Below are 57,671 nucleotides of genomic sequence, written 5' to 3' on the forward strand. Positions count from 1 at the left end.
GGAGACGCCCCTGGCCGGCGCGCGCCTCTCCGACGGGGAGATCACCCTGTCCCCGCTCGGGCCGGACGACGCGCCGGCCCATCTCGCCGGCGAGGACGAGCAGTTGATCCGCTGGCTCAGCGGCGGGCCCGGCACCCCCGAGGGCGTCGCGGCCTATCTGCGGCACTGCGCCGGACAGTGGGCGGGCTCCGGCTCCCTGCGGGCCTTCGGCATCCGCGTGGACGGCGGCCGGACGCTCACGGGGACGATCGACCTGCGCTTCGCGGCGGAGGGCCTCACCCTGGGGCAGGTCAACGTCGCGTACGGCCTCTACCCGGCCTGGCGCGGGCGGGGCCTCGCGACCCGGGCCGTCCTGCTGGTCTGCCGGTACGCCGCCGCCGCGGGCGCCCGGGCGGCCGTCATCCAGGTCGAGCCGGGCAACGCGGCGTCCGCCGCCGTGGCCCGCCGGGCGGGGTTCACCCCCGGCGGGCAGCGGTTCGCGGACGACGGGACCCTGTTCGACCGGTACGTCAGGGAGCTGGGCAGTCCGTGATCAACGGCCTTGCAGAGCCTTGACGCTGTCGCCGAAGGTCCAGTTCCTCGAGCCGTCCCAGTTGAGCGACCAGGTCATCAGGCCCTTGAGGGCGCCGCCGTAGTGCCGCCAGGCCTCACCGACCTGGGACGGCGACATGTGGCCGCCGCCCGCGCCGGGCTGCGCGGGCAGGCCCGGCACCTGCTTGTCGTAGGGGACCCTGATGGTGGTGCCCTGCACTGCAAGGCCCTTGTCGAGACAGTCGGTCTGGGCGACGAAGCCCTCGACGGTGCCGGCCTGGTAGGAGTCGCCGGAGCAGCCGTACATGCTGCCGTTGTAGTACTGCATGTTCAGCCACCACAGGCGCCCGTTGTCGGCGTACTTCTTGATGATCGGCAGGTAGGCGCCCCAGATCGAGCCGTAGACGACGCTGCCGCCCGTGACATACGCCGTCTCCGGGGCCATCGTCAGGCCGAAACCGGACGGCATCCGCGCCAGGACGCCGTCGATGACGCGGACGAGGTTGGCCTGCGACGCCGACAGCTGCCCGATGTTCCCGCTGCCGGTCAGGCCCGTCTCGATGTCGATGTCGATGCCGTCGAAGTTGTACCGCTTCAGGATCGGGACGATCGTGTCGACGAACCGGTCCGCCACCGCCGTCGAGTTGAGATCGATGCCGGCGGTGGCGCCGCCGATCGACATCAGGATCGTGGCGCCGGCCGCCTTCGCCGCGCACATCTCCGCGGGGGTGGCCACCTTCACCCCGCTGTCCATGCCGTCCTCCCACAGCGCCGTGCCGTCGGAGCGGATGACCGGGAACGCCGCGTTGATCACGTTGTAGCCGTGCCGCGCGATACGGGAGTCGGTGATCGGGGTCCAGCCGAACGGCGGGTGGACGCCGTTGGCGGCGCCGTCCCAGTTCTCCCAGTAGCCCTGGAGCACCTTTCCGGCCGGTTTCGGCTTCACGGCACAGGTGTCGGCGGCGGACGCGGGGCCGGCGACGGGGAGCTGGGCGAGAGCGGCCGTCGTCAGCGCGACGGCGAGCACGCGCAGGGCGCGGCGGAGCATACGGGCCTCCCGGTGGGGGGTGCGGTGAGGTGTCGTAGGCATGACAGTGCTCGTGGTCCAGACCTTTCGTCAAGAGGTCTGGACCAGCGTTCCGAGTGAGTGAGCCGGATGGCGAATAACAAATAACAAATAACAGATGACAGATGACAGATATTGAAATCTGTCAGCCATTGCGGCACAGTGGAGGACATGACGATGCCAACCCGACCCCTCGGAACCACCGGCCCCCAGGTCTCCGCCCTCGGCCTCGGCTGCATGGGCATGTCGGCGCTCTACGGCGACGCGGACCGGGCCGAGTCGATCGCCACGATCCACGCCGCCCTGGACGCGGGCGTGACCCTGCTCGACACCGGCGACTTCTACGGCATGGGCCACAACGAACTCCTGATCGGCGAGGCCCTGCGCACGGCGCCCGCAGAACTGCGCTCGAAGGCCCAGGTCAGCGTGAAGTTCGGCGCGCTGCGCGGCCCCGACGGCGAATGGAGCGGCTACGACGGCCGGCCCGTCGCCGTGAAGAACTTCGCCGCCTACTCCCTGCAGCGCCTCGGCGTCGACCACATCGACGTCTACCGGATCGCCCGGCTCGACCCCGACGTGCCCATCGAGGAGACGGTGGGCGCCATCGCCGAACTGATCGAGAAGGGGCACGTCCGGCACGTCGGCCTCAGCGAGGTCGGCGCCGAGACGATCCGCCGCGCCGCCGCCACCGCGCCCGTCACCGACCTGCAGATCGAGTACTCCCTGATCTCCCGCGGCATCGAGGAGGCGATCCTGCCCACCACGCGCGAGCTGGGCATCTCCATCACCGCCTACGGTGTGCTCTCCCGCGGACTGATCTCCGGGCACTTCACCCGCGACCGGCAGCTCGCCGCGCACGACTTCCGGGCCCACTCGCCCCGCTTCCAGGGCGACAACCTCCAGCACAACCTGGACCTCGTCGACGCGCTGCGGAGGATCGCCGAGCGCAAGGGCGTCTCCGTCGCCCAGATCGCCATCGCCTGGGTGCTGTCCCGGGGCGAGGACATCGTGCCCCTCGTCGGCGCCCGCACCCGCGAGCGGCTCACCGAGTCCCTGGGCGCCCTCGACGTCACCCTGGACGAGGCGGACCTGACGGCGATCGAGGAGGCGGTGCCCCCGGGCGCCGCGGCCGGCGACCGCTACCCGGCCCCGCAGATGGCCCACCTGGGGACCGAGTAGTGCCCGCGGCGCCACACGACACGCCGGGTACCGTCTAGGGCATGCCACCGACGTCTCCGACCCTGACCGCCGAGCGCATCCTCGAAGCGACCGAGGAGGTGCTGCGCCGCCACGGCCCCGCCAAGGCCACCGTGGTCGACGTGGCCCGCGCGCTCGGCGTCAGCCATGGCAGCGTCTACCGGCACTTCCGCACCAAGGCGGCGCTGCGGGAGGCCGTGACCAAACGCTGGCTGGACCGGACGACGGGGCTCCTGGCGGACATCGCCGGGGCGCCCGGCCTCGACGCGGAGACCCGGCTGCGGGAATGGCTCGCGGCGCTGTTCGCCGCCAAGCGCCGCAAGGCGTTCGACGACCCGGAGCTGTTCGCCACGTACTCGGTGCTGACCACCGAGACCGCCGAGACGGTCGTGAGCGAGCACATCGCCGACCTCATAGGCCAGCTCACCGCGATCGTCCGGGACGGCGTCGCGTCCGGCGCCTTCACCGTCGCGGATCCGGCCGTCGCGGCCGGCGCCCTCTTCCGGGCGACCGACCGCTTCCACGACCCGCACTACGCCCGGGAGTGGGAACAGCCCGGTGTGCAGGACGACTTCGACGCCCTGGTGGACCTGCTGATCCGGGGAGTACGGGCCCGCGTCTGAGCCGTCACCCGGCGCCGGACGTCTCCGTCGTCCGCCCCAGGTAGGTGACCGGACCGGCGTCCGGCACCGGTATCTCGTGGAAGCCCAGCCGGTCGTAGAAGGCTCGCGCGGGGGTGTTGGCGGTGACCATGCACAGATGGACGGCCGGGACGCCGCGCTCCCGCAGGGCCCCGAACAGGGTGTGCATCAGCGTCCGGCCGTACCCCCGGCCCTGCCAGCCGGGCAGCAGGTCGATGTGCAGATGGGCCGGATAGGCGGCCACCTCCGGCACCAGCATGCGCTCCGGGGTGTGCAGCAGACGGGCGATCTCCTCGTCCGGCGTGCGGGGTTCGGCCGGATCCGGGTAGCGGCCGGCGATCCGCGGCAGCCACGTGGTCCGGTAGTCCCGCACGAAGCGCGCGGTGTCCGCCGTCCCCACGACATAGCCGACGGCCCGCCCCCGGCCGTCGTCCAGCACGAACGCCAGCTCCGGCTCCAGGACGACGTACGGCAGCGCGAAGGCCGCCGGGAAGACGCCGGGGTCCTCGTAATGCGGCCGGCTGTCCCCGCCCAGATGCGCCGTGCGCACACAGATGTCCTCGACCGCCTCGCGGTCACCGGGCTCGTACAGGCGGACATGACTCGTCATTCGCGCTGCGTCTCCGTCGGGTCCACGGTGGCCTGGTGGGCCTCCGCCAAGTGCTCCTCGGCCTTCAGCCACGGCAGGAACTGCGCCGCCCTGCGCCACCCGCAGGTCTCGCATCTCAGCGTGCGCTGCGGCCCCTTGCGCACGACCCGCACGACATGCGCCCGCCCGTGCTGGTCCCAGCGGCTCACCTTGCTCGTGTTGATCTCCAGCATGACGCCTCCAGCGTCCGGGGACAACGGCCCGTGGGGCGGGGCCGCGCAGCAAGGAGTGTGCAGTAACGCCGGGGACGGGCGAAACCCCTTCGGGTCAGTCACGGCGGATGAAGCGTGCCGACGACGAGGCCGGAAAACCGGGGTGGCGGACGCCGGGACGGCACCTGGGGGCAGTTCGCCGGGCGGGACCAGCAGGGCGGCGCCGGACAGCCGAGAAGACAGACGGCCGCCGTCCCCGCCGACACCGCGCCGTCGGCGGCGTACCACTTCAGGCCGGGCAGTCAGGTCCGGACGACGACCTGGTCGAGCAGCCGGACCCCGCTCCGGGCGCGCGGGAGGGGACGCACCGCTGTTGATCGTGTCCCCCGAAGGCCGGATGACGCCGGATGGTCCGACCGGAGTCCTGGGTCGTGCGAAGCGCGGAACAGTAACGGCCCTTGCGCACCCGGTCATTGGCGCTTCGATCGGGGCGGCGCCCTGTACCGCTACGCCCCCGCCCGAGAAGCCTCCCGTGTCTCCCGGGCCTCCAGGGACTGCGCCGTGCGGGCCGCTGTCGTGCGGGCCCAGGGGCCTGTGGTGAGGAGGCCCACCAGGAGGACGAGGAGGCCGCAGGCGGCGACGATCCACCAGGCGGGACGGGCCGCGGTGACGAAGGCCGTGCGGTAGGAGGCCGTGCCGACGCCGGAGGCGAGGACCGCGCCCACCACGGCGACGCCGAGGGCCTGGCCGAGCTGGCGGCTGGTGGAGGCGACGGCGGCGGCGACGCCCGCCTGGGCGCGCGGCATGCCGGAGACCGCCGTGTTGGTGATCGGGGCGTTCACGAAGCCGAAGCCGAGACCGAACAGGACGTAGCCGAGGACGAGCGTGGCGTTCGTGGTCTCCGCCTCGAACGCGGCGAACAGCACCCCGCACACCGTCATCGACACGCCGGCTATCAGCAGAGGCAGACGGGGCCCCCGGTTGCCGACCACGCGTCCCGCCAGCGGTGCGCACACGAAGCACAGCGCGGCCATCGGGAGCATCCACAGGCCCGCGTGGAGTGCGTCGAGACCGCGCACGTTCTGCAGGTACAGCGTCGACAGGAACAGGAACCCGCCGAGCGCCGCGAACGCGCTGACCGCTATCACCGTCGCCCCGCTGAACGGCGCCGAGCGGAAGAACCGCAGGTCGATCAACGGCTCGGTGCGGCGGGGCTCGTAGAGGAGGAGGGAGATCAGGGCCGCCAGGGCCAGGCCCCCGAAGGCCAGGACCTCCGCGGTCGGCGCGGTCGGCGCCTCGATGATCGCGTAGGTCAGCGCGCCGAAGAGCACGATGACCAGCACCTGCCCGACCGGGTCGGCACGGCGCGGCTTCGCGGCCCGGGACTCGGGGACGAAGCGCAGCGTCAGCAGAAGGGCCGCCAGCCCCACCGGCAGGTTGACCCAGAAGATCGACCGCCAGCCGACCGTCTCCACGAGCAGGCCGCCGATCAGCGGTCCGGCCGCCATGGAGACGCCGACCACGGCGCCCCACACCCCGATCGCCCGCGCCCGTTCGCGCGGGTCAGTGAAGGTGTTGGTGATGATCGACATGGCCACCGGGTTGAGCATCGACCCGCCCACGGCCTGGACCATGCGGAAGGCGATCAGCGCGTTCAGGCCGGGGGCAAGGGAACAGAGGGCCGAGCCGATCGTGAACACGACCAGGCCCGCCATGAAGACGCGCTTACGGCCGATGCGGTCCGCCGTCGAGCCCGCCAGCATCAGCAGGGAGGCGAGGACGAGGGTGTAGGCGTCGATCGTCCACTGCAGACCCGACGTGCTCGCGTGCAGATCGCGCTGGAGCGCGGGCAGTGCCACGTTGAGCACGGTGTTGTCGAGGCTCACGATCAGCAGACTCATGCAGCAGATCGCGAGGACCAGCAGACGTCGGCGGTGGGACGGCTCGGGCATGCGGTCCAGCGTACGCCGACTTCAATAGTGCGTCTAACTAATGACCGTGGCATCCTTCGGCATACGCGACAATGGGTGGATGCCCACGACCGTCCCGCCCGTGCAGATCGGCCCGCACACCGTCCGGCCGCCCGTCGTCCTGGCCCCCATGGCCGGGATCACCAACGCCCCCTTCCGCACCCTGTGCAGGGAGTTCTCCGGCGGCAAGGGGCTGTTCGTCAGCGAGATGATCACCACCCGGGCCCTGGTCGAGCGCAACGAGAAGACCATGCAGCTCATCCACTTCGACGCCAGTGAGCGGCCCCGCTCCATCCAGCTGTACGGCGTCGACCCGGCCACCGTCGGCAAGGCCGTCCGCATGATCGCGGAGGAGGACCTCGCCGACCACATCGACCTGAACTTCGGCTGCCCGGTCCCCAAGGTGACCCGCAAGGGCGGCGGCTCCGCGCTGCCGTACAAGCGGAACCTGCTGCGCGCGATCCTGCGCGAGGCCGTCAGCGGGGCCGGCGACCTGCCGGTCACGATGAAGATGCGCAAGGGCATCGACGACGACCACATCACCTACCTCGACGCCGGCCGGATCGCCGTCGAGGAGGGCGTCACCGCCATCGCCCTGCACGGCCGCACCGCCGCCCAGCACTACGGCGGCACCGCCGACTGGGACGCCATCGCCCGCCTGAAGGAGCACGTCCCGGAGATCCCCGTCCTCGGCAACGGCGACATCTGGTCGGCCGAGGACGCCGTGCGGATGGTGCGCGAGACCGGCTGCGACGGCGTCGTGGTCGGGCGCGGCTGCCTGGGCCGGCCGTGGCTCTTCGCCGACCTGGTCGCCGCCTTCGAGGGGCGCCCCGGCGACATCGCCCGCCCGTCGCTGCGCGAGGTCGCCGACGTCATGGTCCGGCACGCCACCCTGCTCGGCGAGTGGATCGGCGACGAGGCCCGCGGCGTCGTCGACTTCCGCAAGCACGTCGCCTGGTACCTCAAGGGCTTCGCCGTCGGCTCCGAGATGCGCAAGCGGCTCGCCATCACGTCCTCGCTCGCGGAGCTGCGCGCGGGACTGGACGAGCTGGACCTCGACCAGCCCTGGCCCGCCGGCGCCGACGGCCCCCGCGGCCGTACCTCCGGCAACAACCGGGTCGTCCTGCCGGACGGCTGGCTGAAGGACCCGTACGACTGCGCGGGTGTCGGCGAGGACGCCGAGCTGGACACCTCCGGGGGCTGATCAGCCCTTCGACGGGTGCGGGGTCGAGCCGAACGCCGTGAGGAACCGGTCCCGGAAAGCGTCCATACGCCACACCGGGGCGTCCTTGGCGGGCTTCAGGCCCTCCGTCCAGCGCCAGCCGGCGATCTTGTCCAGCACCTTCGGGTCCTTCGCCACCAACGAGATCGGCACATCACGGCTGGCCCGCTCGCCGCTGACGCGGGCGATCGGCTGATGGTCGCCGAGGAAGACGAGCACGGTGTCCTTGGTGCCGTAGCGCTCCAGCCACTGCGTGAGGCTGGTGACCGAGTACTGGATCGACCGGCCGTACTCCTTCCGGGACTCGGCGGAGTCGGTGATGATGTCCGACGGCCTGCGCCCCGCCTTCTCGATCGGCCCGAACACCGAGCCGTCGCCCACGTCGTCCCAGTCGACCGTCTTCGGGATCGGCGCCCAGGGCTGGTGGCTGGAGGTCAGGATGACGAACGACATCAGCGGCCGGTCGTGCGGGCGGCCGTGCACCTGGCGCTGGAACGCCTCCAGCGCGTACTGGTCGGGCATCGTCGACCAGCTGAACTTCGGCCCCCGGTACCCGAGATGGAAGGCGTCGTACACCCGGTCCAGGCCGTACCACTGCGACTCCGGCCAGCCCTTCTGCACGCCCGGCATCACCCCGACGGTGTCCCAGGCGCCGGTCTTCTGGAAGGCGCGGGTCAGCGTGAGGTGGTCGCCCGCGGTGACGGTGCGGTAGCGCCGCTGATTGTCGACCCACAGGCCCGACATGGTCGTGGAGTGCCCGAGCCAGCTGCTCCCGCCGTACGTCGCCGACGTCAGCCATCCGCTGCGCGCGTGATAGCCGGCCGCCGCCAGCGCCTCCGTGCTCGTGTCGAGGGTACGGCCCACACCGGGCGCCATGACCGGGTCCTCCAGCGCGCTGCGGCCGTAGCTCTCGATGAACGTGAAGACCACGTCCTTGCCCCGCAGATCGCGCAGCAGTTCGTCGGGCGGCGTGTTCCCGAACGTGTCCGCCTTCGCGGTCTCGGCGAACGCGGCCTCGTCCCGCAGCGACTCCACCGTCCGCACCGCGTGCGCCTTGAGGACGCCGGCCGCGCGGTCGGAGGCCACCGGCAGGCCCGCGATCTGCAGCCCGAGCGCGGCGCAGACGACCCAGACCGCCCCGGCGGCGAGCGCGCCCCGCCCGGCCCGGACCCGGTGCCGGGCCAGCAGGTTCGCCAGCCGGACCGTCGCCGCGGCCATCACGGCGATCAGCAGCAGGGCCAGTACGGCGAGGCCGACCGCGGCACCGGTCGCCATGGCACCGCCCAGCGTGTCGGCGACGTACGACTTGGCGTCGGGCAGCAGGTCCCAGTCCAGCGCGGCGTTGAAGCCGCGGCCCAGGTATTCGTTGAACCCCATGTCGAGCAGGTCCAGCAGGGTCACCACGGCGATCCCCACCCCGTACAGCACCGCCGCCACCAGCCGGGGCCGCCGGGGCAGCACGACCATCACGGCCACGCCGAGGATCGCCTCCGCCGGTATCCGGGTGAACCGGTCCGGCCGCAGCCCGGAGAACGTGTTCGGCAGGAGCAGCGCGCCGATCACGAGGAGCGCGGCGAGCGCCGTGACCGACAGGCTCAGGACCCGGGCGGCGGTGGGATACCGGGTGCGCCAGGCACGGAGGCGGGCGAGACGGGACCCGGAGGCGGACGGGCTCTCCTCGGCCGCCCCCACGGCCCCGGAGCCGTCCCCGCTCTCGTCGCCGGCCGGAGCGGGCGGCGCGCCGGTGGAGTCGTCGTCGGGGCGGCGCCGGCTGAGGCGTGTGAAGACAGGCACCCGGAGGTCCTTCCGTACGAAACCCGGTGGGGTGACGTACCCGGCGTGGGGGCCCGGGTCCGCCGTCGTTCCGTACGGGCGGGTGACCGGGTGCGTTCACGCGGCCGGGCCGGGACCCGGCAAACAGCGCGCAAACACTCGGCCAACTCCGGCAACCGTGGTGCTAGGCGCCGCCGACCGCGGTGAGCAGGGCCAGCGGGGCCGCCGCCGAACGGGATTCACGGACGCACGCGTGCGGGTACGGCACCGGGCCCGCCGGATGCGTGTCGCGGCCGTAGCCCGCGATCACCTCCGGCAGCCGGTGCCCGGTCGCCATCGCCGCGTCGACGAGCCCGTGCGCGACCGCGCGGGCCTCGTCGTGCAGCCCGTAGCGGGCCAGGCCCAGGGCGATCAGCGCGTTGTCGTGCGGCCAGACCGAACCCCGGTGGTAGGAGAGGGGATGGTAGGCCGCCTGGCCCGAGGCCAGCGTGCGCACGCCCCAGCCCGAGAAGAAGTCCGGCTCGAGCAGCCGCCGGCCCACCGCCTCGCCGTACTCCTTGTCCAGCAGCCCCGACCACAGCAGATGCCCGGCGTCCGACGCCAGCGCGTCGAGCCGGTTGCCGTCGCCGTCCAGGGCCAGCGCGGGAAAGTCGTGCTCCCGCATCCAGAAGTCCCGCTGGAAGCGGTCGCGCAGATCACCGGCCGCCTGCTCCAGCAGCGCCGCGTACGTCTCGTCGGCCCACACCGTGCGCGCCAGACCCGCCGTGCGGCGCAGGGCGTCGTACGCGTAGCCCTGGGCGCCCGCGGCCATCACCGGGCCGCCTGGACGGGTGCCGTCGGCGGAACAGATGGCGCCGGGGGAGTCCTTCCAGTTCTGGTTGGCGAGGCCGCCGCGGTCGGCGCGGTACACCAGGTAGCCGCGCGAGGTCAGCCCGCCGTGGTCCAGCATCCAGCCGATCGCCGCGCGGGCGTGCTGCTCCAGCCGCCGGGCCGGCGCGGTGTCCCCGGTCTGCTCCACGTACGCGCCGAGGACGACCAGGAAGAGGGGCGTGGCGTCGACCGAGCCGTAGTAACGGGCGTACGGGACCTGCCCGAAGTGGGCCAGCTCGCCGTGCCGCACCTCGTGCACGATCTTGCCGGGCTGGGCGACGGACTCGGCGTCGGTCGTCGTCGCCTGGGTCGCGGCCAGGGCGGACAGCACGGCGGCGGCCGGCCGCGGGTGGTACGGCAGCGCGAACAGCGAGGTGAGCAGGGCGTCCCGGCCCAGCAAGGTCAGGAACCAGGGGGCACCGGCCGCCGGCACCCGCAGGTCCTCCCCGTCCACGCCGGTCGCCGGGACCTGGAGCGCGGCCAGGTCCGCCAGACCCCGGGCACAGGCGGCGGCCAGCTCGGGCCAGCCGGTGGGGAAGGCGACCCCCTCCACGAACTCGCCCTCCTGAGCCAGCAGTTGATCGGCGAGCGCGCCGGGGGAGCGGGGCACCCGTAAAGCCCGCGCGTCACCGTGCGGACGGGCCATCACCCGCAGGGTCAGCTCGCTCGTGCCGTGCGGTTCCAGGTCCAGGGACCACACCAGACGGCGGGCCCCGGTCCCGGTCTCCTCGACGGCGTCCGGCTCCGGGTCGGCCGTCACGGTCGTCGTCGACCGCCAGGTGCCGCGCCGGTAGCCGAACTCCACGCCGTGCTCCAGCACGTGACGGAACCGGGTGGCGCCGGACTTCACGTACGTGCGGTGGTCGGAGCGCAGTTCGAACTGGTCGGCGAAGTCCGCGTCGGCGGTGACCGCGAGGCGGATCGTCGTCGGGACGGGACGGTTGCTGGTCACGCGCAGGCACTCCACGAGCGAGCCGTCCCCGACGGCCTGTTCACGGAAGAGGGTGTAGGCGGGCGGCTCGGACCGCCCGCCGCGCGGGACCAGGACACAGCGCGCGGTGTCCCCCTCGGCGACCGGGGTCAGTGCCTCGGGCACCGCCCCGTCCACGGTGAGCTGCCAGCGGCTGAGGTGCCGGGCGTCGCGGACGAACAGCCCGTCCGGGGAGCCGATGCCCCGTACCCCGCTGATGTCCCCGCCGTCGCCGACGGCCGCGAACGTCCCCCCGTACACGAGCAGATGATGCCGGTCCGTCATCGCCGGTCCCCTCCCTTGACTCCCTTGGTTTCCTTGACTTCCTCGAACCCCCCGACGGCGGCGGACGCGTCGGCACCGCCGGCCCGGTCGTGCAGCAGGTCGAGGGTGAGCGCGGCGGTCCAGCCGAAGCCGGTGGCCCCGCAGGCCGCGCCGGTGTACGGATCGACGTACTCGGCGAAGTCCGAGGCGGTGGCGAGGTCCAGCAGGGCCGTGCGCAGGGCGCCGGCCCGCTCGTGCTCGCCGTGGACGCGCAGGCCCCGCTCCAGCAGCCAGCCGGTGTTGAACCAGGCCGGGCCGCGCCAGTAGCGGTGCGGGTCGAAGGCATCGCCGAGAAGGTCGTAGGACGGGGCGAGGCGGGTGGAGGTCCCGAGGCCGAAGTGCGGGCCGTGGGCCGTGCGCACCAGCCGGGCGGCGATGTCGCGGGGCAGCGTGGGCAGCATTAGGGGGATCAGCCCGGACACGCAGCGCTCGGGGATCAGACCGCCGCCGCGCACGTCGCGGCAGAGGAACATCCCCCGCGCCGGGTCCCAGGTGCGCGCGATCAGCGCCGCCGTGAGCCGCTCGGCGCGCGCCCACCGGGCCGTGCCGGTCGCCCCGAGCTCCCGCGCGATCCGGGCGAGCGCCTGCTCGGAGGCGATCAGCAGGGCGTTGAACGCCGGGTCCTCGACGGCGAACTCCCCGGCGCCGTCGGCGTATCCCCCGTCCCGGTAGTCGGCGGCCAGCCGCACGTACCGCCCGTAGTCCAGGTCCGTCGGACGGTCCTCCGGCGAGCCGTGGTCGAGGTCGGCGCGGCGGAACGTACGGGCCGGGGCCGGGGTGACTCGGGACAGCGGGGCGTCCCAGGCCGGACTGTTGTCCATGCCCTGCTCCCACGGGTGCACGACGCACGCCAGACCGCCGCCGCCCAGGTCGCGACGGTGCAGCAGATAGCGGTGCCAGGCGGCCAGCCGGGGGTACACCCGGGTGAGGAAGCCGCGCGCCCGGGACAGTCCGGGGTCGGCGCAGTGCACCAGCCAGGCCGCCAGGGCGTGCACCGGTGGTTGCACGATGCCGGAGGTCTGTACGGTGCGCGGGGCGCCCGTCGCGCGCCCCGCGGTGGAGGAGCGCCAGAAGTCGGGGCTCGGGAAGTACGCGTCGAGCGGGACGGAGGGGTTGAAGACGATGTGCGGGATCCGCCCGTCCCCCCACTGGGCGCCGAGCAGCGTCTCCAGCTCGGTCTGCGCCCGTAACGGCGAGACGTGCCGCAGACCGATCGCGATGAACGCCGAGTCCCAGGACCACTGGTGGGGATACAGGCTGCGGGCGGGCACCGTGGAGCCGCCGGTCCAGTTCTCCGCCAGCACGCGGGCCGCCCTGACGTGCGGCGCGTCCGCGTCGGGCGGTGGATCGTATGCGATGTCAGCTGTCGTGCGACGTGCCGTGAGTTGGGCGGTGCGATCCACTCGGGACTCCCCGAAAGATGTCCGGCCGACCGTGTTCGGTCAGGGCCACCGTAGAGTTACGCCTATTTAACACGCAAAACTCAATATGTAATGCAAACTTGAGAAACACAAGGGGGTGTGCATGAGCGCACGGGGTCAGGTCAGCGCCGGGGAGCTGCTCCAGCTGGTGCGGAGCGGACGGGCCGTCACACGCGGTGCGCTCCAGCAGGCCACCGGGCTGTCCCGGGCCACCGTCGGACAGCGCCTCGACCGGCTGTTCCGGGCGGGCTGGCTGCGCGAGGGCGCCGGGGGACCGGTGGACTCCCCGCTCGGCGGACGCCCTTCCATCACCCTGGAGTTCGACGACTCCCACGCCGTGGTGCTCGCCGCCGACCTGGAGACACGGCACGCGCGCGCCGCCGTCCTGTCGCTGACCGGCGAGATACTCGCCGAGCACAGCGGCACCCTGGTCGTCGAGGACGGGCCGGACGCGGTGCTGGGCGACCTCGGCCAGTGGTTCGGCGCACTGCTGGAGAAGGCCGGGCACCGCGCCGAGGAGGTCTGCGGCATCGGGCTCGCGGTCCCCGGGCCCGTCGACACCGCCTCCGGCCGTGTGGCCCAGCCGCCGATCATGCCGGGCTGGGACGGCTACGACATACGAGGACGGCTGGCCCGGGCCTTCACCGAGGCCACGGGCGCCCCGCCGGTCCCGGTCCTCGTCGACAACGACGCCAACCTCATGGCGTACGGCGAGCAGCGCGCCGGCTTCCCGGACTGCTCGGCGTTCGTGCTGGTCAAGGTCTCGACCGGCATCGGCGCCGGCGTCGTCGTGGACGGTTCGCTCTTCCGGGGCGTCGACGGGGGCGCCGGCGACATCGGGCACATCCGGGTCGGCGCCGAGGCGCGGTGCCGGTGCGGTTCGTACGGCTGTCTCGCCGCCGTCGCGAGCGGGGGCGCCGTGGCCCGGCGGCTGGCCGAGGACGGGGTGCCGGCCGCCTCCGGCTCGGACGTGCGGGACCTGCTCGCGGCCGGGCACCCGGCGGCGTCCGCGCTGGCCCGGGAGGCCGGGCGGCAGGTCGGGGACGTGCTGGCGACCGTGGTCACGCTGCTGAACCCCGGGGTGCTGATGATCGCCGGGGACCTGGCCGGGACGGCGTTCCTCACGGGGGTGCGCGAGCTGCTGTACCAGCGGGCGCTGCCGCGCTCCACCGCTCATCTGCACGTGGTGACCTCGCGGCTGGGGGAGCGGGCCGGACTGGTGGGGGCCGGGGCGCTGGTCGTGGAGCATCTGTACGCGCCGGAGCGGGTGGAGGAACGTCTGGTGGCGCTGGGTGTGTGACCCCTGGTCGCGCGGGGTGTGTGACGTCCGCGTTTCGGCCGCGTGACACGTCCGCATGGTGAAATCCCGGTCCATGTGGCAGCGTGATTCTCGCCACCCTTGATAAGGATGTCGCTCAGATGAGCGGATCTTGAGCGGCTGCACTTCTCCAAGGGGTGGCACTCCGTGCCACGCCATGATCGTTCATCGATCGAACTCAGACGTGCGGTAAGTAAGCTCATCTGAGCGCGGCAGTCCGCCTTTGCGCGGTAGTGCGTTCAAGAAGTGAAAACATTCGCCCGTCCTGGCTTGCCAAGCTTTGACTTTCGATCCACTGGCGGACGGGTGGTTACAGGCGCATGACGCGTCGGTGGACGTACCCAGGGGCCTTCGATCTGGGTATGTTCCTCGCCGTCAGGGCAGCCACCACGTCCTCGAGGGAGTCGAGCCGTGTCGGAAAACAAAGATCCTCACGTAACGAAGTTTGTTTACGACTTCACCGAGGGAAACAAGGACCTCAAGGACCTCCTGGGTGGCAAGGGCGCCAACCTCGCCGAGATGACCAACCTGGGACTTCCCGTGCCCCCCGGCTTCACCATCACCACCGAAGCCTGCAAGGTCTACCTCGACAGCGGCGAGGAGCCGGCGGCACTGCGTGACGAGGTGAGTGCGCACCTCGACGCCCTCGAGCAGAAGATGGGCAAGCAACTCGGCCAGGCCGACGACCCGCTGCTCGTCTCGGTCCGCTCCGGCGCGAAGTTCTCGATGCCCGGCATGATGGACACCGTCCTCAACATCGGTCTCTCCGACAAGTCCGTGCAGGGCCTCGCCAAGCAGGCCGGCGACGACCGCTTCGCGTGGGACTCCTACCGCCGCCTCATCCAGATGTTCGGCAAGACCGTCCTCGGCGTCGACGGCGACCTCTTCGAGGAGGCGCTGGAGAAGGCGAAGGAGGCCAAGCAGGTCACGGTCGACACCGACCTGGAGGCCGCCGACCTCAAGAAGCTGGTCACCGCCTTCAAGAAGATCGTCAAGAAGGAGGCCGGCCGGGACTTCCCGCAGGACCCGCGCGAGCAGATGGACCTCGCCATCAAGGCGGTCTTCGACTCGTGGAACGGCGACCGCGCGAAGCTGTACCGCCGCCAGGAGCGCATCCCGCACGACCTCGGCACCGCCGTCAACGTCTGCTCGATGGTCTTCGGCAACCTCGGCCCCGACTCCGGCACCGGCGTCGCCTTCACCCGCGACCCCGCCTCCGGCCACCAGGGCGTCTACGGCGACTACCTCCAGAACGCCCAGGGCGAGGACGTCGTCGCGGGTATCCGCAACACCGTGCCACTCGCCGAGCTGGAGACGATCGACAAGAAGTCGTACGACCAGCTGATGCAGATCATGGAGACGCTGGAGAACCACTACAAGGACCTCTGCGACATCGAGTTCACGATCGAGCGCGGTCAGCTGTGGATGCTCCAGACCCGCGTCGGCAAGCGCACCGCGGGCGCCGCGTTCCGCATCGCCACGCAGCTCGTCGACCAGGGCCTGATCGACGAGGCCGAGGCGCTCCAGCGCGTCAACGGCGCCCAGCTCGCCCAGCTGATGTTCCCCCGCTTCGACGAGACCGCGAAGGTCGAGCAGGTCGGCCGCGGCATCGCGGCGTCGCCGGGCGCGGCGGTCGGCAAGGCGGTGTTCGACTCGTACACGGCCGTGAAGTGGTCCAGGTCCGGCGAGAAGGTCATCCTGGTCCGCCGCGAGACCAACCCCGACGACCTCGACGGCATGATCGCGGCCGAGGGCATCCTCACCTCCCGCGGCGGCAAGACCTCCCACGCGGCCGTCGTCGCGCGCGGCATGGGCAAGACCTGTGTCTGCGGCGCCGAGGAGCTGGAGGTCGACACCAAGCGCCGGCGGATGACGGTGCCGGGCGGCCACGTGGTGGAGGAGGGCGACGTCATCTCCATCGACGGCTCCTCGGGCAAGGTCTACCTCGGTGAGGTCCCGGTCGTCCCGTCCCCGGTCGTGGAGTACTTCGAGGGCCGGATGCACGCAGGCGCCGACGACGCCGACGAACTCGTCCAGGCCGTGCACCGGATCATGGCGTTCGCCGACCGCAAGCGCAGCCTGCGGGTGCGCGCCAACGCCGACAACGCCGAGGACGCGCTGCGCGCCCGCCGCTTCGGCGCGCAGGGCATCGGCCTGTGCCGCACCGAGCACATGTTCCTCGGCGACCGCCGCGAGCTGGTCGAGCGCCTGATCCTCGCCGACACGCAGGAGGACCGCGAGGCCGCCCTCGCGGAGCTGCTCCCGCTGCAGAAGAAGGACTTCGTCGAGCTGTTCTCGGCGATGGACGGGCTGCCGGTGACGATCCGTCTGCTCGACCCGCCGCTGCACGAGTTTCTGCCGGACATCACCGAGCTGTCGGTCCGCGTGGCCCTGGCGGAGTCCCGCCAGGAACCCCACGAGAACGAACTGCGCCTGCTCCAGGCCGTGCACCGCCTGCACGAGCAGAACCCGATGCTGGGCCTGCGCGGCGTACGCCTCGGCCTGGTCATCCCCGGCCTGTTCACCATGCAGGTCCGGGCGATCGCCGAGGCGGCCGCCGAGCGCAAGAACGCCAAGGGCGACCCGCGCGCCGAGATCATGATCCCGCTCGTCGGCACGGTCCAGGAGCTGGAGATCGTCCGCGACGAGGCCGACACGGTCATCGCCGAGGTCGAGGCGGCGACCGGCACGAAGCTGAAGCTGTCGATCGGCACGATGATCGAGCTGCCGCGCGCCGCGCTGACCGCCGGTCAGATCGCCGAGGCGGCGGAGTTCTTCTCCTTCGGCACGAACGACCTCACCCAGACGGTGTGGGGCTTCAGCCGCGACGACGTGGAGGCCTCCTTCTTCACGGCGTACCTGGAGAAGGGCATCTTCGGCGTCAGCCCGTTCGAGACGATCGACAAGGACGGCGTCGGCTCCCTGGTCGCCGCCGCCGCGAAGGCCGGCCGCGCCACCCGCCCCGACCTGAAGCTCGGCGTCTGCGGCGAGCACGGCGGCGACCCGGAGTCGGTCCACTTCTTCCACGAGGTGGGTCTGGACTACGTCTCCTGCTCCCCGTTCCGCATCCCGGTGGCCCGCCTGGAGGCCGGCCGCGCGGCGACCCAGTCGGAGGGCAGCGACCACCGCTGACCCACCCCCGATCCCGGAGCCGCCGTCCGTCCCCGACCCTCAGCACCGATGGGCGGCGGCTCCGGAGCACCAAGAAGGGCGGCACCCTGTGCGGGGGTGCCGCCCCTCCCTGCATCATCTGCGGAGACTGTCAAGCTACGTCGCTGACCAGGTAAAACAGCGTTTGCTGGCGTTGGCCGCCGTTGGACCGGTCCGAAGCCGTTGTGCCCTCGTTGTGCCCTCCCGATGCGGTTGAGCAAGACAGGATTTGAACCTGAGAAGGCTGAGCCAGCAGATTTACAGACCGCGGGGGACAACCGCTCCGAGCTGGGCCTGTCCACGAACCCACGCTGCCGACCCCATACCCACCCCACGTTGCCTTCGGGAACAGTCGCAACGCTACGCAGTTGGCTTCTCGCCGCTTCGACGCTCGGACACCACACGCCTTAGGTGGACGACACCCGTCACGACGGTTGCGATCAGAGACCATGTGACGATGACAGCCAGACAGGCAACCATCGGATTAACCCAGCCTGGAACGAGGTCGTACGAGGCGTTGCACATGTTGTGCAGAGGGAACGGACCCGACGGCGGCTCTCCAAGCCCCTGCCGGTAGCTCGCGTCGAAGTATTGCCCTTCCCCGAGGGTGCAAGCCTCTTCCACATCAAGGCCACCGGAGAACGCCCCCCACAGCCAGGTAGGGACGAGCACCAGGGCCGCCACAATCGAAGAGCCGAACCAGAAGCTCGGGTTCCACCGAAGGCGGGTCCTACCAGCGGCCCTGATCACCTTGCACCCCCTCAGATGATGGACACCCAACCTAGCTGCACAGACGCAGCAAGAGGGATGAGGGGACGCAGACTTCCATGGTGGGCGGATGAGCACCGCTTTAGGAGTTCGGTCGGCATCCCTCTGCCGCCTGGAACCCGCCAGCTGACCATGCCACGCCAAGCCGCCGCCGACTGTCGCCGTCCATGGCTGTTGATGGCACCTCTGGATGTCATGGGACGGGGTGCCGTCGGAACGTCAGGGTCCATCCTGCGACGGCTTCAGCTCCTCCTTGACCTTGCGGAGCTGTGCCCGCTCAACGAGGAACTTCAAGCCGGCACTGACCAACTGATCCCATGCCTGGCATGAAGATCACGGTCTACAGCTGGACCACCGACAACCGCCGATTGTCGGATCGGTGTGGAATGATCCGATGCCATGCTGTCGTTACCCGCATCTGCGTGGTGGTCAAGGGCCTTTCGCCGTCTGCTAGTTGTGCCGCTCGCCTTGCTCGTGGCGGCCGGCGCCACCAGTGCCGATGCCGTCACGGCACGGGCACCGGCATCCAAGGCCGCGACGCCCGATCGGCTTCGCTACGACGTGTCCCTGCGCGGCGACGCCGACGGCTCCCACTGGACGGGCCGGCAGCGCGTGTCGTTCCGCAATGCCTCCGACCGGCCTCTGCGTGAGGTGTACGTACGCCTGTGGGGCAACGGCTACGACAAGTGCGGCACGCCGGGCAAGCCGCCCCCGGTCAGGGTGTCCAAGGTGCTCCGTGGCACTGCGGGTCGCCTCACCGTGAAGTGCACCGCGCTGCGCGTCACCCTGCTGGAGCCGCTCGCACGCGGCCAGCGGACGGCCGTCTCCTTCGACGTGTCTATCACTGTGCCCCGGCGCAACGCCCGCTTCGGTCGCGAGGGCGCGTTCCGCTTCCTGGGCAATGCGCTGCCGGTGCTCGCCGTGCATGACGCGAAGGGATGGCACCTCGATCCGTATGTGTCGACGGGCGAGAGTTTCTACACCCTGGCGAGCGACTTCCGCGTGCGTATCGACCACCCGTCGGCCCTCAAGGTCCCTGCGACCGGCCGTACTTGGACCCACCGTGGCGAGCCCGGGCGCACGGTCACGCACAGCGTCGCGCACCGGGTGCGGGACTTCGCGTGGGCGGCGGGCCCGTTCCGCACCGCGATGGAGACCTCGCCCGGTGGCGTGCGCGTGAAGTCGTACTGGGCGCCGAACACGCCCGCGGCGGGAGTGCGGCTCAACCGGAAGGACGGCGTCGCCGCCGTCGACCGGTTCGGCAAGGAGTTCGGCCGTTATCCGTACGGCGAGATCGACTTCGTGATGACCAAGGAGTTCGGCGGCGGTATGGAGTACCCCGGCCTGGTCATCCTCGGCACCAGTGAAGAAGGCAGCGCCGTTGTCCACGAGGTGGCCCACCAGTGGTGGTACGGCATCGTGGGCAACGACCAATACGGCGCGCCCTGGCTGGACGAGAGCTTCGCCCAATACGCCAACGCACGCTTTTACGGCTGGGACACACGCACGTGCTGGTCGGACGTGGACTGGCCGAACGAGGGCACCGCGCTCACCAACTCGATGGCCTACTGGGCCAAGCACCAAGGCGAGTACCACCTCGTCTACTCGGCCGGATCCTGCGCCCTCGCGAGCCTGGAACGCACCATCGGCGCCGACGCGATGGCACGACTCCTCGAGCGGTACGCGCACGACCACTGGTACGGCGTCTCCACCACCGCCGACTTCAAGAAGGCCGCACAGTCCGTAACGGACAACGACCTGGACCCCTTCTGGAAGAAGCACCGCATCAGGTGAAACCGCTCGGCGCCGTCACCGAGACCGCCCTCTCAGCGGCAACGAACGCCCGAACGGCGGTCCGGTGCGGCAGGCGGGGCTGAGCGCACCCGCACCCGCACCTCCTCGGCTGCCCCGTGTCTGAAGCTGCCGTGCGGCGTGGCCGCTAGGCCCGTATCGAGTCCTGAGCCAGTGTCGACAGTCGCTGACAACCGATCGCGGCAACGGCGCGGGTCACGCAACGGTCGTTACCTGGCTCTGGCCGGGCCCGCCGGCGCGGACAGCAGGATGTCGTACTCCCTGGGTAGTTGGGCGGTCGCGTCGCGGAACTCTTGGTCGCCGACCGCTTCCCTCAGGGTGGCCAGGACTGCGCGGATCCCGGCCTCCGCGAGCTCGCGGGGCACTTCCGCGCGGTCCGCCACACGCCGGACGAACGAGGGCACCCCGTAGCCCTTCGCGATCTCCTCGTCCGTGCGCAGCCAGCTCTTCAGCGGCTCCGGCAGCGGCTCCGCGAGGTCCCGGGCCTCTCCGCCGCTGATCCGGTCGGCGAGTACCTCCAAGGTGGCGCGGGTGAGGGTCTCCGCAACGTCGGGGGAGACGCCCGCCCGCTCGGCTGCCTTCGCCAGGAATGTGTCGTACTCCATGCGACCCTGCCCCAGTCGTCGTCAGGCCGTCCGCCGGCGTGGTCACCAACAGATCCAGTCAAACCCATACCGGTCGCATCGGCCACTGGGGCAGGGCCGGCATCGACCCCGCCGCGTCGCGGGCGGGTCATGAGTTCCCGCAGGTCAGCGCATACGCCCCCGGTAGGGGAAGACCTGCCGGTTGCTGCCGCGTGTCCGGCCAAGGCACCCCTGTGCATGGGCCGAGTACCTGGGGCGTGACCGGTCGGTCGGTGAGTGCCTGGGGGAGGGTTTCGTGGCAACCGTACGGGCTCCGCCCCTTGAGCCCCGCGGCCAGGTACGCGGCATGAGCCGTCGCGTGAGCCTCGGCCGGCTGCACCGGAAGGTCACCAAGTGCGACGTGGTCACCGGCGACCTCGGCATCAAGGAGATGGCCATCCACGTCGACTACGTCAACCACGGCGACCGCCGATACTCGTACTTCGTGGAGGGCGAGGTCCTGGCCGACGGCAAGAAGGTCAGCGACTTCATGTCGACGGCCGAGAACCTCGCCAAGGGCCAGAAGTTCACCGACAATGACGCTGGTGCGCTGGTGAACGCGGACGAGATCAAGGACGCCAAGAAGCTCGAGTGCAAGACCATCAAAGCGTCCCGAACCGACTTCTGATCGCTGACGTCGAGTGACGCTGACCACCCCGCCCAGGCCTCGCCGCGCACCCCACAGCGGCGGGGCTCGCCGCATCATGGAGACCATGGAGTCGCAGCGCCGCTCGGGCGCCGGCCGGGGTGGAGCGGGTCGGAGACAGGGGCGCAGGCCCGGCCGGGGGCTCGAAGCAGCGCGCGCGAGAAGCGGATGTTCTCCGCCCGCCACCGCGTCCACGGCCTCAAGAACTAGGCGCAAGGCGTTGGGGTGTGTGCAGGGGCATTCACCTGCGTTCACGCCTCCGGCGTCCTGGACCTCTTCGACGAAGTCCGCGGCCCTGCGCGTCTGGCTGGACTGACAGACCGAGGCAGCCGTGCTCTGACGGCGTGAGGTACGGCTGACTTCCCAGGTGAGGAAGTCAGCCGTACACCCTCTGCGGGGGTTCCGCCCTCTGTCGTGCGGGTGGGTCTCGCCGTGAGCGGGGCTATGAGCGGAACGGGCCCCTCACCTCGTACGTGATCCCGCCTGAGGAGCTGCCGCTGGTGCCCCGTTGGCTGGAGAAGTACAGGCGGGTGCCGTCCGGGGAGAAGGCGGGGCCCGTGATTTCCGAGGCGGACTGGCCCTCGACGCGCAGGAACGGGGCGACCACGTCGTCAGGGGTGATCACGCAGATCTCCATGGTGCCGCCGTCCTCGGCGACGAACAGGTCCCCGGAGGCGGAGCCGGTGATGTTGTCGACGCCGGTGAGCGGGGCCGTGCCGCTGACCAGGGAGTCGTCGTAGGCCAGCTCGTACGTGTTGCTGAGGAGGTTGAGCTGCCAGACGCGGTTGTCGCCCTTGGTGGTGAACCAGACCGTGTCGTCCGCGTAGTGGCAGCCCTCGCCGCCGTCGAAGGACTTGGAGCCGGAGACCTGGGAGCGGGTCGCGGTGGGGGAGCCGTCCGGGTCGGGGACGTTCGCCCAGGTGAAGGAGCCGGACGTGCCGGTGCCCGCGACCATCACCTGAAGAGTGCCGGCGGACAGGTCGCCCCATACCGTCGGGACGAAACGGTAGAAGCGGCCGTTCGTCTCGTCCTCGGTCAGGTAGATCACCTTGCGCACCGGGTCGGCGGCGGCCGCCTCGTGCTTGAAGCGGCCCATCGCGTCTCGCCGCACCGCCGGCTTCGTCCCCCACGGGTCGGTCTCGTACACGTATCCCAACGACACCTCCTCGCAGGACAGCCAGGTGTTCCACGGCGTCTTCCCGCCCGCGCAGTTCTGCCGGGTGGAGGAGAGGATCCGGTACGTGGCCGTGATCGAGCCCGTCGCCGAGAACCGCACCGCGCTCGCGCCGCCGGAGGGGTTGATCTCCGAGTTGGAGACGTAGATCCAGCCGCTGCCGTCGACGTAACACGCCCCGCCGTCGGGGGCGTTGTGCCAGGTGTACGACGTCCCCGGGACCGTCTGGCCGGAGCGGGCGACGACCCGGCTGGTGAAGCCGGCAGGGAGTCTGATGCCGTTGGTGTCGGGTGCGCTCAGCGGTCCGTAGGGTCCGGTGCCGGGCTGGGCCGGGGCCGCGTGGGCGGCGCCGCGCCACAGGGATCCGCCGAAGGCGGCGGTCGAACCGCCGAGTACGGCCGCACGCAGAAGGCTACGACGTTCCACTCTCACTCCAAGAGATGCCGTACCGCCCCGCCGCCGGTCGACGACGGGGGCCGTGCGAGGGAGCGGCACCGACCGTAGGGGGCGGGGATGGCCGGGATGTGGCCGTCGCGTGGCTGCCGGGCGGCGTGCCGGGGGCTTCGGCCCTGACGCAGAGTGGTTCTGCCGGACCTCGCGGCGTCGTCCGCGGAGGGCCTCGCCCATGCGGAGAGCTACCGGCCGGTCACGTCACGTTAGGGTCACGGGTGTTTCATTTCCCCCCGCCCCCTGCGCGGCTCCTGGCTAGGTTCGTCACCTCTTGAACCACCTCTCGGATGCGTTAGAACCACGCGCACCGCCCGGGCCACCCATGTCACGCGAGCCACCGCCGACCGAGCCCGTCCGAGCCGACCGAGCCGTCCGAGTCACCTGGGAAGGACCCGCCGTGAACCCGCTCCGCACCCCCGGCGCCCTCGTCGCCGCGCTGGCACTGGCCGCGCTGCCCGCCACCGCCGTCGCCCATGACGGGAGCCACCCGTTCGCGAACTGCGCCGAGGCGTACGCGAGCGGGTACTCCGACATCCCGCGGGGCGACCGGCACTACGGGCCCCACCTGGACCGGGACGGCGACGGCCTGGGCTGCGACACCCCGCCCGCCGGCTTCGTCCCGGCCGACGACAAGGGGGAGTCCGGCGACACGGGGCCGGACGGCGCGAAGTCCGAGGACAAGGCGTCCGAGGACCGTGAGACTGGGGTCGGTGCCGCCGCGGACGACGGCGGACGGGACGGCACCGACCTCGCCGAGACCGGCGGCTCCGACAGCACCCCGTACATCGCGGCGGGCGGCCTGGTCGCCGTCCTCGCCGGGGGCACGGTGATGCTGGTGGTGCAGCGGCGGCGCGCGAACCGCTGACGCGCGGCGGGCCGGCCCGGCCGCTCGTACGCTGGGAGCGGCGCCTCGCGCGGAAGGAGCCCGCATGTCCGGCTGGAGCACCCGTGACATCCCCGCCCTCGACGGCCGGACCGCCGTCGTCACCGGGGGCAACGGCGGCATCGGCCTCGCCACGGCACGCGAGCTGGCAACCCACGGGGCGCATGTGGTGCTCGCCTGCCGCAGCGAGGCGCGGGGCGCGGCGGCGCGCGACCGGCTGGCGGGGGAGGTCCCCGGAGCGCGGGTCGAGGTGCGGCGCCTGGACCTGGCCGACCTGGCGTCGGTGCGCGCGTTCGCCGGCGCGTTCCCGTACGACCGCCTCGACCTGCTGGTGAACAACGCCGGGGTGATGGCCCTGCCGTACGGGACGACGGCCGATGGGTTCGAGACGCAGTTCGGCGTCAACCACCTGGGGCACTTCGCGCTCACCGGCCTGCTCCTGCCCGCCCTGCTGGCGGCGCCCGGCGCCCGCGTCGTGACCGTCTCCAGCCCGGCGCACCTGATGGGCAACGTCGACATCCGCGACCTCAACAGCGAGCGCCGGTACCGGCGGTGGGCCGCCTACGCCCGGTCCAAGTCGGCCAACCTGCTCTTCGTCCATGAGCTGGCGCGCAGGCTGGCGGCGCGCGACGCGCACGTGGTGGCCGCCGCGGCCCACCCCGGGTACGCGGACACCGGGCTGCAGGCCGCCGGGCCGCGCATGGCGGGCAACCGGACCGGTGAACGGCTCGCGCACCTCGGCAACCGCCTGTTCGCCCAGCCCGCTCCGGCAGGCGCGTTGCCGGTCCTGTACGCGGCCACCGCCCCCGGCGTACGCCCCGACTCCTTCACGGGCCCGGCACTGCTCAACTGGCGCGGCGCCCCCGCCCCCGCGTGGCGGGCACCCTGGACGACGGACGACCGGGCGAGCGCCCTGCTGTGGGAGCACTCGACACGCCTGACCGGGGTCGACTACGAGGCCCTGCGGTCCTGAGACGACGCTCGACGCTCCGTCAGGCCGCCCGCACCTCGTACGTCGTCACCCGCACCGCCTCGTCGTCCAGGCACCGGCCCGTCTCCAGGTCGAACCGCTGCTTCAGCAGGGGGGAGGCGACGAAGGGGCGGTCCCGGTGGGTGCCGGTCAGGCCGCGGGAGAGGACCGCCGCGCCGCCGAACGGGTCACGGTTGTCGATGGCGTACAGGCGGCCGCCGCGGTCCCGGAACAGGGCCACCTGGCCGCCGTCCGGCAGCAGGGCCGCCACGCCCCGGCCCGGCAGCAGCCGGGCCAGGTCGCAGACCGGCAGCCAGTGGCCGCCCACCCGGACGTGGACCTTCACCTCGGTGATCTCGGGAGCCAGGGTCATCGCTGGGCGCTTCCTTCCAGGACGTCTTCGGCGCGGGGACGCAGGCCGATGGACAGCAGGGGCAGGTCGGGCTTGATCTGGCCGCGCTCCGGGACGAAGCCGACGACCGGGTCGGGGGTGTCGGGCGCGTTCACGAAGGAGACGAACCGGGCGAGCTTCTCGGGGTCCTCGATGGTCTCGGCCCACTCGTCGCGGTAGTGCGAGACATGGGCCGCCATCAGGGACTCCAGCTCCTCGCAGATACCGAGGGAGTCCTCCACGACGACCTCGCGGACGTGGTCCAGGCCGCCCGGGACGCGCTCCAGCCACACGCTGGTGCGCTCCAGGCGGTCCGCGGTGCGGATGTAGAACATCAGGAACCGGTCGATCAGCCGGATCAGCTCGGCGTCCGACAGGTCCTGCGCCAGCAGGTCCGCGTGGCGCGGGGTGGCGCCGCCGTTGCCGCCGACGTACAGGTTCCAGCCGTTGGCGGTGGCGATCACGCCGAAGTCCTTCGACTGGGCCTCCGCGCACTCGCGCTGGCAGCCCGAGACCGCCGACTTCAGCTTGTGCGGGGAGCGCAGCCCCCGGTACCGCAGCTCCAGGTCGATCGCCATGCGGACCGAGTCCTGCACGCCGTAGCGGCACCACGTCTGCCCCACGCAGGACTTCACCGTGCGCAGCGATTTGCCGTAGGCGTGGCCGGACTCGAAGCCGGCGTCGACCAGCCGGGCCCAGATCAGCGGCAACTGCTCGACGCGTGCGCCGAACATGTCGATCCGCTGACCGCCGGTGATCTTCGTGTAGAGGCCGAAGTCCCGGGCGATCTCGCCGATCACGATCAGGCCCTCGGGGGTGACCTCGCCGCCGGGGATGCGGGGGACGACCGAATAGGAGCCGTTCTTCTGGAGGTTGGCGAGGAAGTGGTCGTTGCTGTCCTGCAGGGCCGCCTGCTCGCCGTCCAGGACGTAGCCGCTCGCGCCGATCGTCGCGGCGAGGGACGCGATGATCGACGCGACCGCCGGCTTGCAGATCTCGCAGCCGTCGCCGCCGCGGGCGCCGTCCCGGCCGTAGCGGTCGAGCAGGTCCTGGTAAGTGGTGACGCGCAGGGCGAGGACGATCTCGTACAGCTCCTCGCGGGTCTGCGCGAAGCAGCCGCACAGGCCCTTGTCGACCTCGACGCCGGACGCCTCCAGCTCGGCGGTGACGAGCCGGCCGAGCACCTTGACGCAACTGCCGCAGCCGGTACCGGCCTTGGTGCACTTCTTCACCTCGGGCACGGTGGTGCAGCCGTGCTCGGTGACCGCGCCGCGGATCGTGCCCTTGGTGACGTTGTGGCAGGAGCAGACGACCGCGTCGTCGGGCAGCGCGGCGGGACCGAGCTGCGCGGGCGCCCCGGCTCCGGCCGGCAGCACCAGTGACTCGGGGGAGACCGGCGGGACGGACCCGGTGAACGCCCGGAGCGTGCCGTACGCCTCCGCGTCCCCGACCAGGATGCCGCCGAGCAGGGTGCCGTCCCGGCCGACGACCAGCTTCTTGTACAGGCCCGCGCGGGAGTCGGAGTACACGACGTCCAGGCAGTCCTCGGTGGTGCCGTGCGCGTCCCCGAAGGAGGCCACGTCCACGCCGAGCAGCTTCAGCTTGGCCGACAGGTCGGCGCCGGTGAAGGACGCCTCGTCCCCGGCGATCGCCGCGGCGGCCGTCCCGGCCTGCTCGTAGCCCGGGGCGACCAGGCCGTACACCCGGCCGTCCACGGCCAGGGCGCACTCACCGATCGCGAACACCCGCGGGTCGGACACCGTGCGGCACTGCTCGTCGACCGCGATGCCACCGCGCTCGCCGACCGTGAGGCCGCAGTCGCGGGCCAGCTGGTCGCGGGGGCGGACACCGGCGCTGAACACCACCATGTCGGTGGCGAGTTCGGAGCCGTCGGACAGCTTCATGCCGGTGACGGCACCCGACTCGTCGACCACGATCTCCTGGGTGCCGACCTCCGTGTGCACGCTCAGGCCCATGTCCTCGACGGTGCGCAGCAGCGCGGCGCCGCCGCCCTCGTCGACCTGCACCGGCATCAGGCGCGGTGCGAACTCCACGATGTGCGCCTCCACCCCGAGGCCCTTGAGCGCGCCCGCGGCCTCCAGGCCCAGCAGGCCGCCGCCGACCACGGCACCGGTCGTGGCCCGGGACTTCGCGTACTCCTCGATCGCGAGCAGGTCCTCGATCGTGCGGTAGACGAAGCAGCCGTCGGCGTCCTTGTTCGGCACCGGGGGCACGAACGGGTACGAGCCGGTGGCGAGGACGAGCGTGTCGTAGGCGAAGACCTCACCGGAGCGGGCGGTGACCTTGCGGGCCTCCCGGTCGACGTGGACCGCCGGGTCACCGACGTACAGCTCGATGCCGTGCGTCTCGATGAACTCCGCGTCCGTCAGCGACAGCTCCTCGGCGGTGCGGCCCGAGAAGTACGAGGTGAGCGCCACGCGGTCGTACGCCGGACGCGGCTCCTCACACAGCACGACCACGCGGTGCGTGGCGGTCAGGCCGCGCTCGGCGAGCGCTTCGAGGAAGCGCTGGCCGACCATGCCGTGGCCGACGAGCACGATCGTGGGGGTCGCCCCGGGGGTGGCCGTCATCAGGAGCCTCCATCGTTGGTGAGCAGGTGCAGCAGGGGGGCGTCACCGGGGAGCGGCTCCGCGCCCTCCCAGGCGCGGGCGAGCGCGCCGACGGTGCCGAGTTCGCCGACGAGGACCCCGCCGACCAGGCGGTCGTCGCGGACGACGACCTTGCGGTAGGTGCCCCTGGTCGCGTCGGCGAGCTGGACGACGTCGTCACCGGGCCGGGCCTCCGTCTCGCCGAACGCGGCGAGGTCGAAGAAGCCCTCGCCGGCCAGCGTCAGCCGGGTCAGCGCGCGGGTGCCGGTGTAGCGGGCGGTGCCCTCGCCGGTCAGCGAGGCGGCGAGCACGTCGGCCTGTTCCAGCGCGGGCGCGGCGAGCCCGTACACGGTCCCGGCGTGCTGCGCGCAGTCGCCGACGGCCCGGATGTGCGGGTCGGAGGTGCGCAGCTCGTCGTCGACGACGACGCCTTTGGCGACGTCCAGGCCCGCCGCCGTGGCGAGCCCCACCCGGGGGTGCACACCGCAGGCCAGCACGACGAGGTCGGCGTCGAGCGCGTAGCCGTCGGCCATCTCCACCGAGCGGACCGCCCCGCCGGCACAGCGCACGTCCCGGACGCGCAGCTCGGTGTGGACCTCGACGCCGAGGCCGGTCAGATGCCGCCGGACCAGCGCGGAGGCGGCCGGGTCGAGCTGGCGTTCCATCAGCCGCTCGGACTGCTGGGCGAGCACGACCTGGGCGCCGCGCAGCGCCAGCGCGCGGGCGGCGGAGACCCCGAGGAGCCCGCCGCCGATCACGACGGCCCGCACGCCGGGCCGGACCGCCTCGGACAGGCCGAGGCAGTCGTCCAGGGTGCGGAAGGCGTGGACGCCCTCCGGCAGCACGTCGTCGGGGGTGAACAGGCCGCGCAGCGGCGGGAGCACCGGGTTGCAGCCGGTGGCCAGGACGAGGGTGCCGTACCCGATCGCCCGCCCGTCCGCGAGGTGCACGGTGCGCGCCGCGCGGTCGACGCCGGTGACTCGGCCGCGGACCAGTCCGGGGGGCTCCGGCAGGGCGATCACGTCCGGGCTGTAGCGGCCGGCCAGCACCTCGGCGAGCAGGACCCGGTTGTACGGGCGGTGCTCCTCGTCGCCGACGAGCGTCACGTCCGTGCCGAGCTCGCCGAGCCGCCGGGCCAGCCGTACGCCCGCGAGGCCGGCGCCGATCACCACCACACGCGTGTCCGAGGTCATGCCGACGAGCCTGCGGGCCCGGTGTTTCCCGGCAGCATCCCCTCTGTTTCCCGTGCGGAACGCTGCCCTCAGCGGCGGCGGGGCACGGATGTGAGGCTTCGGCGGGCCGGGCCGGGGGCGTGGTGAGGGGGCCGGGTGAGGGGAGCCGAAGCTCAGAAGACCCTCATGTGCGTGGACTGTGCACCCATCGGCTGTCTAGGGTCCCGATCATGCCCGACATATCGCTGACCATGGTCGCCGTCCTGTGCCTCGCGGCCCTCGCGGCAGGATGGATCGACGCCGTGGTCGGCGGCGGGGGCCTCCTGCTGCTGCCCGCCCTGCTGCTCGGCCTGCCCGCGGGCACCCCGGCCGCGTACGCGCTCGGCACCAACAAGGCGGTGGCGATCGTCGGCACGACGGGCGCCGCCGTGACCTACGTCCGCAAGGCCCCCGTCGACGTACGGCTCGCCGTGCGCATCGGCCTCGCGGCCCTCGCCGGCTCCAGCGGCGGGGCCTTCTTCGCGGCCGGCATGAGCACCGAGGTCCTCAAGCCCGTGATCATGGTGGTGCTGCTCGCGGTGGGCGCCTTCGTCATCCTGCGCCCCGCCTTCGGCACGGCCCCGGCGCCGGGCCCGGCCTCGCGCCGCCGCGTCCTCGCCGCGATCGGCCTCGCGGGCCTCGGCATCGGCTTCTACGACGGTCTCATCGGCCCCGGCACCGGTACGTTCCTGGTGCTCGCGCTCACCGCCGTGCTGCACCTGGACCTGGTCACGGCCTCCGCCACCGCCAAGATCGTCAATTGCTGCACCAACGCCGGGGCGCTGGCCACCTTCGCCTGGCAGGGCACGGTCTGGTGGCACCTTGCGGCCGTGATGGCCCTGTTCAACCTGGCGGGCGGCACGCTCGGGGCCCGCACCGCCCTGAAGAAGGGCAGCGGCTTCGTCCGGATCGTGCTGCTGACGGTGGTGTTCTCGCTGGTGGCGAAGCTGGCGTACGAGCAGTGGCTCGCCTGACCGGCCGGACCGTTCTCAGCGGCTGCCGGTGAGATGGGCGAAGACGACCACGTTGCCCCGGTAGCCGGTCGCCCGCGAGTAGCCGCCACCACAGGTGATCACCCGCAGCTCGGGGCGGGCCGCCGGGCCGTACACCTTCTCGTCCGGGAAGTTCCTGGCGTCGTACACCTCCACGGCGTCCACGGTGAACACGGCCGTCCCGCCGTCCCGCCGGTCCACCTCGATGGTGCCGCCCCTGCGCAGGGCGCCGAGCCGGTAGAACACGGCGGGCCCGTCGGCGTTGTCGACATGGCCGGCGACGATCGCGGTGCCCGTCTCACCGGGCGTGGTCCCCGACTCGTACCAGCCGGCGAGGTCCGGGCGTTCGGCGGGCGGGACGTCGAGACTGCCCGAGGACGTGAGCGCCAGGCCGGTCAGCGGCGCGTCGACGCGGATCGCGGGGATACGGATGCGGTCGGGCGGGGAGGGGGGCAGGGCCCGCGCGGCGGTCCCGGCGGCCCGCGCCCGGGTGCCCGGTCCGTCCGTGCGCGCGGCCTGCGCCGCCGACGGCTGCGGCGGCGGGTGCTCGGAGCCGTCGGCCAGCAGCAGCACGGCACAGCCGAGGGCCAGCACACTGAACGCGGCTATCGCGGCGTCGCCCATCCTGCGGTCACTGCGCACCTGTGCCTCCTGGGACGTGCCTCACCCGCCCTCATCCCCCTCCGGGCCGCGAGGGGCGTCGGACCCGGAGGGGGAGAGGACGTGCGGTACCGGCGGACGGACAGCGGAGGGTGTCCGTCAGATCCCGTCGCCTCTCGCCCGGCGATGCAGGAGCCAGGTACCGCCCGCGGCGGCGACGGCGAGAGCCGTCACACCGGCCGCGGTCCGCACGGGGTCAGGGCCGAACGCGCCGCCGACCCCCGTCTTCACACTTCCTCGTGGATGCGTCTGCCCGCGCGGCGCGGTCAGCGTGACCTCCAGATCGCCGGTGAGCCGCTTGCCGCCCTCCGCGCACGTCGCGACGATCTCGTACGTGCCCGGCTGCGCGCTCGGCGGCACCCGGAACCGCCCGGCCGCCTGCTCGTCATGGGTGCTGGGCGCCAGCGTGAACGACCCGGCGCCCACCGCGCTGGCGTCACCGGCGGCGGCGCCCCGCGGGCAGAACTCCGTGTGCACGGTGACCTCCCCGCCCGGCTCGACCGAGGACGGGAACACCTCCAGGCCGCCGCTGTCCCCGCCGTGGGCGGGGGTGACGACGAGCCCCACGGCGCCGGCGGCCAGCGCGGCCCCGGTCAGCAGACGGGCGGTGCGTCGCATCGATGCTCCTCTGAGTGGGAACACGGCCCGCGGCATCCCCATGTGCCGCCGTCTCGGCCGAGCTCCTGCCCTTCCGAGGAAAGTCGCAGCGGCGCGCGTGCGCTTGTCGAGACCGGGCCGGGAGCGGGGTGAACGGGGGTCGCACGGACGGCCCGTGAGACCGGAGCGGATGCCGTTTGAGCAGGTCACCGGCGATTCGCCCGGATCGCCCGCGGTGAATCCGGCGTCCGGGGGGACACGCGTGTGAACGGGTGACGCCGGCGCCCGCGCGGTCGTCGCCCGGGCCGGCGTCACCGGTCCGCCAGCACCTCGGCCACCGTCCGCCGGGCCACGGCCGCCAGGACCGGGTTGGTGCCGTTGCCGCAGACGTCGCCGTAGTAGTGCTCGGCCGTGAGCCCGAACCGCAGGGCCCAGCCCCGGCCCCGCTCCCAGGTGGCGTCGTCCGCGCCGGCCGCCGCGCGGAAGACCTCGCGGGTCCCGGCGCCGAGGACGGTCCAGGCCGGCATGAGGTCGGCGGCCGGGTCGCCGGTCCCGAAGCAGCCGAAGTCGATGACGGCGGTGAGACGGCCGGCGCAGGTCAGCAGGTTGCCCGGCAGGAGGTCGCCGTGCAGCCAGACGGGGGCGCCGCCCCAGTCGGGGACCCGGAGCACGTCCTCCCAGACCTCGGTGGCCGCCCGCGCGTCCAGGGCGCCCGCCGCCCCCAGGTCACGGAGGGCGGCCCGCACGTCCGCGTCGCCGAGGGAGACCGGGCCACCGCGGTACGACGGCGGGCCGCCGGCGGCGTCCGCGGACCGCAGCGCCACGACGAAACGCCCCAGGTCCCGGGCGGCAGCGGCGAGGTCGGCGGGCGGGGCGTCGAAGGCGTCCGCGCCGTCCAGCCACGCGTACACCGCCCACCGCAGCCCGTATCCGGCGCCCGGCCGGCCCAGTGCGAGCGGCGCCGGGACCGTCAGCGGGAGGTGCGGGGCCAGCCGGGGCAGCCAGTGGTGCTCGGTGCCGACCTGCCGCGCCCCGCCGGGCAGCCGCGGCAGCCGTACGACGAGGTCGGGGCCGAGCCGGAACATCGCGTTGTCGGTCCCGGCGGACGCCACGCGCCGTACGCCGTGCCCGGCCCAGCGCGGGAACTGCTCGGCCACCAGCCGCTCCACCAGCGCCTCGTCGATGTCCAGTTCGTCGGCGTGCATCCGGACCGGGGGCGATTCGGGGCTGGACGGCATGCGGCTCCTCGGGACAGGCGGGCGGGCGTCGACAGCCGTCAAGGTAGGGGTCCGCACAGCCGCGCGGCCAGCCGTTTTCGCACCGGCCGGCCGCGCGCACCGCCCGTGCCGTCAGGCCACGTTCACGGCCTGCCAGGCGGCGCCCACCGCCGCGTACTCCGCGCCGCCGGCCCCGTACAGGTCCTTCGCCGCGTTCAGCGTGGCCGTGCGGGCGCCCGCGTAGGTCGTGGAGGAGGTCATGTAGACCGTCAGCGCCCGGTACCAGATCCTGCCGAGCTTGGCCCGGCCGATCCCGGTGACCGTCGAGCCGTCGCAGGTGGGGGAGTCGTACCGGACGCCGTTGAGCGTCTTCGCGCCGCTGCCCTCGGCCAGCAGGTACGCGAAGTGGTTGCCGACGCCGGACGAGTAGTGCACGTCGAGCTGTCCGGTGGACGAGCTCCAGCAGTCCGCCGACTTCCCGTCCCGCGACGGCTTGTCCATGTACCGCAGGGCGTCCCGGCCGAGCCCGGGGCGCACGATCCGCTCGCCGATCAGGTAGTCGCCCGGCTCGGCGGCGTTGTCCGCGTGGAACTCCACCAGCGTGCCGAAGATGTCGGAGGTCGCCTCGTTCAGCCCGCCCGACTCGCCCGAGTACGTCAGGGCCGCCGTCTTGGACGTCACGCCGTGCGACATCTCGTGCCCGGCGACGTCCAGCGACACCAGCGGGCCGAGCTGGGTGCCGTCACCGTCGCCGTAGGTCATGCAGAAGCAACTGTCGTCCCAGAAGGCGTTGTTGTAGCCGTTGCCGTAGTGCACCCGGTTGTACGAGCCCTTGCCGTCGCCGGCGATGCCGTTGCGGCCGTGCACGTCCCGGTAGTAGTCCCAGGTGACGTCCGTGCCGTACTGCGCGTCCACCGCGGCCGTCGAACGGTCGGCCGTGGTGCCGTCGCCCCAGTGGTCGTCCGCGTCGGTGAACACCGTGGCGGGGGCGCGGTCCAGACAGATCGTCAGGATGCACAGGTCCGTCTTGTTCGCGGCGTCCCCCGTGTACGTGTTGCCGCGCGTCGGGTCCTTGAGCTGGTACGACGGCTGCGAACCCGAGGTGTGCAGCGGGACCGTGCCCGCGTACAGCGACTTCCCGTCGCCGGTCGCGGTCTCGATGGCGTCCCACGTGTCGATCCGGGCGCCGGTACGGGCGTCGGTGAGCACCGTGCGGGCGACCGGGTTGCCGAGGGAGTCCTGGGCGACGGCGTCGGTCCGCCAGGCCAGCCTCGGCGTGCCGTGCAGGGCGTCGACGACCAGCTCCGGCCGGGCGGTGAGCCGCCGCAGCGTCTGTCCGGCGTTGGCGGCGCGCAGGACGCCCGCCGCGAGGTCGGCCGCCTTCGGCGCGGTGATCCGGGGGGTGACGCCGGTCAGGGAGAGGGCGCTCCGGGTGGCGCGGGAGGCGCCCCGGTAGGTGCCGTCCTTCGCCAGGTGGACGACGAAGTCGCCGCCGAGGACGGGCAGTCCGCGGTAGGTGCGGTCGTAGCGGACGTGCTGGGTGCCGTCGGCGTCGACGACCACGTCCCGCACGGACGTGTCCTGGCGGGGCGTCAGGCCCACGGCCCCGGGGGAGTCCGTGAGGACCGCCGCCGCGTTGCGCAGCGCGGTGGCCCTGGTGGGCGTCCCGTCGGCGCCGGCGGTGGGGGACAGGACGGTGGCCATCAGGGCGGCGACGGCGACGGCGACCCCCGCCGTGGCCGGACGGGAACCCTTGAAGTACGGCCGTATTCGGCTCATCGCTCTCCTCGATCTCGGCGGTGACCAAGATTCAAGAGGGCGTGCACATGTCATGGCCAGGGTGACGCCGTGGAGATGTGTGAGGGGAGAGAATCGTTTCCGTGACCCTCTCTCCCCGACTGCCGTTCTTCGTCTACGGAACCCTGCGCCCCGGCGAGCCCCACCACGGCACCCTGCTGCGAGGACGCACCCTCGCCGAGGAGCCGGGACGCCTGAGCGGCGCGCTGCTGTACGACGGTCCGGGCTACCCCTACGCCGTGGAGGAGCGGGGCGCCGGCACCGTCGCGGGCGACCTCGTCACCGTCCGGCCCGAGCACTACCCGGAACTGCTCACCGCGCTCGACCGGCTGGAGGAGTACGCCCCGGGCGACCCGCGCAACCTCTACGAGCGGGTCGCCCGCGAAGTGCTGCGCACCGGCGACGGCACAGCCGTCCGGGCCTGGGTGTACGTCGCCGCGCCCGCCGTCGCCGCCCGCCTGCGCACCCACGGCACACCGCTGGCGAGCGGCGACTGGAAGGCGCGGAGCGCGTGACCTCCTAGCGCTCCACCGTCTCCAGCCGCACCGCGCACGTCTTGAACTCCGGCATCCGGGACGTCGGGTCGAGCGCCGGGTTGGTCAGGGTGTTGGCGCGGCCCTCGCCCGGCCAGTGGAAGGGCATGAAGACCGTGTCGGGGCGGATGCCGGACGTGACCCGTGCGGGGGCCACCGACCGGCCCCGGCGCGAGACCACGGCCACCGGGTCGCCCTCGGCCACCCCGAGCCGCGCCGCCAGCCGCGGATGCAGCTCCACGAACGGCCCCGGAGCCGCGCTGTTCAGCTCCTCGACCCGGCGGGTCTGCGCGCCCGACTGGTACTGGGCCACGACCCGGCCCGTCGTCAGCAGCACCGGGTACTCCGCGTCGGGTTCCTCGGCCGCCGGCCGGTGCGCCACCGGCACGAACCGGGCCCGCCCGTCGGGCGTGGCGAACCGGTCCAGGAACAGCCGGGGCGTGCCCGGGTGCGGGACGGCCCCCGCCTCGTCGCCGGCGGCGTCGTCCTCGCGGGCCGGGTCGTCGGCCCGCTCGGTGACGCCGTCGCCGTCCGGCGGCGCGGGACACGGCCAGAACACGCCGTTCTCCTCCGCCAGCCGCGCGTAGGTGATCCCCGAGTAGTCCGCGGGACCACCGGCGCTCGCGCGCCGCAGCTCCTCGAACACCTCCTCCGCGTCGACGGGGAAGCCCTTCTCCAGCCCGTCGTCCGCGCCGAGCCGCGCGGCCAGCTCGTGCAGGACCTCCAGGTCGCTGCGCACCCCCGGCGGCGGGTCGATCGCCCGGCGGCGCAGCAGGACCCGGCCCTCCAGGTTCGTCGTCGTCCCCGTCTCCTCCGCCCACTGCGTCACCGGCAGCACCACGTCCGCGAGTTCGGCCGTCTCCGACAGCACGACGTCACACACGGCGAGGAAGTCCAGCGACCTGATCCGCTCCTCGACATGGGCGGCGCGCGGAGCCGACACCACCGGGTTGGAGCCCATGAGCAGCAGGGACCTGATGTCGCCGCCCAGCGCGTCCAGCAGCTCGTACGCGCTGCGGCCGGGGCCCGGCAGCCGGTCCGGGTCGACGCCCCACACGCCGGCGACGTGTCGCCGGGCGGCCGGGTCGTCCAGCTTGCGGTAGCCGGGCAACTGGTCGGCCTTCTGGCCGTGTTCACGTCCGCCCTGCCCGTTGCCCTGCCCGGTCAGACAGCCGTAGCCGGACAGCGGCCGGCCCGCGCGGCCCGTCGCCAGGCACAGGTTGATCCAGGCGCCCACCGTGTCGGTGCCCTTGGACTGCTGCTCGGGCCCGCGCGCGGTCAGCACCATGGCGTGCTCCGGCGCGCAGAACATCCGCACCGCCTCGCGCAGTTCCGGAACGGACACCCCCGTGATCCGCTCCACGTACTCCGGCCAGTGCGCCATCGCCGCGGCCCGCGCGTCCTCCCAGCCGGCCGTGCGCTCGCGCACGTACTCCTCGTCCACCCGGCCCTCGGCGACGACCAGGTGCAGCAGCCCGAGGGCCAGCGCGAGATCCGTGCCGGGGCGGGGCGCGAGATGCAGGTCGGCCTGTTCGGCGGTCCGGGTGCGGCGCGGGTCGACGACGATCAGGGTGCCGCCGTTGTCCCGCAGCTCCTGGAAGAACCGCAGCGACGGCGGCATGGTCTCCGCGAGGTTGGAGCCGACGAGGACCACACAGCCGGTGCGCGCGATGTCCTCCAGCGGGAACGGCAGCCCCCGGTCCAGGCCGAACGCCCTGATCCCGGCCGCGGCCGCCGACGACATGCAGAACCGGCCGTTGTAGTCGATCTGCGAGGTGCCGAGCACGATCCGCGCGAACTTGCCGAGGCCGTACGCCTTCTCGTTGGTCAGCCCGCCGCCGCCGAAGACGGCGCACGCGTCCGGGCCGTGCTCGGCCCGGGTGCGCGCCAGAGCCTCGGCGATCCGGTCGAGCGCCTGCGGCCAGCTCGCCGGCACGAGCGCGCCGCCCGACCGCACCAGCGGCGTGGCCAGCCGGACCCCGGAGGCCAGCACCGCGGGCGCCGTACGGCCCTTGCCGCACAGCGCGCCCCGGTTGACCGGGAAGTCCGGGCGCTCGACCACCGCGACGCCCCCGTCCCGCGTGGGCGTGAGGTTCATACCGCACTGCAGGGCGCAGTACGGGCAGTGCGTGGGCGTCGCGATGTTCGGCATGCCGTTCAGCGTGCGTCGGGCGTGTTACGGGTGCGCAGGCTCCCTGGTTACACGGGCGGCACGGTGACCTCCCCGCGCGGCCGGGGCCACCGTGAGGGCACGCCCTAACGCCCCGTGGCCAGCGCGTCGGTGACCCCGGTCTCGCGCCGGCCGAGGAAGCGCGGGTCCGGTTCGACGACGGCGTCCAGCGCCGCCTTGCCGGCCGCGAACAGCTCCCGCACCCCGCCGTAGTACCAGGTGACGTCGTGCCGGGCGGCCACCCCGACGCCGTAGCTCGCGACCCCGGCCTCCTCGCAGAGCGCCACCGCCCGCCGGATGTGGAAGTCCTGGCTGATCAGCACCGCCTCGTCGACACCGAAGATCCTCTTGGCCCGGACGCAGGAGTCCCAGGTGTCGAAGCCCGCGTAGTCGCTGACGATCCGCGCGTCGGGCACCCCGTGCCGGACCAGGTACGCGCGCATCGCGTCGGGCTCGTCGTAGTCCTCGCGGCTGTTGTCCCCGGTGACGAGGACGACCTCGATCCGTCCCGCCCGGTACAGACGGGCCGCCGTGTCCAGCCGGTGCGCGAGGTACGGCGACGGCTCGCCGTCCCACAGCCCGGCCCCGAAGACGACGGCGACGTCGGTGCGCGGCACGTCGGCCGCGGTGCGCAGCCGGCCGTCGGAGGCCAGCCGCGTCCAGGTGGCCGGCAGCAGCGCCAGCACGCTCGCCGCCATCACGGCCTGCGCGAGCCTCCGCCGCCCGGCGCGGGTGCGCGGCAGACGCGGCCTCCGCGGACGCATACCCGGCCCCCTCCCTGTACGGCTCCCCGTGAGCCCCCGGTTCCCAGGACGTCCGCACGGCGGGCGCGGTTCATCCGCCCCCACGTGACGGTCTTCACCCCGCCTCGACGGAACCGCAGGTCAGGCCGCCTCACAGCAGCCCTGGACCGGACCGTGAACCGGGCGTAAGAACCCGTCATTCCCGTGAAACGGGACAGCAACCTCACCCCGCCACCATCGGTCCATGACGGCGTCGAACCCCTTGCACGACGAGTCCCCGACGGTCCACCTCGACAGTACGGCGCACCTCATGAACCGGATCAGCAGTCAGCTCGCCCGCCAGCTCAGTCTCGTCGGCCCCGACGGCAGGCGCCGCCCCGAGCCTCCCCCCGTGCCTGAACGGCCTGGGCGGTACCCCCATGCGCTCGTCGTCGTCGCCCACGGCAGCCGCGACCCGCGCGCCCTGCGGACGGTGACCGCGCTGCTCGACGAGGTCCGCGCGCTGCGCCCCGGACTGCCGGTCCACCTCGGGCACATCGAACTGAACGAGCCCCTGCTCGCCGACACCCTTGCCGCCCTCGGCGACCGTGAGGCGATCCTCGTCCCCCTGCTCCTCGGGCGCGGCTACCACATCAAGCGGGACATCCCCGGGACGGCCGCCGCCTCCCGGGTCCGCACCCGGGTGGCCGGCGCGCTCGGCCCGCACCCGCTCCTCGCGGAGGCGCTGCACGCCCGCCTGACGGAGGCCGGCTGGCGCACCCCCGGGGACGACGCCACCCGCCGCAGGACCGCCGTCGTCCTGGCGGCGGCCGGCTCCCGCGACCCCGATGCCAGGGTGGACACCGCCCGCACGGCCCGCCTCCTCGCGGCCCGCCTGGGCGTCCCCGTCGTCCCGGCCTACGCCACGACGGCGTCCCCGTCCGTCCCCGACGCGCTCACGGCACTGGCCGCGCGGGGCCGCACCAGGGTGGCGGTGGCGTCGTACTTCACCGCCCCCGGCCGCTTCGCGACCCAGTGCGCCGAGCAGGCCCCCTGGATCGCCTCGGCTCCCCTCGGCACCCACCCTGCGACGGCCCGCCTCCTCCTCCACCGCTACGACCGCGCGGCCGCCCCGGCGTCGGCCCCCGCCCTGGCCTCGGCCTGACCGTCCGGGCCCGACCCCCGCACCGGCCACGAGCCACCGCACCCACCCGCCCGCTGCTCCACCGCCCCGACCGCACGCCGGCCCCGGCCCCCGCCCCAACTCCCGGGACCGCGCCGCGCCCACCCGGCCACGAGCCACCCGCACCCACGGCCCGTCCGCGCCTCACCGCTACGGCCACACGGCGGGACCGGTCCCCGTCCCTGGCCTCGGCTGGACTCCCGCGCCGGACCGCGAGGCCACCCGCCCCGCCCGTCTGGCCGTACTGTCGGTGCATGTACTACGACGAGTCGGCAGTCGAACGCTGGGCCCCGGAACCCGACAAGCGCCCCGGCCGTACGGCCTTCCAACGCGACCGCGCCCGCGTCCTGCACTCGGCCGCGCTGCGCAGGCTCGCCGGCAAGACCCAGGTCGTGACCCCCGGCACGCACAGCAACGCCTGGGATCCCAGCCCTCGCACCCGCCTCACCCATTCCCTGGAGTGCGCCCAGGTCGGCCGGGAGCTCGGCGAGGCCCTCGGCTGCGACCCCGACCTGGTCGAGGCCGCCTGCCTCTCCCACGACCTCGGCCATCCCCCCTTCGGCCACAACGGCGAGGCCGCCCTCAACGAGTTCGCCGAGGACTGCGGCGGCTTCGAGGGCAACGCCCAGTCCCTGCGCCTGCTCACCCGGATCGAGCCCAAGCGGTTCACCCCGGAGGGCTCCGTGGGCCTCAACCTCACCCGGGCCACCCTCGACGCCGCCACCAAGTACCCGTGGCCCCGCGGCGCCCACCCCACCGACCCGCACTCGCGGAAGTTCGGCGTCTACGAGGACGACCGGCCCGTCTTCGACTGGATCCGCAAGGAGGCCCCCGGCACCCGCACCACCTTCGAGGCCCAGGTGATGGACTGGGCCGACGACGTGGCGTACTCCGTGCACGACGTGGAGGACGGTCTGCACGCCGGCCACATCGACCCCAACTGCCTGCACGCCGAGCCGGAACGCCAAGCGGTCTACGCCGTCGCCGTCGGCCGCTACGTGCCCGCGGACACCGACCCGGAGGAGCTGGCCGCCGCCCTCGACCGGCTCCAGGACCAACCCTGGTGGCCGCACGGCTACGACGGCTCGGCCGTCGCCCAGGCCCGCCTGAAGGACGCCACCAGCCAGCTCATCGGCCGGTTCTGCCTGGCCGCCGAGGGCGCGACCCGCGCCGCGTACGGCGGCGGACGGCTCACCCGCTACGCCGCCGAACTCGTCGTGCCGCGCGCGACCCGCATGGAGTGCGCGGTCCTGAAGGCCGTCGCCGACCGGTACGTGATGCAGCGCGCCGAGCAGGAACGGCTGCGCGCCGACCAGCGGGTCGTCGTCGCCGAACTGGCCGAGGCGCTGACCGCCCGCGCGCCCGACGGACTGGACCCGCAGTTCCGCGCGCTGTTCGACGCGGCCGGTGACGACCGCGCCCGCAAGCGCGTCGTCGTCGACCAGATCGCCAACCTCACGGACGCCTCGGCCGGCGCCCTGCACGCCCGGCTCAGCGGCCGGGCCTGACCCGCCCTCGCCCGGGTACCCGAAAGTGACCCTGCGTGGCCTGATCGGGTCACCCCCCCTTCCCGCACCACGCTGCGTGCGGGAGGCTCGTGGGGCGGCACCTTACGAGGAGGCATGAAGTGGTCGACGCGGATCAGACATTCGTCATCGTCGGCGGCGGGCTGGCCGGCGCCAAGGCGGCCGAAACGCTCCGCGCGGAGGGCTTCACCGGGCGGGTGATACTGATCTGCGACGAACGCGACCACCCCTACGAGCGGCCGCCCCTGTCCAAGGGCTACGTCCTCGGCAAGGAGGAGCGCGAGACCGTCTTCGTGCACGAGCCCGCCTGGTACGCGCGCAACGACATCGAACTGCACCTCGGGCAGACCGTCGACGCCATCGACCGCACCGCGAAGACGATCCGGTTCGGCGAGGACGGCACCGTCGTCCACTACGACAAGCTGCTGCTCGCGACCGGTGCCGAACCCCGCCGTCTGGACATCCCGGGCACCGACCTGGCCGGCGTGCACCACCTGCGGCGGCTCGCGCACGCCGAGCGCCTCAAGGGCGTCCTCACCTCCCTCGGCCGGGACAACGGGCACCTGGTGATCGCCGGCGCCGGCTGGATCGGTCTGGAGATCGCGGCGGCGGCCCGCGAGTACGGCGCCGAGGTCACCGTGGTCGAGCACGGTCCGACCCCGCTGCACGGCGTGCTCGGCCCCGAGCTCGGCGCGCTCTTCGCCGAGCTGCACCGCGACCGCGGCGTGCGGTTCCACTTCGGGCGGCGGCTGACGGAGATCGTCGGGCAGGACGGCATGGTGCTCGCCGTCCGCACCGACGACGGCGAGGAGCACCCGGCGCACGACGTCCTCGCGGCCATCGGCGCCGCCCCGCGCACCGGCCTCGCCGAGGCCGCCGGCCTGGAGATCGCGGACGCCGCGCACGGCCGCGGCGTCGTGGTCGACGAACGGCTGCGCACCTCCGACCCGGACATCTACGCGGCCGGTGACGTGGCCTCCTTCCCGCACGCCCTGTTCGACACCCGGCTGCGGGTGGAGCACTGGGCGAACGCGCTCAACGGCGGCCCGGCCGCGGCCCGCGCGATGCTCGGCCAGGACGTCACCTACGACCGCGTTCCCTACTTCTTCTCCGACCAGTACGACCTGGGCATGGAGTACAGCGGTTGGGCGCCCGCGGGGTCGTACGACGAGGTCGTGATCCGCGGCGACGCCGGCAAGCGCGAGTTCATCGCCTTCTGGGTGAAGGAGGGCCGGGTGCTCGCCGGGATGAACGTGAACGTGTGGGACGTGACCGAACCGATCCAGAAACTGATCCGCTCCAGGGCCCAGGTGGACACCGAAAACCTCGCGAACCCCCACATTCCACTCCAAGACCTCATCCCATGAGTGTCCGTCCCGCCCCGTAGAATTCACGCGTGGCAGGACGGATCAACGACGAGGACGTGAAGGCGGTACGGGACGCGGTCCCGATCGACGCCGTCGTCTCCGAGTACCTCCAGCTACGCAACGCCGGCGGCGGGAACCTGAAGGGGCTGTGCCCCTTCCACGACGAGAAGTCGCCGTCCTTCCAGGTCAGCCCCGCCAAGGGCCTCTTCCACTGCTTCGGCTGCCAGGAGGGCGGCGACACCATCACCTTCGTGATGAAGGTGGACCACCTCTCCTTCTCCGAGGCCGTCGAGCGCCTCGCCGCCCAGGCCGGCATCACCCTGCGCTACGAGGAGGGCGGCTACAACCCCTCCCACCAGCGCGGCGAGCGCATCCGCCTGGTCGAGGCCCACAAGATCGCCGCCGACTGGTACATGGAGCAGCTGGCGACCAGCCCGGAGGCCGACACCGGCCGCCAGTTCCTCGCCGAGCGCGGCTTCGACCAGGCCGCCGCCCAGCGCTTCTCCGTCGGCTACAGCCCGCAGGGCTGGGACCACCTCACCCGCTTCCTGCGCGGCAAGGGCTTCACCGACAAGGAGCTCGTCCTCTCCGGCCTGTCCCAGGAGGGCCGCCGCGGTCCCATCGACCGCTTCCGGGGCCGCCTGATGTGGCCGATCCGCGACATCGGCGGGGATGTCGTCGGCTTCGGCGCCCGCAAGCTCTACGAGGCGGACAACGGCCCGAAGTACCTCAACACCCCCGACACGGCGATCTACCGCAAGTCCCAGGTGCTGTACGGCATCGACCTCGCCAAGAAGGACATCGCCAAGGCGTCCCGCGCGGTCGTCGTCGAGGGCTACACCGACGTCATGGCCTGCCACCTCGCCGGGGTCCCGACCGCGATCGCGACCTGCGGCACCGCCTTCGGCGGCGACCACATCAAGATCCTGCGCCGGCTGCTGATGGACAACGGCTCGGCCCGCGTGATCTTCACCTTCGACGGCGACGCCGCCGGCCAGAAGGCGGCCCTGCGCGCCTTCGAGGACGACCAGAAGTTCGCCGCCGAGACCTACATCGCGATCGCCCCGGACGGCATGGACCCCTGTGAGCTGCGCCTCGCCAAGGGCGACGACGCCGTCGCCGACCTGGTCGAACCCCGCACCCCGCTCTTCGAGTTCGCGCTGCGCCAGATCGTCGTCCGCTACGACCTGGACACCCCGGCGGGCCGCGCCGCCGCGCTGGACGAGGCCGCCCCGATCGTCGCCCGCATCAAGAACAGCGGCGCCCAGCACGAGGTCGCCGTCCAGCTCGCCGGCATGCTCGGCATCCTGGACACCCAGTTCGTGGTCAAGCGGGTCGCCCAGCTCGCCCGGTGGGCCCGCGACCGCGGCGGCCGCGGCCCGGCCCCGGCGTCGTCCCGCGGCCCGCAGCAGCCGTACGACGCCGCGCCCCGGCCCCGCGCCACCGGCCCGGCCCTCACCCTGCGCAACCCCGTCTACGCCACTGAGCGCGAGCTGCTGAAGCTCGCCCTGCAGCGCCCCGAGCTGGTCTCCCCGGCCTTCGACGCGTACGGCCTGGACGAGTTCACCGCCGCGCCCTACGCCGCCGTACGCCAGGCGATCATGGACGCGGGCGGCGCGGAGCACGGCATCCAGGACCCGCAGGAGTACCTGGTCCGCGTCCGCGACGCCGCCCCCGACGACCAGGTCCGCGCGATGGTCACCGAGCTCGCCGTCGAGGCGATCATGCGCAGGACCGTCGACGAGAACTACGCGGGCGAACAGCTCGTCACCGTCCGCCGCCGCGCCGTCGAGCGCCGGGTCCGCGACATCCAGAGCCAGCTGACCCGCCTCGGTGCGGGCGGCGACCCGGCCCAGCTCGCCGCCGTGCAGAACGAGCTGTGGGTGCTCCAGCAGTACGACCAGGCGCTACGCGCCCACGGTGCCGCCGCCCTCTGACCGGCCCGCGAAGGTCGGCTTCACCGCCCGGACCAGCCGGTCCACGAACGCCTGCTCGTCGTCCGCGTGGCGCGGGTACTCGGTGACGAAGTGCCGCCACTCGACGAACCGCAGCGCCTCCACCACGTTGTCGAAGGTGACGTACTCCTGGTACGGGTAGGGCCACTCGCCCGAGAGCCGGAAGACCTCGTGCAGCAGCTCGTACGGCAGCGGGTGCCGCTCGGCGAGCAGCACGGCGTCGTACAGGTCCTTGCCCTGCGCGTACGCGTCGTTGATCAGCCACATCATCTTCCAGGCCAGCGACAGCGCGGGCGAGGCCGCCCGCAGGACCGCTCCGCCCGGCAGCTCCACGGGCTCCGGCGGCTCGGGCAGCCGCTCCTCGAAGACGAAGTCGAGCTGGACGTGGCCCTCGGGCAGGCCCGGCGCGCTCCACGGCAGCACCATGCGGCGGCCGGGTACCCGCTCATAGGTCCAGATGTCCTCCACGGCGGCGCCCTCGGCCGTGACCCGCACGCCGTCCCCCGACGCCTCCTGCGCCGCCCGCGCGATCCCGTCGAGCATCCGCGCGGTGCGCGCCTCCTCCATCCGCCAGGTCTCCGGCACGACGACGAAGTCCAGGTCGCCGGGCTCCCGGGCGGCCTCCCCGAACCAGGCGGCCATCAGCACGCTGCCGCGCAGCACCAGCGCGTCGGCCCACTCCGACCCGGCGATCGCGGTGAGGACCAGGTCCAGCGCCCGGCGCCGGGCCGCCCGCCAGGCGTCCGTGCGGGCGGGGTCGGCGAACGCGGGGTCGGTGGCGCGGTAGGCGTTCGGGTACTGCTTCATGGCCGGGTCGAAGACCAGGCGCTGCGAGACGTCCTCGCCGGGCACCGTGCGCAGGGTCCGCGGCAGCCGCCGGTCCCGCCGCGCGGCGTCGTCCAGCTCCTCCCGGGGCATCTCACGCCACAGGTTCCACTCCCGCCAGGACCCGCTCATCGCCCCACCTCCCGCGTCATGACGCCCCCGGACCGTCCGCCGGAGCCCTCCTCGATCCACCCGTCGATCCACCCGTCGTCCACGGACAGATCACTGTCGTACAGCACGAACTCCCGCTCCACGCCCACCACATGGAGCCCCGCCAGTTCGGCCAGCAGCCCCTCCAGGGCGCGTCCGGCCCCCGCGGCGTCCACCCCGCGGCACCGCTGCGTCACGAACCGCTCGTGGAGGGCGCCGACGACCCGCCGCGCGTTCCACGACAGATGCGCGCCGTACGGCACCACCCGGGCGGCCAGGGCCCCGAGGTCCGTGTCCGCGGGCAGCCGCAGCTTCACATGGTGCTCGAAGTACTGCCCGCCGCCGCACGGCCCGGCCGGCACCTCCGGCGCCCAGGGCGCCGACTCGATCTTGACGCGTACCGGGCTGAACCCGCCCGTCCGCAGCCGCGCCGCGACCTCCTCGGCGCGCGCCGCCGCCGCGGCCCGCGAGGGCGCGCCGGTCAGCGTCAGCATCGGCTGCGACGGCACACGGCCGCGGGCCAGTTCGATACAGGTGAGCTTCAGACCCGCGGCGGCCGCCCAGCGGCGCAGCCGCCCGGACTCGGACGCGTCGGCGCAGCGCACCGTCACATGGGTCTCGTACACGGATCCGGACACCGCCGCATCGTGCCAGACCCCGCCCGGCACGGGCATCCGGGTTTCCCGGCCACATCACCTCGTGGTCACGGCCCGAACGCAAAAAGTCACCGCACGCCCCTCGTGGCGGCGATGTGTCGTACCCCACACTGGGGGGCGGTGCCTGAGTCCTCGGAGCGCGGCCGGTCCGTCCCCCACGGATCCCATACCCCCGCGGTTCCGCTCATCGCGTACGGGACGGACAGCGGCGAGGCCGCCGACTCCGCCCTCGAAGCAGCGCTGCCGTACGCCTCGGCAGCGATCACCCTGGAGGTCGCCCCCGTGCAGACCCAGACCCTCGTCGAGACCGACACCCGTCCGGACGGCGCGGCGCCGGACGCGGACGACGACGTGCTCGCCGCGGTCCCCCCGCAGAGCCGTGCCGCGCACCGCCCGGAATCGGAGCCGCAGGCCCCGCCCGAGCCGCCGGACCCGCCCGCGGAGGCGCTGGACGACGCCACCGAGCCGGTCGAGGCGCCCCTCCCGGCCCGGGTCCGCCCCGACACCGCGGGCCCCACCTCCGACCTCTTCCGCCAGTACCTGCGGGAGATCGGGCGTATCCCGCTGCTCACCGCGGCCGAGGAGGTCGAGCTCGCCCGCCGGGTCGAGGCCGGCCTGTTCGCGGAGGAGAAGCTCGCCCGCACCCCCGACCTGGAGAGCCGGCTCGCCCAGGACCTGGACCGGCTGGTCGTCATGGGCCGGATGGCCAAACGGCGGCTCATCGAGGCCAACCTGCGGCTCGTCGTGTCCGTCGCCAAACGGTACGTCGGACGCGGCCTGACCATGCTCGACCTCGTCCAGGAGGGCAACCTCGGACTGATCCGCGCCGTCGAGAAGTTCGACTACGCGCGCGGCTACAAGTTCTCCACGTACGCCACCTGGTGGATACGGCAGGCCATGTCCCGGGCCCTCGCCGACCAGGCCCGCACCATCCGCGTGCCCGTGCACGTGGTGGAACTGATCAACCGGGTCGTCCGCGTCCAGCGCCGCATGCTCCAGGAGCGCGGCTACGAGCCGACGCCGGAGGAGGTCGCCGCCCACCTCGACCTGCCGCCCGAGCGGATCACCGAGGTGCTGCGCCTCGCGCAGGAGCCCGTCTCGCTGCACGCCCCGGTGGGCGAGGAGGAGGACGTCGCCCTCGGCGACCTCATCGAGGACGGCGACGCCACCTCGCCGGTGGAGTCGGCGGCGTTCCTGCTGCTGCGCGAACACCTCGAGGCGGTGCTGTCGACCCTGGGGGAGCGCGAACGCAAGGTCGTCCAGCTGCGGTACGGGCTCGCGGACGGCCGCCCGCGCACCCTGGAGGAGATAGGCCGCATCTTCGGCGTGACCCGCGAACGCATCCGCCAGATCGAGTCCAAGACCCTCAACAAGCTGCGCGACCACGCGTTCGCGGATCAGCTCCGCGGCTATCTCGACTGACGCCGGCTACGGACGCTCGGGGGGCCGGCTACGCGGTTCCCCGCGCCCCTCGGGCCGGCCGGCCCCCCGAGCGATCAATCAGTCGACCTCGGCGACCGCCTGCGCGAACTGCGCCTTGTACAGACGCGCGTAGGCCCCGTCCGCCGCCAGCAGCTCGGCGTGCGCGCCCTGCTCGACGATCGCGCCGTTCTCCATGACGAGGATGGTGTCCGCGTCCCGGATCGTCGACAGCCGGTGCGCGATGACGAACGACGTCCGCCCGTGCGCCAGTTTGGCCATCGCCTGCTGGATCAGCACCTCGGTCCGGGTGTCGACGGACGACGTCGCCTCGTCCAGCACCAGGATGACCGGGTCGGACAGGAACGCCCGCGCGATGGTGATCAGCTGCTTCTCACCCGCGCTGACCCCCGACCCCTCGTCGTCTATCACCGTGTCGTACCCGTCGGGCAGCGTACGGATGAACCGGTCGGCGTGCGCGGCCCGCGCCGCCTCCTCGATCGCGCCCCGGGTGACGTCCCGGGCCGCCCCGTACGCGATGTTCTCCGCGATGGTGCCGCCGAACAGCCAGGTGTCCTGCAGCACCATGCCGATCCCGGACCGCAGTTCGTCCCGGGACATCCGCGCGATGTCGACGCCGTCGAGCGTGATGCGCCCCGACGACACGTCGTAGAACCGCATCAGCAGGTTGACCAGCGTCGTCTTGCCGGCGCCGGTCGGGCCGACGATGGCGACCGTGTGCCCGGGCTCCACCGTCAGCGACAGGTCCTCGATCAGCGGCTTGTCCGGCTCGTACCGGAAGGACACCTTCTCCAGCGCCACCCGGCCGCGCAGCTCCTCCGGCCGCACTCCCGGCACCGGGTCCGCCGACTGCTCCTCGGCGTCCAGCAGTTCGAAGATCCGCTCGGCGGACGCCACACCGGACTGCACGAGGTTCGCCATCGACGCGACCTGCGTCAGCGGCATCGAGAACTGCCGCGAGTACTGGATGAACGCCTGCACGTCACCGATGGACAGCGCGCCCGACGCGACCCGCAGCCCGCCGACCACCGCGACCAGCACATAGTTGAGGTTCGACACGAACAGCATCAGCGGCTGCATGATCCCGCTGTTGAACTGCGCCTTGAACCCGGCCTCGTACAGCGCCTCGTTCTGCTCGGCGAACTGCTGCGCCGACTCCTCCTGACGGCCGAACACCTTGACCAGGGTGTGACCGGTGTACATCTCCTCGACGTGCGCGTTCAGCTTGCCGGTCGTGCGCCACTGCTGCACGAAGTGCGGCTGCGAGCGCTTGCCCACCCGGGTGGCCACGACGAACGACAGCGGCACGGTCACCAGCGCGACCAGCGCCAGCAGCCACGACACCCAGAACATCACGGCCAGCACCCCGATGATGGTGAGCACCGAGTTGATCAGCTGGCCCATCGACTGCTGGAGCGTCTGCCCGATGTTGTCGATGTCGTTGGTCGCCCGCGACAGCACCTCACCGCGCTGCCGCTTGTCGAAGTACGACAGCGGCAGCCGCGACAGCTTCGTCTGCACGTCCTCGCGCATTCGGTACATCGTCCGGTTCACGGCCCGGTTCACCAGCCGTGTCGCCACCGCCATCAGCAGACCCGCGGCGCCGAACACCGCGAGCGCGACCAGCAGGACGTCCCCCACCGCCGTGAAGTCGATGCCCTGACCCGGCGTGAAGTCGGTGCTGCGCAGCATGTCGGCGATCCGGCCGTCGCCGCGCTCCCGCATCGCCGCGAGGACCTGCTCCTTGGACATCCCGGGCGCGAACTGCCGTCCGACGATGCCCGCGAAGACCAGGTCGGTGGCCCGGCCGAGGATCTTCGGCCCGGCGACCGACAGACCCACGCTCACCACGACGCACACCAGCAGCGTCCAGATGGTCAGGCGCTCCGGCTTGAACCGCGCGACGAGTCTGCGGCCCGACACCTTGAAGTCCAGCGAACGCTGGTCGGGACCGCCGCCGGCCATCATCCGTCCCATGGGCCCGGCCATCAGGCGGCCTCCGCTTCCGTCAGCTGGGAGAGCACGATCTCCCGGTACGTCTCGTTGTCGGCCATCAGCTCGTGGTGCCGCCCGGTGCCGACGACCCGCCCCTCGTCGAGCACGACGATCCGGTCCGCGTCCCGGATCGTCGCCACCCGCTGGGCGACGATGACGACGGTCGCCTCGGCGGTCTCCCGCGACAGCGCCGAGCGCAGCGCGGCGTCCGTGGCGTAGTCGAGGGCGGAGAAGGAGTCGTCGAACAGGTAGATCTCCGGGCGCTGCACCAGCGTCCGCGCGATCGCCAGCCGCTGCCGCTGCCCGCCCGAGACGTTGGTGCCGCCCTGGGCGATCGGCGCGTCGAGTCCGCCCTCCAGCCGCTCCACGAACTCCTTGGCCTGCGCCACCTCCAGCGCGTGCCACAGCTCGTCGTCCGTGGCGTCCGGATTGCCGTAGCGCAGGTTCGTGGCGACCGTGCCCGCGAACAGGTACGGCTTCTGCGGGACCAGGCCGACGGTGCGGGCGAGCAGCCGCGGGTCGATGCCGCTCACGTCCTCGCCGTCGACGAGGATCCGGCCCTCGGTCGCGTCGAACAGGCGGGGCACCAAACCCAGCAGGGTCGACTTGCCGCTGCCGGTCGAGCCGATCACCGCGGTCACCTCACCGGGCCGGGCCACCAGGTCGATCGACTTCAGCACCGGCTCCTCGGCACCGGGGTAGCGGAAGCCCGCGCCCCGGATCTCCAGATGGCCGTGCCGGCGCAGCTCGGTCACCGGCGCGGTCGGCGGGACCACGCTGGAGGAGGTGTCCAGGACCTCCTGGACACGCTCGGCGCACACTTCGGCGCGCGGCACCATCATGAACATGAAGGTGGCCATCATCACGGACATCACGATCTGCATCAGGTAGGCGAGGAACGCCGTCAGATCGCCGATCTGCATCCCGCCGCTGTCGATCCGGTGGGCGCCGAACCAGACGACCGCGATGGACGACAGGTTCACCACCGTCATGACGATCGGGAACATCAGCGCGAGCAGCCGGCCCGTGCCCAGGGCCATGTCGGTGAGCTCGGTGTTGGCCTTCCGGAACCGCTGCTGCTCGTACTCGTCGCGGACGAACGCGCGGATCACCCGGTTGCCGGTGATCTGCTCGCGCAGCACCCGGTTCACCGTGTCCAGCCGCACCTGCATGGCCCGGAACAGCGGCCGCAGCCGGCGCACGATCAGCGTCACGCAGATGCCGAGGACCGGCACCACCGCGACCAGCACCGCCGACAGCGGCACGTCCAGACCGAGCGCGAGGACGATCCCGCCGACGCACATGATGGGCGCCGAGACCATCAGCGTGAACGTCATCAGCGCCAGCATCTGCACCTGCTGGACGTCGTTGGTGGTCCGTGTGATCAGCGAGGGCGCGCCGAACTGGCCCACCTCGCGCGCCGAGAACGACTGCACCCGGTCGAAGACGGCGGCCCGCACGTCCCGCCCGAGCGCCGAGGCGGTGCGGGCGCCGTAGTACACGGCACCGACGTTGCACACGACCTGCGCCAGCGAGATGCCGATCATCAGAGCGCCGTAGGACATGATGTAGCCGGTGTCGCCGGTGACGACGCCCTTGTCGATGATGTCGGCGTTCAGGGTGGGCAGGTAGAGCGTGGCGCAGGTCTGCAGGAACTGCAGCAGCACCAGCCAGCCGATGGGTTTTCGGTAGGGCCTGAGATAGGTCCGCAGGAGTCGTATGAGCACGAGGCTTCTCTCGGAGTGATCGGGTCGGCGACGGGGCGGTGGCTTGGTCGCCCCTGGCCCCTATCGTGCGACACTCCCGCGGCGTTACCTCAACCGATTAAGCCGTCAGCGGCGCTCCGTTCGGCCTTCCGGGTGCCGGTTCCTACCGGTCTCTTACCTTCCGCTCCCGCCCGGCCCCTCCCCGGCGCCCTACCGGAAGGCCCCGGGGTGCGTCTGCTCCCGCACCGACACGAACTGCTGCCGCACGGCCTGGCCCACCGCCAGCTCGTCGCCGGGCTCCAGCACCTGCGCCGCCGGGCCCTGCCAGAGCGGCGGGGTCCGCGGGTCGAGGGTGCCCTGCGTGGCTCCCAGCGCCCACGCCGCCTGCCGGGCCGCGCCGATCGCCGCGTAGTCGGCGGGCTGCGGGACGACGACCTGCGCCCCGAACAGCGACGGGGCCGCCGCCTGCACGGCCGGCAGCTCGGCGGCCGCCCCCAGCAGGAAGACCCGCCGCACCTCCACGCCCCGGCCGCGCAGCACGTCCAGCGCGTCCGCGAGCCCGCACAACATGCCCTCGAAGGCCGCCCGCGCCAGGTGCTCCGGCTTCATCGACTCCCGGCGCAGCCCCGACAGCGTGCCCGCGGTGTGCGGCAGGTTCGGCGTCCGCTCACCCTCCAGATAGGGCAGCAGCACCAGGCCGTGGGCGCCCGGCGTCGACTTCATCGCGAGGTCGGACAGGCTCTCCAGGTCGGGCAGCGAGAGGAGTTCGGCGGTGCCGCGCAGCGTGCGCACCGCGTTGAGCGTGGTGACGACGGGCAGATGCATACCGGTCGCGTCGGCCAGGGAGGTGATGATCCCGGAGCCGTCCACGAGCGCCTCGGGGTGCACGGCCATCACGGACCCGGACGCGCCGAGCGAGACGACCGCGTCGCCCAGCCCGATGCCGAGCCCGAACGCGGCGGCCATGGTCTCGCCGGTCCCCGCGGAGATCAGCAGCCCCTCCGGGGTCGTACCGGCCGCCTGGGAGGGGCCGATCACCTCGGGCAGCATGGCCGGGTGGCCCAGCGCCAACTCCACCAGGTCGGAACGGTAGGCGCCGCCCGCCGCCGACCAGTAGCCGGTGCTGGAGGCCCCGCCCCGGTCCGTGGTCCGCCGCACCGGCCGGCCGAGCAACTGCCACACCAGCCAGTCGTGCGCCTGCAGCAGGACGGCGGTGCGCGCCGCGTGCTCCGGCTCGGTCTTGGCGAGCCAGCGCAGCTTGGTGACCGGCTGCGCCGCCTGCGGCACACACCCCACCGCCTGCGCCCACGCCTCGCGCCCGCCGAGCGCGTCGATCAGGTCGGCCGCCGCGACCTGGGCCCGTTTGTCGCCGCCGACCATCGCGGGACGCACGGTGTTGCCCTGCGCGTCCACCGGCACCAGGGCGTTCTGCTGCGCGGACACGCCGATGGCCTGCACGCCCTCCAGCAGTCCGCCGCCGGCGGCCTCGCCGAGGGAGAGCAGCCACGCCTGCGGGTCGACGTCGGAGGGGCGCCCGCCGTCCGGCGACTCCACCGGGTGCGGGGCATACCCCTGCCTGAGCACGGCACCCGAGTCCGTGTCACAGACGACGATGCGAGTGAAATCGGGCGAACTGTCCAACCCGGCGACTATCCCCATGGCCCAGATTGTGCCGCAGTACCGCGCCTGTCCGGGCCACGGGCCGCTCAGGTGTTGCTGGTACCCCAGTCGTCCTCGGCGCCTCCGTTGTGCGCGCTGCGGTCGCGGAGGCTGCGGACGCGATCGGCGACGGCCGCGGGAACGCGGTCCCCGACCTTGTCGCTGACCGTGTGGTACGCCTTGCCCGCGAAGACACGGCCCTGCTGGGCCGCCGTCTCGGCGGTGTTGCGCACCGCGGGGTTGTGGGAGATCTCCCGGGCCGTCTTCTTCAGCTGCTCGTAGCGCTCGCGTCCGGCGCGAGTGCCGAGCACGTAACCGACGGCGAGTCCGACGACGAACGTGAGCCGGTAGCGCATGGCGGCCACCCTTCCCTTGCGTAGGTCCCTGATGCGGCGTCGGCGCCCCGGGGGGGAACCGATTGGCGGAGCACCCCCCTGCTTGCGCTAATGTATGTGTCGCAGCGAGCGCACGCCCCCTGGCGAATACCCAGGGAGGCACGTTCGATGCAACGAGGCATTCCTCCGTAGCTCAATTGGCAGAGCAGCCGGCTGTTAACCGGCAGGTTACTGGTTCGAGTCCAGTCGGGGGAGCTCGGTCCTCCGTAGCTCAATTGGCAGAGCAGCCGGCTGTTAACCGGCAGGTTACTGGTTCGAGTCCAGTCGGGGGAGCATGCTGAACGAGGACCCCCGAAGGGGTCCTTTTTCATGCCTTCCCACCTGCGGCGGGAACCGTGCAGGTCGCGGCGGTGTCCTTCAGGGCATGCGAAGTCGACCATACGAAGCAGGAGATCGTATGAGCGGCTATGCTGCGGCAGACGGCGCGCACACATGTACGCGACACGCCGCTATGGGGCGGTAGCTCAGCCGGTTAGAGCAGCGGACTCATAATCCGTCGGCCGTGGGTTCGAGTCCCACCCGCCCCACCAGGCGCCACCCGTGCAGAAACGATGCGACCAGGCCGTTGCCGGGGGATCACTCGCAGACGATCTCGTCCCGCGGGTCATAGTGCGTACGGAACGGCTCCCGCTTCACCGCCCGCCCGTCCTGGACGAAGACCCGCTGCACGGTGACGTCGAATCCCTCCAGTGGAGTCTGCGGGACGCACCGCTCGCCGCTCAGGACCTTCCGCTCCGGCTGCTTCACGTTGGTGCGCGGGCTCTTCACCGAGCCGATCTCGTCGTACTTGCGGGTGCCGAGGAACGAGACCGTCACCGAGTGGTCGGTGGACTCGGCCCGGATGTAGAGGGCGTGGCCGGAGTCGTTGGTGAAACGCAGGTCCAGACTGCCCCAGGCGACCGTGGCCTCCCGGCCCTCCGGGTAGCGCTCGATGTAGAAGGAGTGGGCGCCGTGCTCGACCGGCTTGACGCCCGCGAACCACAGCGCGTTGAAGAGGGTCGTGGCGACGGCGGAGACACCGCCGCCCGGCGCCTTCCTGAACTCGTCGTCGAAGATCATGATGCCGTCGACGAACCCGTTCTCCGGGGTGCGTTCGCCGACCCTGCGGTTGAAGCTCCACGTCTCGCCGGGCATCACGACGGAACCGTTGATCAGCTCCACCGCCCGGCCGATGTTCCGGGTGCGGTAGGGCGCCGGCTCGAAGTCGACCGTGAACGACGACATCCGCTCGCGCAGACCCAGCCGCTCCACGTTGGCCCGGGTCACCTGAGGCTCGCTCACCCGTGTGGCGATCTCGCCGCTGCGCGCGGCGCCCCGCTTCGTCAGCAGCGGCAGTACGGCCTTGCCCAGCGCCTTGTCGGTGACCACATGGCCCGCGTGGCCGTCCTCGGCGACCCCGACCCGGTCGCCGACCAGGCGCAGCTCGGCGTTGGCGGCCCGGGTGGGCAGGGCGGACAGCGGCCTGGCCACCGCCGGGTCGGCGCGCAGCCCCGCCGCGTCCAGCCTCGGCTCGAGCCGGCCCGCGGCGTCCGGGCGCATCGTCAGGTACCGGCCGAGGACGGGCTGCTCGACGGTGAAGCGGTGCCCGGCGGCGGTGAGGGTGACGGGCGCCGACATGGCGGGACGGGCGAACTCGCGCACCGCCCGGTCGAGCTCGCGTCCGGTCACCTTCGGTGCGGCCGCGCGGGCCGGCAGCGTGGTGACGGCACGGGCGTCGCCGCGCTGGAAGGCGTCGCGCAGCGGGGCGACCGCCGCGTCCGTGTCCAGGGCGTACCCCGGGTGCGGGGCGACCGTGCGGACCTCGCCGTCCTCGAACGTGACGGCGCCCTCGCGGACCTTCTGGTCGGCGTCCCGCGCGACCTTCTTCAGTCCGGTGCGGACCTTGTCCTCGTCGACGCTCACCGAGGGCTCGACGGGGCCGCCCGAGCGGAACAGGCCGCCGATCACGGTGAACGGGTCGAGGGCGCCGCTGCGGCTCGCCCGGTCGACGGTCCGCTCGTGGTCGAAGGCGATGCCCAGCCGGCGGGGGTCGACGGTGCCCTCGCGGTCGCCGACCGTCACACGGAGCTTGCGGGCGGCGGCCGGCGCGAGGCGGTCGTCCAGCTTGTGCACGGCCTCGGCGCGGCTCAGCCCGCCGATGTCCACGCCCCGCACGGTCGTCCCGTCCTCTATGTCCCCGCCCGCCGCGAGGAGCCCCGCGAGATACAGGCCGCCGAGGCCCACGGCCAGGGTGCCGCCGGCCAGGACGTACGGACGGACGGAGGCCACGCGGGACGACGGGCCCTTTCGCGGCGATGAGGGGGCGCGCAGACGCATGGGTCTCCCGGGCGGACGAGTGCTGGACGGAGCGCAGCGCGATACGGCGCTGTGCGCGAAGGCAAACACATCCAGCTAGCCATAGGCGGATGAAAACGCCTATGCCGAACACCACGTATGGTCCGGATCACGCCTGCGCCGTAGCCGCCCGGACGCCGGACGGCCCCGGGGACACGCCCCGGGGCCCTCCTCACCCCGCGGGGTGCGTGAGGGTTCTCACCTGCCCGTCCGGGCCTCCTCGGCCCGCTCCGGCCCCTCGCCCCCGGCCGCCGCGAGCGCCCTGTTGCGGCGGACGGACGCCAGGAAGGAGGAGGCGATCAGGACCACGCCGACCAGGCCGGTGATGATCTCGTTGATCTGGTACTGGATGGTGACCAGCAGGATCACGGCGAGGGCGCCGATGGCGTAGTGGGCGCCGTGCTCCAGGTACACGTAGTCGTCGAGGGTGCCCTGGCGGACCAGGTAGACCGTGAGGGACCGGACGTAGAGGGCGCCGATGCCCAGGCCGAGCGCCATCCAGAAGATGTGGTTGGTGATGGCGAAGGCGCCGATCACGCCGTCGAAGGAGAACGACGCGTCCAGGACCTCCAGATAGAGGAAGAGGAAGAACGCCGCCTTGCCGGTGAGGGCGGCCACCGGCCGTTCGCCCTCGGCCCGGGCCCGCTGCTCCTCCTCGTGCTCGCGTTCCTCCTCCGCCTCCAGGCGGTGCTCGAAGTGCGAGGACAGACCGCCCACGGCGAGATAGGTGATCAGTCCCGCGACCCCGGCGAGCAGGACCGTGGCCGCCTTGTCGGCGTGGCCCCCGCTGACGTGCGCGTGCCCGGCGACCGTCATGGCCGCGACCAGCAGGACGATCAGCGCCGCACAGGGCGCCAGCTGGTCGATCCGCCCGAGCCGCGCCAGGGGGCGCTCCAGCCGGGTCAGCCAGGTGATCTCCCGCTCCTCCAGGACGAAGTCCAGGAAGATCATCAGCAGGAACATGCCGCCGAACGCGGCGATCGCCGGGTGCGCGTCGGTGACCAGGGCCTCGTAGCGGTCCGGATCGTCCAGCGCCAGCCGCACGGCCTCGGCGGGCCCGACCCGGGCGCTGATGGCGACGATCACGACCGGGAACACCAGCCGCATGCCGAACACGGCGATCAGCACGCCGACGGTCAGGAAGATCCGCTGCCAGAAGGCGTTCATCCGCTTCAGGATCCCGGCGTTGACGACCGCGTTGTCGAAGGACAGCGAGATCTCCAGCACGGACAGGATCAGCACGACCCCGAACGCCTCCCAGCCCCACAGCCACGCCGCGAGGACGAGGCCGACGACGGTGACGCCCATCGACCAGCCGAAGGTCCTCAGCAGCATCGGCGGACCGCCGCGTTCGCTGCGGGGGCGAGCGGGGGGCGTGCCGCGCCGGGGGAGGGCGGGCGAGGGCCGGCCACGAGGGGCATCACGGTCTCCAGGGGGTCGGGCGGCGCTGGGCGCGCGCGGTGGACGGACGACGAGCCGGACTGCCGACGGACCCACCAGTACCAGGGGGGTCACGGCGCAAACCGGGTGCGACACGGGACCGCCCCGGCCCGGCGGCCCTCACCCGCGAGGGGTGTCGCCGTTCAGGGACGTTCCCAGGCGCCTCCCGTCGTGCGCTCGGCCGGGCCGACCAGCGCGACGATGTCGTCGGAGGCGACGTCGTGCAGCCGGAGCGCCAGGTCCTTCAGGGCGCGGCAGGCGGCCAGCTCGTCGCCGATCTCGGGGATGCTGCGGTCGTCGGGGTTGCGGTGGGCCGTGCCCCGGCCGGTGACGGTCGACGTGTCCGGGGTGGTCAGCAGGGCTTCGGCGAGGGTGTCGTCACCGTCCTCGGTGATGTGGATGCGGACGGTCCAGTTCTTGTCGTCCATCGCGATCACTTCCGTGGGAGGAGGTCCCTACGGACGAGCGTGCGCCTGTTCCCCCGGCCGGGTCCACCCCGCCCCCTCGGGGGGCCGTCTCCTCCCACGGGAGCACGTCCGCTCCCAACCGCTCCCACCGCGGAGGCATGACAACTGCCTGCGTGGGCACGATGTGCCGAAAGGTTGCGAAGAGAAGGCTGGTCGCAACGGACCCGACGGACCAGGAGGGCGCCATGAAGGGCCAGACGTACGTACGCGTTCGGGTCACCCGCCGGCCGGCCGCTCCCCGTGACACCCGGGGCGAGATCGACCGGCGCACTCCCTCGGGCCGGATCCTTCCGTACTGACCGGCTCAGGTCACCGGGTCCAGCTCCAGCGGCTCGATCATGCCTTCCAGCATGGTGCCGAGGCCCTGCACGGCGCAGATGTCGGGCCGTTCGGCGATGTGCACCGGCATGCTGGTGGCCTGCCGCAGCATCTCGTCGAAGCCCGGGAGCAGGGCGCTGCCGCCGACCATCATGATCCCGCGGTCGGCGAGGTCGGCGACCAGGTCCGGCGGGCAGTCCCGCAGCACCTTGCCGATGCTGTCCAGGACGGCGGTGAGCGGGGTCTGGATGGCGTCCCGCACAGCGGCGGTGTCGACCTTCACGGACCGGGCGAGCCCGGTGCAGACGTCCCGGCCGTGGATCTCCGTGGAGGTGGGGCCCTGCGAGGTGAGCCCGTTGCCGGACAGCGCGAGCTGGAGCGGCCGCACGTTCTGGCTGGGCAGCATCAGTTCGTGCTCGTGCCGCAGGTGCTGCACGATCGCGTGGTCCACGGCCTCGCCGCCGACCCGGATCCGCTCGGCCGTCACGATGTTGCCCAGCGACAGCACGGCCACCTCGGTCGCGGCGGCCCCGCACACCATGATCATGCTGGCCTCGGGCTGCTCCACGGGCAGTCCGCAGCCGACGGCGGCGGCGATCAGGGTGTCCACCAGCTCCACCCGGCGGGCCCCGAGGCCGACCAGCGTCTCGATGGCGGCGCGCTGGGCGAGCGGATCGGCGTCGTGCGGGGTGCAGACGGCGGCCCGCAGGAAGGGCCTGCGGCGCAGACTGCGGCGCATCTTGTCGCCCAGGAGATGCCGCAGCATGCGCTGCGCC

General features: G+C 72.6%; 45 protein-coding genes and 3 tRNA genes (2 of these 48 cut by a window edge). 20 read left to right on the forward strand and 28 right to left on the reverse strand.

Annotated features, from left to right (window positions below):
- Window positions 1–532 carry the 3' portion of a GNAT family N-acetyltransferase gene (locus tag ACFRAC_RS02775; RefSeq protein ID WP_382919741.1) on the forward strand. The gene continues 2 nt to the left of window position 1, outside the view, so only the last 532 of its 534 coding nucleotides appear in the window; only part of the start codon is in view: it crosses the left edge, with 1 base visible at window position 1; its stop codon occupies window positions 530–532.
- On the opposite strand, the gene ACFRAC_RS02780 is transcribed toward ACFRAC_RS02775, so the two are convergent.
- Window positions 533–1,579 (reverse strand): chitinase, encoded by a 1,047-nt coding sequence (locus tag ACFRAC_RS02780; protein WP_382919743.1) that lies wholly within the window; start codon window positions 1,577–1,579, stop codon window positions 533–535. It lies immediately after the preceding gene.
- Between the two features lie 189 nt (window positions 1,580–1,768).
- On the opposite strand from ACFRAC_RS02780, the gene ACFRAC_RS02785 reads away from it, so the two are divergent.
- The gene (locus ACFRAC_RS02785; protein ID WP_382919744.1) at window positions 1,769–2,776 is read left to right on the forward strand and encodes an aldo/keto reductase; all 1,008 of its coding nucleotides are present in this window, start codon (window positions 1,769–1,771) and stop codon (window positions 2,774–2,776) included.
- Between the two features lie 41 nt (window positions 2,777–2,817).
- Window positions 2,818–3,417: a TetR family transcriptional regulator gene (locus ACFRAC_RS02790; RefSeq protein WP_382919745.1), complete on the forward strand. Its 600-nt coding sequence runs from the start codon at window positions 2,818–2,820 to the stop codon at window positions 3,415–3,417.
- A gap of 4 nt (window positions 3,418–3,421) precedes the next feature.
- Here ACFRAC_RS02790 and ACFRAC_RS02795 read toward each other — a convergent pair whose 3' ends face one another.
- The 3 genes from ACFRAC_RS02795 to ACFRAC_RS02805 form a co-directional block, all read right to left on the reverse strand.
- Window positions 3,422–4,045 carry a GNAT family N-acetyltransferase gene (locus ACFRAC_RS02795; protein WP_382919747.1) on the reverse strand — a complete coding sequence of 208 codons (624 nt, stop codon included), beginning with the start codon at window positions 4,043–4,045 and terminating at the stop codon, window positions 3,422–3,424.
- Complete coding sequence (locus ACFRAC_RS02800; RefSeq protein WP_382919749.1) at window positions 4,042–4,257, reverse strand: hypothetical protein; 216 nt, start codon at window positions 4,255–4,257, stop codon at window positions 4,042–4,044. The genes ACFRAC_RS02795 and ACFRAC_RS02800 overlap by 4 nt, the downstream gene beginning before the upstream one ends.
- Window positions 4,258–4,742: 485 nt before the next feature.
- Window positions 4,743–6,188, reverse strand: coding sequence for an MFS transporter (locus ACFRAC_RS02805; RefSeq protein WP_382919751.1), 1,446 nt, complete (start codon window positions 6,186–6,188; stop codon window positions 4,743–4,745).
- 79 nt (window positions 6,189–6,267) lie between these two features.
- Between ACFRAC_RS02805 and dusB the strand changes: the two genes are divergently transcribed.
- The gene (gene dusB / locus ACFRAC_RS02810) at window positions 6,268–7,410 is read left to right on the forward strand and encodes a tRNA dihydrouridine synthase DusB (RefSeq protein ID WP_382919753.1); all 1,143 of its coding nucleotides are present in this window, start codon (window positions 6,268–6,270) and stop codon (window positions 7,408–7,410) included.
- Here the strand turns inward: dusB and ACFRAC_RS02815 are convergent, their stop codons facing one another.
- From ACFRAC_RS02815 to ACFRAC_RS02825, 3 genes are all read right to left on the reverse strand, one after another.
- A complete protein-coding gene (locus ACFRAC_RS02815; protein WP_382919754.1) occupies window positions 7,411–9,222 on the reverse strand; it encodes a sulfatase-like hydrolase/transferase in 1,812 nt (603 codons plus the stop codon).
- Between the two features lie 163 nt (window positions 9,223–9,385).
- Complete coding sequence (locus ACFRAC_RS02820) at window positions 9,386–11,326, reverse strand: glycogen debranching N-terminal domain-containing protein (RefSeq protein WP_382919755.1); 1,941 nt, start codon at window positions 11,324–11,326, stop codon at window positions 9,386–9,388.
- Complete coding sequence (locus ACFRAC_RS02825; RefSeq protein ID WP_382919756.1) at window positions 11,323–12,768, reverse strand: hypothetical protein; 1,446 nt, start codon at window positions 12,766–12,768, stop codon at window positions 11,323–11,325. The genes ACFRAC_RS02820 and ACFRAC_RS02825 overlap by 4 nt, the downstream gene beginning before the upstream one ends.
- Before the next feature lie 121 nt (window positions 12,769–12,889).
- Here ACFRAC_RS02825 and ACFRAC_RS02830 point away from each other — a divergent pair, with 121 nt between their 5' ends.
- From ACFRAC_RS02830 to ACFRAC_RS02840, 3 genes are all read left to right on the forward strand, one after another.
- Window positions 12,890–14,086: an ROK family protein gene (locus ACFRAC_RS02830; RefSeq protein ID WP_382919758.1), complete on the forward strand. Its 1,197-nt coding sequence runs from the start codon at window positions 12,890–12,892 to the stop codon at window positions 14,084–14,086.
- Window positions 14,087–14,515: 429 nt separating this feature from the next.
- On the forward strand, window positions 14,516–17,236 hold the full coding sequence (gene ppdK, locus ACFRAC_RS02835; protein WP_361344590.1) for a pyruvate, phosphate dikinase: 2,721 nt from the start codon (window positions 14,516–14,518) through the stop codon (window positions 17,234–17,236).
- Window positions 17,237–18,421: 1,185 nt separating this feature from the next.
- A complete protein-coding gene (locus tag ACFRAC_RS02840; RefSeq protein ID WP_382919761.1) occupies window positions 18,422–19,816 on the forward strand; it encodes a M1 family metallopeptidase in 1,395 nt (464 codons plus the stop codon).
- A gap of 227 nt (window positions 19,817–20,043) precedes the next feature.
- Here ACFRAC_RS02840 and ACFRAC_RS02845 read toward each other — a convergent pair whose 3' ends face one another.
- Window positions 20,044–20,439 carry a DUF2267 domain-containing protein gene (locus ACFRAC_RS02845; protein ID WP_382919763.1) on the reverse strand — a complete coding sequence of 132 codons (396 nt, stop codon included), beginning with the start codon at window positions 20,437–20,439 and terminating at the stop codon, window positions 20,044–20,046.
- Between the two features lie 325 nt (window positions 20,440–20,764).
- Here ACFRAC_RS02845 and ACFRAC_RS02850 point away from each other — a divergent pair, with 325 nt between their 5' ends.
- Window positions 20,765–21,085, forward strand: coding sequence for a hypothetical protein (locus tag ACFRAC_RS02850; RefSeq protein ID WP_382919765.1), 321 nt, complete (start codon window positions 20,765–20,767; stop codon window positions 21,083–21,085).
- 460 nt (window positions 21,086–21,545) lie between these two features.
- Here the strand turns inward: ACFRAC_RS02850 and ACFRAC_RS02855 are convergent, their stop codons facing one another.
- Entirely contained in the window at window positions 21,546–22,703 is a 1,158-nt protein-coding gene (locus ACFRAC_RS02855; protein ID WP_382919767.1) for an alkaline phosphatase PhoX, read from the reverse strand.
- A 421-nt stretch (window positions 22,704–23,124) separates the two neighbouring features.
- On the opposite strand from ACFRAC_RS02855, the gene ACFRAC_RS02860 reads away from it, so the two are divergent.
- Together ACFRAC_RS02860 and ACFRAC_RS02865 are read left to right on the forward strand one after the other, a co-directional pair.
- Entirely contained in the window at window positions 23,125–23,592 is a 468-nt protein-coding gene (locus ACFRAC_RS02860) for an LAETG motif-containing sortase-dependent surface protein (protein ID WP_382919769.1), read from the forward strand.
- Between the two features lie 64 nt (window positions 23,593–23,656).
- Window positions 23,657–24,583, forward strand: coding sequence for an oxidoreductase (locus tag ACFRAC_RS02865; protein ID WP_382919771.1), 927 nt, complete (start codon window positions 23,657–23,659; stop codon window positions 24,581–24,583).
- Window positions 24,584–24,602: 19 nt separating this feature from the next.
- On the opposite strand, the gene nirD is transcribed toward ACFRAC_RS02865, so the two are convergent.
- The 3 genes from nirD to ACFRAC_RS02880 are packed head-to-tail and all read right to left on the reverse strand — an operon-like array spanning window position 24,603 to window position 28,773.
- Window positions 24,603–24,953 (reverse strand): nitrite reductase small subunit NirD, encoded by a 351-nt coding sequence (nirD, locus tag ACFRAC_RS02870; RefSeq protein ID WP_382919773.1) that lies wholly within the window; start codon window positions 24,951–24,953, stop codon window positions 24,603–24,605.
- Window positions 24,950–27,562: a nitrite reductase large subunit NirB gene (gene nirB, locus ACFRAC_RS02875; RefSeq protein WP_382919774.1), complete on the reverse strand. Its 2,613-nt coding sequence runs from the start codon at window positions 27,560–27,562 to the stop codon at window positions 24,950–24,952. The genes nirD and nirB overlap by 4 nt, the downstream gene beginning before the upstream one ends.
- Window positions 27,562–28,773, reverse strand: coding sequence for an NAD(P)/FAD-dependent oxidoreductase (locus ACFRAC_RS02880; protein ID WP_382919776.1), 1,212 nt, complete (start codon window positions 28,771–28,773; stop codon window positions 27,562–27,564). Before ACFRAC_RS02880 ends, nirB begins: the two co-directional genes overlap by 1 nt.
- Window positions 28,774–28,982: 209 nt before the next feature.
- On the opposite strand from ACFRAC_RS02880, the gene ACFRAC_RS02885 reads away from it, so the two are divergent.
- On the forward strand, window positions 28,983–29,765 hold the full coding sequence (locus tag ACFRAC_RS02885; RefSeq protein WP_382919777.1) for a sulfite exporter TauE/SafE family protein: 783 nt from the start codon (window positions 28,983–28,985) through the stop codon (window positions 29,763–29,765).
- Window positions 29,766–29,780: 15 nt separating this feature from the next.
- On the opposite strand, the gene ACFRAC_RS02890 is transcribed toward ACFRAC_RS02885, so the two are convergent.
- The 4 genes from ACFRAC_RS02890 to ACFRAC_RS02905 all read right to left on the reverse strand — a co-directional run bounded on the left by ACFRAC_RS02890 (window position 29,781) and on the right by ACFRAC_RS02905 (window position 34,036).
- The gene (locus ACFRAC_RS02890) at window positions 29,781–30,407 is read right to left on the reverse strand and encodes a class F sortase (RefSeq protein ID WP_382919929.1); all 627 of its coding nucleotides are present in this window, start codon (window positions 30,405–30,407) and stop codon (window positions 29,781–29,783) included.
- A 135-nt stretch (window positions 30,408–30,542) separates the two neighbouring features.
- On the reverse strand, window positions 30,543–31,061 hold the full coding sequence (locus ACFRAC_RS02895; RefSeq protein ID WP_382919779.1) for a hypothetical protein: 519 nt from the start codon (window positions 31,059–31,061) through the stop codon (window positions 30,543–30,545).
- 290 nt (window positions 31,062–31,351) lie between these two features.
- Window positions 31,352–32,278 carry an aminoglycoside phosphotransferase family protein gene (locus tag ACFRAC_RS02900; RefSeq protein ID WP_382919780.1) on the reverse strand — a complete coding sequence of 309 codons (927 nt, stop codon included), beginning with the start codon at window positions 32,276–32,278 and terminating at the stop codon, window positions 31,352–31,354.
- A gap of 111 nt (window positions 32,279–32,389) precedes the next feature.
- Window positions 32,390–34,036: a M4 family metallopeptidase gene (locus ACFRAC_RS02905; protein ID WP_382919782.1), complete on the reverse strand. Its 1,647-nt coding sequence runs from the start codon at window positions 34,034–34,036 to the stop codon at window positions 32,390–32,392.
- A 101-nt stretch (window positions 34,037–34,137) separates the two neighbouring features.
- On the opposite strand from ACFRAC_RS02905, the gene ACFRAC_RS02910 reads away from it, so the two are divergent.
- Window positions 34,138–34,569, forward strand: coding sequence for a gamma-glutamylcyclotransferase family protein (locus ACFRAC_RS02910; protein ID WP_382919783.1), 432 nt, complete (start codon window positions 34,138–34,140; stop codon window positions 34,567–34,569).
- 4 nt (window positions 34,570–34,573) lie between these two features.
- On the opposite strand, the gene ACFRAC_RS02915 is transcribed toward ACFRAC_RS02910, so the two are convergent.
- A complete protein-coding gene (locus tag ACFRAC_RS02915) occupies window positions 34,574–36,739 on the reverse strand; it encodes a molybdopterin oxidoreductase family protein (protein WP_382919785.1) in 2,166 nt (721 codons plus the stop codon).
- 104 nt (window positions 36,740–36,843) lie between these two features.
- Window positions 36,844–37,521: a vancomycin high temperature exclusion protein gene (locus ACFRAC_RS02920; protein WP_382919786.1), complete on the reverse strand. Its 678-nt coding sequence runs from the start codon at window positions 37,519–37,521 to the stop codon at window positions 36,844–36,846.
- Window positions 37,522–37,744: 223 nt separating this feature from the next.
- Here ACFRAC_RS02920 and ACFRAC_RS02925 point away from each other — a divergent pair, with 223 nt between their 5' ends.
- The 4 genes from ACFRAC_RS02925 to dnaG all read left to right on the forward strand — a co-directional run bounded on the left by ACFRAC_RS02925 (window position 37,745) and on the right by dnaG (window position 43,492).
- Window positions 37,745–38,644: a sirohydrochlorin chelatase gene (locus ACFRAC_RS02925; RefSeq protein WP_382919788.1), complete on the forward strand. Its 900-nt coding sequence runs from the start codon at window positions 37,745–37,747 to the stop codon at window positions 38,642–38,644.
- Window positions 38,645–38,916: 272 nt separating this feature from the next.
- Entirely contained in the window at window positions 38,917–40,170 is a 1,254-nt protein-coding gene (locus ACFRAC_RS02930; RefSeq protein WP_382919790.1) for a deoxyguanosinetriphosphate triphosphohydrolase, read from the forward strand.
- Between the two features lie 119 nt (window positions 40,171–40,289).
- Window positions 40,290–41,555, forward strand: a complete 1,266-nt coding sequence (locus ACFRAC_RS02935; RefSeq protein WP_382919792.1) for an NAD(P)/FAD-dependent oxidoreductase — start codon at window positions 40,290–40,292, stop codon at window positions 41,553–41,555.
- 29 nt (window positions 41,556–41,584) lie between these two features.
- Complete coding sequence (gene dnaG / locus ACFRAC_RS02940; protein ID WP_382919793.1) at window positions 41,585–43,492, forward strand: DNA primase; 1,908 nt, start codon at window positions 41,585–41,587, stop codon at window positions 43,490–43,492.
- Here the strand turns inward: dnaG and ACFRAC_RS02945 are convergent.
- Window positions 43,463–44,467: a nucleotidyl transferase AbiEii/AbiGii toxin family protein gene (locus ACFRAC_RS02945; RefSeq protein ID WP_382919795.1), complete on the reverse strand. Its 1,005-nt coding sequence runs from the start codon at window positions 44,465–44,467 to the stop codon at window positions 43,463–43,465. The genes dnaG and ACFRAC_RS02945 overlap by 30 nt on opposite strands.
- A complete protein-coding gene (locus ACFRAC_RS02950; RefSeq protein ID WP_382919797.1) occupies window positions 44,464–45,159 on the reverse strand; it encodes a hypothetical protein in 696 nt (231 codons plus the stop codon). Before ACFRAC_RS02950 ends, ACFRAC_RS02945 begins: the two co-directional genes overlap by 4 nt.
- Window positions 45,160–45,261: 102 nt before the next feature.
- On the opposite strand from ACFRAC_RS02950, the gene ACFRAC_RS02955 reads away from it, so the two are divergent.
- Window positions 45,262–46,563 (forward strand): RNA polymerase sigma factor, encoded by a 1,302-nt coding sequence (locus ACFRAC_RS02955; RefSeq protein WP_382919798.1) that lies wholly within the window; start codon window positions 45,262–45,264, stop codon window positions 46,561–46,563.
- A gap of 78 nt (window positions 46,564–46,641) precedes the next feature.
- On the opposite strand, the gene ACFRAC_RS02960 is transcribed toward ACFRAC_RS02955, so the two are convergent.
- The 4 genes from ACFRAC_RS02960 to ACFRAC_RS02975 form a co-directional block, all read right to left on the reverse strand.
- Window positions 46,642–48,570 (reverse strand): ABC transporter ATP-binding protein, encoded by a 1,929-nt coding sequence (locus tag ACFRAC_RS02960; RefSeq protein ID WP_382919800.1) that lies wholly within the window; start codon window positions 48,568–48,570, stop codon window positions 46,642–46,644.
- The gene (locus tag ACFRAC_RS02965) at window positions 48,570–50,303 is read right to left on the reverse strand and encodes an ABC transporter ATP-binding protein (protein ID WP_382919802.1); all 1,734 of its coding nucleotides are present in this window, start codon (window positions 50,301–50,303) and stop codon (window positions 48,570–48,572) included. The genes ACFRAC_RS02960 and ACFRAC_RS02965 overlap by 1 nt, the downstream gene beginning before the upstream one ends.
- A gap of 189 nt (window positions 50,304–50,492) precedes the next feature.
- Window positions 50,493–51,941, reverse strand: a complete 1,449-nt coding sequence (locus tag ACFRAC_RS02970) for an FGGY family carbohydrate kinase (RefSeq protein ID WP_361344528.1) — start codon at window positions 51,939–51,941, stop codon at window positions 50,493–50,495.
- Window positions 51,942–51,988: 47 nt separating this feature from the next.
- Window positions 51,989–52,297, reverse strand: a complete 309-nt coding sequence (locus ACFRAC_RS02975) for a YtxH domain-containing protein (protein ID WP_382919804.1) — start codon at window positions 52,295–52,297, stop codon at window positions 51,989–51,991.
- Between the two features lie 161 nt (window positions 52,298–52,458).
- Here ACFRAC_RS02975 and ACFRAC_RS02980 point away from each other — a divergent pair.
- From ACFRAC_RS02980 to ACFRAC_RS02990, 3 genes are all read left to right on the forward strand, one after another.
- Window positions 52,459–52,531 (forward strand) — tRNA-Asn (locus ACFRAC_RS02980).
- A gap of 5 nt (window positions 52,532–52,536) precedes the next feature.
- Window positions 52,537–52,609, forward strand: a tRNA-Asn gene (locus ACFRAC_RS02985).
- Between the two features lie 180 nt (window positions 52,610–52,789).
- Window positions 52,790–52,866 (forward strand) — tRNA-Ile (locus ACFRAC_RS02990).
- Window positions 52,867–52,912: 46 nt separating this feature from the next.
- Here the strand turns inward: ACFRAC_RS02990 and ACFRAC_RS02995 are convergent.
- The 4 genes from ACFRAC_RS02995 to ACFRAC_RS03010 form a co-directional block, all read right to left on the reverse strand.
- Entirely contained in the window at window positions 52,913–54,652 is a 1,740-nt protein-coding gene (locus ACFRAC_RS02995; RefSeq protein ID WP_382919805.1) for a VanW family protein, read from the reverse strand.
- 216 nt (window positions 54,653–54,868) lie between these two features.
- A complete protein-coding gene (locus ACFRAC_RS03000; protein ID WP_382919807.1) occupies window positions 54,869–56,005 on the reverse strand; it encodes a DUF475 domain-containing protein in 1,137 nt (378 codons plus the stop codon).
- 248 nt (window positions 56,006–56,253) lie between these two features.
- Window positions 56,254–56,538, reverse strand: a complete 285-nt coding sequence (locus tag ACFRAC_RS03005) for a DUF1876 domain-containing protein (RefSeq protein WP_361344516.1) — start codon at window positions 56,536–56,538, stop codon at window positions 56,254–56,256.
- A gap of 343 nt (window positions 56,539–56,881) precedes the next feature.
- Window positions 56,882–57,671, reverse strand: partial view of a rod shape-determining protein gene (locus tag ACFRAC_RS03010; protein WP_382919809.1) — the 3' portion only. The gene runs 245 nt beyond the window's last position; the window shows 790 of its 1,035 coding nt (coding positions 246–1,035); the start codon falls outside the window, past its right edge; the stop codon is at window positions 56,882–56,884.

Origin of the sequence: Streptomyces sp. NPDC056628 (assembly GCF_042792555.1) — a bacterium.
Classification (GTDB): Bacteria; Actinomycetota; Actinomycetes; order Streptomycetales; family Streptomycetaceae; genus Streptomyces.

Coding starts and splice junctions, on each gene's coding strand:
- ACFRAC_RS02850 (WP_382919765.1), top strand. CDS start 20,765: ATGAGCCGTCGCGTGAGCCTCGGCCGGCTGCACCGGAAGGTCACCAAG.
- ACFRAC_RS02830 (WP_382919758.1), top strand. CDS start 12,890: ATGAGCGCACGGGGTCAGGTCAGCGCCGGGGAGCTGCTCCAGCTGGTG.
- nirB (WP_382919774.1), bottom strand. CDS start 27,562: ATGACGGCCACCCCCGGGGCGACCCCCACGATCGTGCTCGTCGGCCAC.
- ACFRAC_RS02915 (WP_382919785.1), bottom strand. CDS start 36,739: ATGCCGAACATCGCGACGCCCACGCACTGCCCGTACTGCGCCCTGCAG.
- ACFRAC_RS02795 (WP_382919747.1), bottom strand. CDS start 4,045: ATGACGAGTCATGTCCGCCTGTACGAGCCCGGTGACCGCGAGGCGGTC.
- ACFRAC_RS02785 (WP_382919744.1), top strand. CDS start 1,769: ATGACGATGCCAACCCGACCCCTCGGAACCACCGGCCCCCAGGTCTCC.
- ACFRAC_RS02995 (WP_382919805.1), bottom strand. CDS start 54,652: ATGCGTCTGCGCGCCCCCTCATCGCCGCGAAAGGGCCCGTCGTCCCGC.
- ACFRAC_RS02845 (WP_382919763.1), bottom strand. CDS start 20,439: ATGGAGTACGACACATTCCTGGCGAAGGCAGCCGAGCGGGCGGGCGTC.
- ACFRAC_RS02920 (WP_382919786.1), bottom strand. CDS start 37,521: ATGCGTCCGCGGAGGCCGCGTCTGCCGCGCACCCGCGCCGGGCGGCGG.
- ACFRAC_RS03000 (WP_382919807.1), bottom strand. CDS start 56,005: ATGCTGCTGAGGACCTTCGGCTGGTCGATGGGCGTCACCGTCGTCGGC.
- ACFRAC_RS02790 (WP_382919745.1), top strand. CDS start 2,818: ATGCCACCGACGTCTCCGACCCTGACCGCCGAGCGCATCCTCGAAGCG.
- ACFRAC_RS02865 (WP_382919771.1), top strand. CDS start 23,657: ATGTCCGGCTGGAGCACCCGTGACATCCCCGCCCTCGACGGCCGGACC.
- dusB (WP_382919753.1), top strand. CDS start 6,268: ATGCCCACGACCGTCCCGCCCGTGCAGATCGGCCCGCACACCGTCCGG.
- ACFRAC_RS02800 (WP_382919749.1), bottom strand. CDS start 4,257: ATGCTGGAGATCAACACGAGCAAGGTGAGCCGCTGGGACCAGCACGGG.
- ACFRAC_RS02905 (WP_382919782.1), bottom strand. CDS start 34,036: ATGAGCCGAATACGGCCGTACTTCAAGGGTTCCCGTCCGGCCACGGCG.
- nirD (WP_382919773.1), bottom strand. CDS start 24,953: ATGACCCTGGCTCCCGAGATCACCGAGGTGAAGGTCCACGTCCGGGTG.
- ACFRAC_RS02805 (WP_382919751.1), bottom strand. CDS start 6,188: ATGCCCGAGCCGTCCCACCGCCGACGTCTGCTGGTCCTCGCGATCTGC.
- ACFRAC_RS02780 (WP_382919743.1), bottom strand. CDS start 1,579: ATGCTCCGCCGCGCCCTGCGCGTGCTCGCCGTCGCGCTGACGACGGCC.
- ACFRAC_RS02820 (WP_382919755.1), bottom strand. CDS start 11,326: ATGACGGACCGGCATCATCTGCTCGTGTACGGGGGGACGTTCGCGGCC.
- ACFRAC_RS02880 (WP_382919776.1), bottom strand. CDS start 28,773: ATGACCTCGGACACGCGTGTGGTGGTGATCGGCGCCGGCCTCGCGGGC.
- ACFRAC_RS02950 (WP_382919797.1), bottom strand. CDS start 45,159: ATGCCCGTGCCGGGCGGGGTCTGGCACGATGCGGCGGTGTCCGGATCC.
- ACFRAC_RS02900 (WP_382919780.1), bottom strand. CDS start 32,278: ATGCCGTCCAGCCCCGAATCGCCCCCGGTCCGGATGCACGCCGACGAA.
- ACFRAC_RS03005 (WP_361344516.1), bottom strand. CDS start 56,538: ATGGACGACAAGAACTGGACCGTCCGCATCCACATCACCGAGGACGGT.
- ACFRAC_RS02895 (WP_382919779.1), bottom strand. CDS start 31,061: ATGCGACGCACCGCCCGTCTGCTGACCGGGGCCGCGCTGGCCGCCGGC.
- ACFRAC_RS02970 (WP_361344528.1), bottom strand. CDS start 51,941: ATGGGGATAGTCGCCGGGTTGGACAGTTCGCCCGATTTCACTCGCATC.
- ACFRAC_RS02945 (WP_382919795.1), bottom strand. CDS start 44,467: ATGAGCGGGTCCTGGCGGGAGTGGAACCTGTGGCGTGAGATGCCCCGG.
- ACFRAC_RS02885 (WP_382919777.1), top strand. CDS start 28,983: ATGCCCGACATATCGCTGACCATGGTCGCCGTCCTGTGCCTCGCGGCC.
- ACFRAC_RS02890 (WP_382919929.1), bottom strand. CDS start 30,407: ATGGGCGACGCCGCGATAGCCGCGTTCAGTGTGCTGGCCCTCGGCTGT.
- ACFRAC_RS02840 (WP_382919761.1), top strand. CDS start 18,422: ATGCTGTCGTTACCCGCATCTGCGTGGTGGTCAAGGGCCTTTCGCCGT.
- ACFRAC_RS02930 (WP_382919790.1), top strand. CDS start 38,917: ATGTACTACGACGAGTCGGCAGTCGAACGCTGGGCCCCGGAACCCGAC.
- ACFRAC_RS02960 (WP_382919800.1), bottom strand. CDS start 48,570: ATGGCCGGGCCCATGGGACGGATGATGGCCGGCGGCGGTCCCGACCAG.
- ACFRAC_RS02925 (WP_382919788.1), top strand. CDS start 37,745: ATGACGGCGTCGAACCCCTTGCACGACGAGTCCCCGACGGTCCACCTC.
- ACFRAC_RS02975 (WP_382919804.1), bottom strand. CDS start 52,297: ATGCGCTACCGGCTCACGTTCGTCGTCGGACTCGCCGTCGGTTACGTG.